The organism is Colwellia piezophila ATCC BAA-637 (assembly GCF_000378625.1).
Lineage (GTDB): Bacteria > Pseudomonadota > Gammaproteobacteria > Enterobacterales > Alteromonadaceae > Colwellia > Colwellia piezophila.
On the sequence record NZ_KB905162.1, the window covers coordinates 57672 to 115342 of the forward strand.

Here is a 57671-nt window from a genome sequence, read left to right on the forward strand (position 1 = left end):
GCCGAAAAAAGGCGGGCAACCAGAATCAATTGTTTATCTACCGCTGATTGTAACAGGTACTGTCATTGGCTGCCTAACGGTGCAAAGCCAGCATTCCAATGCTTATTCATCAAGTCAGATCGAATTTCTTCGAGCATTGGCAAGTTACACAGCTATTGCGCTTGATAATGCTGGTGTTCACCAGCAGTTGAGTCAGGCTCATGAGTCACTTAAAGAAACTCAACGACAGCTAGTGATGACTGAGAAAATGTCGTCATTAGGCAGACTCACCGCAGGTGTAGCGCACGAAATTAACAACCCAACTAATTTTGCTTATGCGGCCGTTTATTTGATGCAAGACGAGATAGATAAAATTAAGGTTTTTCTAAAACAACTAGCAGGCGGTGAAAATGCAGACGTCGAAGTTGTTAACGCTCTCGATGAAAAATTCGAGAAATTGATTAAATTGGCAAAGACGGCTTGTGAAGGTACCAATCGAATAAAAGTTATTGTAGAAGATCTACGCACCTTTGCCCGGTTAGATGATGCTAAGCAAGCAAAAATACAAGTGTCTGAGTTAATTACTTCAACAGTCCATTTAGTTAAAACTCAGTTCGAAGATATAACAATCAATACTGAATTTGAATACGACCCGGTTTTAAAGTGTTTCCCATCTAAGCTAAACCAAGTATTTATGAATATTATAGTGAATGCTTGCCAAAGTATTAAAACTAAAATAAAACAAAATCATCAACTAAACTCTAAGGATAAACTATTAGGCTTGATCACTATTAGTACTTCAAAGCATGATAACTATTTAGTCGTTCATATAAAAGATAATGGCTGTGGTATGGATAAACAAACTCAGCAAAAGGTATGTGAGCCTTTTTTCACCACCAAAGATGTTGGTAGTGGCACAGGACTAGGTATGGCTATTTCATTTGGAATTATAGAAGAGCATGGTGGGTTATTAAAAATTTCATCTAGTTTGGATGAGAGTTCTGAATTCTCAGTGTATCTACCTGTAGATATTAATACAGAAGATAATAAAAATTAAGGAATAACAATTAATGTCAGTCTTTAATATCAAAAACTTACCCAAAAATTCTGATATCGAATCACATAAACCTTTGATCATGTTAGTTGATGACGAGATTGAAAATATAAACGTATTACGACAATTATTAGAAGAAAATTTCCAGATAATCACAGGCCTGAACGGTGCAGAAGCCATAGATTTAATTGATAACATGGTTGATCCCACAAAAATCCAATTAATCATTACTGATCAACGTATGCCTATCGTCACAGGTGTTGAGTTCTTAGAAAAAATTGTTGATCGCATGCCCGATACCATACGAATTATTTTAACTGGGTATTCAGACACTCAAGTGATTATTGATGCTATCAATAAAGCAAAATTATATAAATTCATGACAAAACCGTTTGATCCCGTTGAGCTTTCCATGACAGTTAAAAGAGGGGTAGAAGCTTATCAAATGCGAAAGGCTTTAATTGATTATGCCGCTAACTTAGAACAACTTGTTGAAGAAAGAACAGAAAAGCTCAATGAAAAAAATGAAGCTCTTAATCAAGCTTTGAATTCGTTAGAACAACTTAGCATGAGTGACCAATTAACAGGCGTCCATAACAGACATTTTTTGGACAAGTTTATGCCTCAAGAATTGTCAAAATTAAAGCGATCTCAAGCCGATAATTCTGACGAAAGTATTGGTTTTTTAATGATAGATATTGATTTGTTCAAAAAGGTTAATGATAGTTATGGGCATGATGCAGGGGATAAGGTACTCGTGCAATTCACTAAAATTTTAGGTCGAAGCTGTAGAGAATCAGATTGGCTAATTAGATGGGGAGGGGAAGAGTTTGTGATAGTTGCACGAGGTCAATCAATTGAAGGACTAGAACAATTAGCTGAAAGAATTAGAATCCATGTTGAAATACATTTGTTTGACTTAGGCTGCCAACAAACAATCAACTGTAGTTGTTCTATTGGAATTACCTGTTTTCCATTTCTTAAAAATCATTTTGACTCCTTAACTTGGGAACAAACACTTAACTTTGCGGATCTTGCCTTATATCTGGCAAAGAATAATGGAAGAAACACGTGGGTCAGTTTGATTGAAAATGCAAGCAATATTGATAATCAGCTAACCAGTAACCATGGAAAAATATTTTATGAAAGGGTAATGACAAATTTAGTAGATTTGATTGAACAAAAGCAGGTGCTATACCATACGCCAATTCTAGATAAACAGTTAAAGTTCTAACTTATTAACAAATTAGTTTTATCTAAATCAAGGGGGCAGACCCCTTGATCATTTATAGGAAATCTTTTATATATTTTTGTGTGGCTTTTCTCACCTTTGAGGAGAGTAATAACGTCGATATCATGGTTGGAATTGCCATTAAAGCATACATGAAGGTGATGAAATTAATCACCATAGACAAGGATGCTACAGCGCCTACGATAATAAGCATCAGGTAAAACTGCTTATAAACCCTTTCAAATGTTTGACCAAACAGAAACTCACTACACTTACTACCGTAATACCAAAAAGTTAACACCGTGCTAGTACTGAGAAAAAATACCATTACCATTAACAGGTAACTGCCTATATTTGGAAAGGTTTGTTCAAAGGCATAAACCGTCATGCCAACGCCTTGATGATCTGTTTGCCATGCACCGGTAACTAATACCGCTAAAGCAGTACATGTGCAGACAATTAACGTATCAACAATGGGGCCAAATGATGCAACAAACCCTTCTCGAATGGGTTGATTAGTTTTAACTGCTCCATGCGCTAAAGATTCAGTGCCTATACCGGCTTCGTTAGAAAAAGCACCTCGCTGAACTCCGATAATAATAACAGTACCTATAAGTCCTCCAGCAGCAGAGCCTGGATTAAATGCACCAGAAAAAATAAGCATAAATGTTTCCGGTATTTTATGGTAGTTCATTACCAGTAGTACTAATGTCATTATAAAATAGCCGATGACCATAATCGGAACAACTTTTGTGACTACCGCGGTAATTCGCGTTAATTTCCCCATGACAATCCAAGAAATCATCATAAATAATGCAAGGCCAACTAACAGATCGAAAGTGAAGTGATTGTCTGTCTCCGCGAGTCCATATGGGATGGCAATAACATCTCTTAATATTTGCACTAATTGATTTATTTGAAAAAGAGGCAAGGCACCAAATATGCAACCGATGCAAAATAACCAAGCTAGGGGCAGCCATTTTTTATCTAAACCTTCTCTAATGACATACATTGGCCCGCCCTGTAATTTACCACTGCGGTCTTCACCTCGATACATAACCGCTAAAGATGCGGTATAAAATTTTGTTGCAATACCAACGATTGCTGTCAACCACATCCAAAATATTGCTCCTGGCCCGCCCATGGTAATGGCGACAGCTACCCCGGCAATATTTCCAAGACCTAGCGTTCCTGACAGCGCGACAATTAACGCTTGAAAGTGACTAATATCTCCTTTGGTATTCTTTTCATTGTCATATTTGCCACCAATAATACTAATAGCATGGGCAAGCCTTTTATAGGGAGTAAGTCTAGAGTGAATAACAAAATAAGCGCCGCCACCGACAAGTAACAAAACCATGGGAAGCCCCCAGGCAAAGTTAACCAAAGTAACTAATATATCTTCCATTTGAACCTTTTATTAAATGTGTCAACGTATTGATAAAGAAGCTAATACTATATTCTAGGTTAAAACAGATCTACAGTTATTAACTCAGAAAAATTAGATATATCGGTTTTTTGTCACTCTATTGCTCACGAAGCAGTGGCAGTACATGCACGAGTTGTGTAGTAAGTAAAAGGGGCTAAAACTAGAAACATCAAAGAAGATAAATGGGTCCATAATTGCGGTCAGGTAGACTTTAGATGATTTGTCACAGAGGCGACTACACCCAGAAGAAATAGTGACACTACAGCCATTATTTTCTCCTCCCTTTGGAATTAAAGCTTATCAGGCTAGCCATATAATCTGTGTAATTACTCATTAGCATAGGTGGCATAGTTATTTAATTAACCGAAAGCAAACTACGAAGTCATTAGTACAAAGTGCTTGTCTATTTTATAAACGAATGTTATAAAAATACCATAAATAAAAATATATTAATCAACAATAGGTTTTGATAATGGATTATCGTGAGTCGACAGTGACTTTAGGCATAACGGACAAATTACTTTGCCCTTGTTGCGGTAGCCAACAACATCGTGTCAATTCAGTGATTACTTATAGTTTTTATTTTTTTGAGTACTTGCCTATTTTTCCGGTAAAGCGTGATACACGAGTAGAATGTTTACAGTGTCAAAACCTAGCAGAGGTTACTCATAACACCTCGGTTCGAAAACTTATTTTCTCTGATTTTAGTTTGGCATTTTTCAATAAGCTACGCTTGCTTAGTACGTTTACTGGCAGCATTATTATCATGCTACTGCTGAGTTATTACTTTTCTGAAGAACAAGAAAAACACCGTCAGAGCCAAGCGTATATCGAAGCACCTAAAATTAACGACTTTTATTATTTAGACTATCGAAAAACGTCAGGAGATCGACGTCCACACCACAAATATCGACTTGCTAAAGTTGTAGATATTACCGGTGGCAGAGTATCTCTTACTTATGGTAATTACTTTTATCCATTAAAAAATTCTTTGAATAATGGTGTTCGTTATGGTCACAGTAGAAATTTTGATTATTTCGAACAACAACGACATAATTTTTCTTCTGTAGAGTTAGATAGCTTGTTTGAACAAGGTTTTATCTATCGAGTAGTGCGGCCAGAGTTTATTTCGATCGGTAGAAATAGAGCGGTTTATATGATTGATGGCAACCCTGTGACTAACACTACAGTGGCGAAAGAAGAGTGGTTCTATATCCCAGGCAAGCGCGAAAATACCCAAGGGGTGGCTTTCCTTAAAGCACGATATATTAAAGATGGTATTGAGCAAGCTTTTATATTATTGAAAAAATCGGCAGAATTAGGCTATGCACCAGGACAAACCAACTTGGCTGAACTCTACTTAACTTTCACCGACGTTGAAGGAAGTGGTGATGTAGAAAATGCTGCACGTTGGTTATTTCAGGCTGCTTTGCAAGGTTATCAGCCCGCAATCGAAAAATATCGTGTGATCTGTCAGCTGGAAGAAGCTTGCCATATTGAAGACTTTTATCGAGCGTTAAACGAAGCCGGCACTAGTTATCGGATTAATTAAACGCTGAAATTTATAAGCCCAATAGTAGCAACGAGTGTAACTAACATCATATGCTTACTAGTAAAGCTTCTTTAATTGGGAACTTATCAGGCCTGCCATAATAACTTGTCGCGGTGGCGACGACACCCAAAAGAGATGAGGGGCTAAACCTACTGCACCTAAGTTAAGCCCTTTGAAATCCCCCTGCGCTCTAACAAACGACTTCTTCAATTCGCTCAAGTGTTATTCGAGGCTCTTTCAAGTCAAGGCACTGAAGTCACATCAGGGGCATACTGTCAGGAGAATATGCTCAGAAGAATATGCATCCTGCATTCTATAATAAGTCACATATATGCAGCGTCATGATGAACACACGTGAACACTTTCATTTATTTCAGCGTTTGTTCAAGCAGACTGGGTGTTTGTTTCTTTTATGGTATTTAACTTACACGTTAAAAAATCATTTGTTAGTTGGTTTACAACACCCAAGGGGAGGCGCGGCGGTACGTCGTCCCTTGGGTGTTGTCGCCACCGCGACGCTAAACAGGAAAGCAAACTCCAAGTGTATCTATTAATCACCAGAGTTATGATAACGACTGTCGCTTTCATGGACGACTACACCGCGACGCCAAGCAGCAATTCATACTCAAGCTCACTATGAATACACCAAACAGATTCGAACACTGTGATGTAAAACCGAACATAAACCTCTAGACTATTTCTTCATTAATAATATAGTTCGTTGATATTATTATATAAATAAAAATAATTAACGTTGGCATAAAACTTTCAATATATTGGTAAGCATTGTAATTATGCAGGTATTAAATCGCTTTAACATCGCTTAACATCGCTTAATACCGCTATACATCGACAAGGACACTTATGAAAAACATTTTATTATTGACTCTATTATTAACTGTTTTTACTACTGTAGTAGAGGCGGGCAAACAAAAAAACACCACTAAGGTCGCTTCAGAAAACATACTTTCTTCACTAACACAAAAGCAATGGATTCATGGCTCACAGGACTGTAATACTAATAAAGACCCTGCCATTGAGGTGTTTCAATATAGTGATTCAAGTTATATCCTGCGCCAGAGTAAGTGTCTGAACTATGAGGCCCCTTTTATTTATGTATTGGTTGGGGATGAAAAAATACTGGTTATTGATACCGGAGCAATCGATGATGTTGAAGAGCTTTCTGTGTATAAAACTGTGTTGGCTATACAAAAGCAACATAACGAAAAAGAGCAGGGTGGTGAGCGTGAGATACTGGTAATACACACGCATAGTCATAGTGATCACTATGGCGGTGATGCCCAGTTTATCGATCAAAAAAAGGTAACCCTAGTATCAGCAAATGCTGATGGTATTAACGACTTTTTTGCCTTTGAGGACTGGCCAAATAAGCCGACTACACTCGAGCTTGGTGGTCGTAGCATTACTATCATTCCAACCCCTGGTCATCAAGAAGAAGCTATTTCAATTTACGATTATCAAACCAAGTGGTTACTTACCGGTGATACATTTTACCCAGGTTATGTTTACATTAAAAACTGGCACGATTACAAAGCTAGTATCAGCCGTTTAACAGTATTTACTAATGAAAATCCTGTTAGCGCCATATTAGGCTCACATATTGAAATGAAAAGCAGTGCTGGTGAATATTATGAAATAGGAACGACATACCAACCCCAAGAGGCTTCTTTAGTTTTAACAACATCAGATTTAGTTGCGTTGAATACAGCACTTAGTGAATTAGATGAGCCAGATAAAGTCGCTTTAGAGCGTTTGATTGTAGAGCCACTAGGATTTTTTCCAAAACTTATTGGTAGTATTGTTGGTCTGTTTTTTTGACAAGTAAATGATCACAATTATAGATACATGCAATATATATAAGGGAAATAGAAGGGGTCGGTGACAAATAGTAATTCTAGTGTTTTGTCACCGACCACTTTATTCTGCCACCCATAATAACTGGTGAATATTACTATCAATAAATTAAGCTTAATTTACCTTCGTGAAGTTTGGTCATTGTTATAGCTAAGTCTTCAATTAACGAGGATACCCACTGATAATTGTTATTCTAATATCAGCTTCTCCGACTATGATGACTAACTCTTTATTAACAGAATTATCTGACTTTAGGTGTGTTCATATCAATAATAGTTTGTTACTTTAACGTAGTATGTCATCAGGTTGGCTTACTAAGTTATGGTCGAACAGCCCTATCAGCCACTAAAAAACAGATTAAATTGGGAGAAATGAACAATGGTAAACATGTTAATTGCATATCAACTTAATGACGGTGATGTTATTGAAATTAATCACCCAGAAGAGTTTGAGTTTAGAGATTTAGATGGAAACAGTTTAGGCAATGCTGAGGTTATCAAGCTTCATAATAATGATCTAATATTGGCTGAAGCCGCTTTTGTAATCTCAGCCGAACATGAGAAAGTTGTTATACCAAGCGATGCCGCATTCATGGAATCAAAAGCAGGAGTAAAACAACCATTTGACTTTAATGGCCTGGTAAAACTCTGTGGTTTTTCTTCTGTTAAATATAAGTTTGATAGACAAGGTGATGAGAACTCTGATTGGGTTGTCGCCTATCCTCTGGAGCATTGATTCAAAAATGAGGCCACTTATACTAGTGGCCTTTGCTATATATGAGAATAACTTATCAGGCTAATTAAGCTATACAGTCAGTTTTGCTATTAGTCATAACCGAGTGAAAAATAATTTCACAAAACCCATGATTAATATAAATCATAAATACCCTATTTATTAGTCGAGAGTAAAAGATGTTATTACGCATTTTATTGGTCAGTTTTACTTGTATCTTGATGGTTGGTTGCGCCAGTTCAAACAGCACTGGTAGCTTGTATAGCCCCGCAGAAGCAAATGCAATAAAAGCTAAACATTGGTTAACCTTTAACCTTAAACGTGAAGGGGTGGCATCCACAGCCTCTGGTTTGCAGTACAAAGTTTTAGAGAAAAGTGCCGGCTGTAAACCTGATACTGATTATAAAGTTACAGTGCACTATAAAATGTTGTCAGTTCAATCGAAAAAAATCATCGACAGTAGTTACCAACGAGGTAATCCTGATAAGTTTCAGCTATCTAAAATGGTTAAAGGTTGGCGTGAAGGCGTACCTATGATGAAGGTTGGTGAAACCTGGGAGCTTTATATGCCGTCTCATTTAGCGTATGGCAGCCGAGGTTTACCAGGCTCAGTTGCCCCCAATAGTGTACTTATCTCGCAAATCACACTTGTTGATGCACGTTGTCAGGACTAGTCACTTAATCAAGTAATAAATGGCGGATAGCTCAGGATCAGAGTAACGTTAATGTTTGGTCGCGACCGCGATAGCCAGTAGGTTTAACCGTGCTTTAAGCTATGATTGCTCTAGTATTTCACGTTGTTCAGCTACTTCAATACGGATATCAAAGTCACGAGGCAAGTTCTCATTGCTATAATCAAACGATGTCACTTCAGCTACATTCTCAGCGCTTAAATGTGTTTGTTGAATTTCCATATTTAAATAACCCCTATTATTAATTTACAGTTAAATTGTGGTAATTTTACGTAATAATTAACTTTAATGTAGCACAAAGGCAATTTAATTCAACTAAATGTAGTTTAATTACGGTTTTTAGGGCTGGTGGTGCCTATAATCGGTAAATGATTTGTTGTTCAAATAGACTTGATTTTTGTTGATATTGTGGTTGTTTGTAATGAGCGAATAATTATCATGACTGGCATCATTAAGACGATGACGTTAATTATCTAGCGGATGTTTTAAAAGTAATGGTTTGATGTTATCACCATTAAAATTTAAATGCCCTTAAGTATGGATGTTCTATCATTCTTACTTGAAAAAAAGGCACATATAACTAAGATAAAACTATGTGTTATTAACTTGAAGGCTATTAAAAATGCTTATCAAAGTTGCCCCCTCTCTCTTACTACTGCTATTTTTATCATACAGCTGCCTAGCTGAAAAATTAACAGTCGCCCTTGGTAATAGACTTGCGCCTTGGGTAATGACTGAAAGTAACGACGGTATTTTGATCGAACTTATTAGTGAGGCTATGGAGCCTTTAGGTTATGAGATAGATAAAGTTTACTTCCCCTATGCTCGACGAGTTAAATCATATCAAGCAAAATTAGTAGGGGTAGTTTGTGATATTAATCAAAATCATATCAACAACTCAGCTCTTGAAGGATATTTTTCAGGTATTATTTATGCCTATAAAAATTACGCCTTTAGTCTTAAAAAAAGAAACTATAGCTTTAGTCATATGAGTGAATTAAGCCAGTACAGTCTATTGTCATGGCAAGGAGCAAGAAAACAACTGGGCAGCACTTATGATTTAATGGCTGCTAGCAACCCTTTTTATATAGAAACTTATGATCAAAAAAACCAAGTTAAAATGCTGTTTCTGGAAAGAGTAGATATTATTCAACTAGATGTGCAAATTTTTGAATTTTATCGTGCAAACCTAATTGAAGAAAATGAAATCGATGGCAATATTGAAATTGATCGCTTTGCTTTATTCGGCACAAATCCAAATGGTTGTTTATTTCATTCAAGTAAAGCTAGAGATGACTTTGTCAAACAAATAGCATTAATGAAAAAAGACGGTCGTTATAATCAAGTTTTTAATAAATATAATAAGGAATTTGACCACAATTTTGAAAAAATCACTTGCGAGAATAACCGCTGTAAAAATTAAATGGTGGTTTTTAAGAACGGGTTAATTCGATTGAAAATTAAAGGGATCGCTGACAAGTAGTAAGCATACTTATTTGTCACGATCCCTTTATTTTAGGAGAACAGAGAATCAAAATGCCAAACCTCAAAAGGGATCGTTAATGGCCTCTATTTGAATTTTTTATATTTAGTAGTTTTAAAATAGCGGTAAAAATCATAAAGTAAACTTAGTTATTAACTCATTTTGTTTGATCTATACCCAAGTCACATGAAGATTCAGGATTCAGCTGGAATTAAAAACGTATTTAGGCAAGGCTTTGATTGAAGATAATGGTTGTTCCATTGTCGAAATTAATAACGCGGTATAAATCATTTTTAAAATAGCATCTTTGAAGTGGTTTGGGTATAGACCCAGTCTTGACCCTCAAAAAGGAGGTCCTTTGAAATATTTATTTTTGCTTATTACTCTTTTGACATCGTCTTATTCATGTGCCGAAGAAAAGGAGGAAAACTCGCTAGCCATACTCAGCCCAAATACTGACATTCACTTATTTCAATTAGCATTCAAAAATGATCGTTATCAATTAAGTAATGGCATCAACATTTCAAATAACCCTGGTTATGACAATCAGCCTTATTTCACACCCAGTAGCCAATCGCTCTTATTTGTTTCAGCACGAGACAGCGCTGAGACGGATGTTTATGAGTATGATATAAAAAATACAAAAACTAGCCAATTGACACAGACCCCGCACAGTGAATATTCACCAAAACCGATAGGGAAAACTGGCAATATTAGCTTTGTCAGTGAGGGCTTTAATCCTTACCAATCTGTTTGGCAACTTGATAGGAAAACCGGTAAACAAACTTGGTTATTAAACTCTAAAGAACCCGTAGGATATTATCAATACAATGATACTACTGGCGATGTGCTATTTTGGTCACGATATGGTTGGAGTGTTCAGTATCTTAATACTAAGCGTAATGAAAACCGCTTTGTTAGTGGTGGTGCTATCCCAAGTACGCCACATCAAATTCCAAACAGTAATCGTTTTAGTTTTGTGCACAGGCAAGCCAATGGTGAAATTTGGATAAAGGCGTTCGACCCCAGTACTTTTTCCATTACGCCAATAGCACCAATTTTTGATAGTAATTATGATTATGCTTGGGCTCCTAATGGCGATATCCTTCGATTTAATAATAACCAACTGCAAGTATGGCCAACAGGAAATAAAGAGCTGACTTGGCAACAAGGGCAAGACTTAAGTTTGCTCGTTAAAGGTGAAATTGGTCGATTAATTGTCAGTCCAGATGGCCAGTTTATTGCTCTTGTAGAAAAGCGTTAAGTTGTAAAACCGTAGTAATACCTTAATAATGCTAATAAAGGGCTCGGTGACAATGAGTCCTAATACTAATTTCCCATCGACAGGCTACTTATTAGGCTACTTATTAGGCCACCCATAATAACTTGTATGTATTTTAATCAATAAACTAAGCTTAATATACCTTTTCTAAGTTTGGTGGTTATTATGCCTAAGCCTCGTTCACAACAGATCAGTCTATTAGATACACCGTATTATCACATTTGCAGCCGTACTGTCCGAAAGGCATTTTTGTGTGGGGTAGATAAGGATACTGGTGTCAGTTTTGAGCACAGGCGCACATGGATTGAAAAGCGTATTTTTCAATTGTCGAAAGTATTTTCTATTGATATTTGCGCCCATGCTGTGATGAATAATCACCTACACCTAGTGTTACACGTAGATGTAGAGAAAGTTAAAATGTGGTCAATTGGTGAGGTTTTGGAGCGCTGGCACCAGTTATTCAAAGGAACACTTCTTACTCAAAAATATTCTAATCAGCAAAATAATCAAGTGCTTGATAAATTCCAACTGGCGATGGTTGAAAGTACGGCTGACATTTACAAAAAACGATTAATGGATATTAGCTGGTTTATGCGCTCATTGAACGAGCCGATAGCCCGACAAGCAAATAAAGAAGACAACTGTACAGGACACTTTTGGGAAGGGCGCTTTAAATCACAGGCACTGCTTGATGAAGGTGCTTTACTGTCGTGCATGGCTTATGTTGATTTAAACCCTGTGCGTGCAGGTATTGCCGCAACACCCGAACAGTCAGATTTCACCAGTATTCAATTACGTATCAAGGCCGCTATTAAAGGTGAGCAACCAACTTCATTATTATCTTTTATGGGGAATGACAAAACACAAAAAACAGCGGGTATTTTCTTTAGTTTACAAGACTACTTAACATTGGTTGATGAAACTGGACGTATCCTGCGTGATGACAAAAGTGGTGCTATCAATGGTAAAACAGCAAATATTCTAGCAAGAATTCATATTAGTGATGAAAGTTGGTTTAAACTGAGTACGGATTTTGAATGTATCTTCACTGGCGCAGCAGGTACCGCTGAACACCTATGTGAGTTTAGCGAGCATGTTGGATTGCAGCGCACACATGGATTGGCTAATGCTCAAGCCTGTTTGAATAGCGCATAACGCTCCCCTTAATTAACCCATGAATCGAGGTTGTTTTATAATAACGGCTTTAACTCGCCTAAAATTCAATGGTTTCGCAAATATGAGTGGTAAACGACATGTTAGAGCCCATTTAATTAATCAGCGGCTTTTTGTTAAGTCCCAAGGGGCAATAACTAGGCTGCCACTAAATTGAATAATTATCATGGGTGGCATAGTTAAGAGAATAAAACTCAAGCCAAATTTTAACAGACCAAACAGAATAATCCTCACCATTTCACATTCATTTCACCTACCGTTTCTTAAGCTAGCGTTAACGAAATTAAAAGGATCGATAGCCATGTTTAAAAAAATAGTCATTACCTTAGTGACCCTAGTGACCCTCGTTACTGGTTTAGGATACGGGGCTAAATATTGGGTAAAAAGTTTATTACCTGAAAAAGCCCACTTTGTTGCAATCAAGCAAACACAAGTTAGTGATTTACCCTACGTTACCGAAAATATCCCAGCGTACCGAGGTAAAATATTAGCGGTGGTGACTAGCGTCGATAAAATGGGCGAAGATAAAGATACCGGTTATGAACACACAGAACTCGCCCGTGCTTACTGGGTTTTTACGGCTAATGGCTTTGCTGTTGATATCGCCAGTCCGAAGGGCGGTAAACCGCCAGTGGTCATCGATGGTGATGATATGGGCGCGTATGATTATGCTTTTTTAAATGACGATACCATTCAGCAAAAGCTGGCAAATACTATTGCGTTGGCAGAGGTAAATCCGAATGATTATGAAGCGGTGTATTTTGTTGGTGGCAAAGGCACTATGTTTGATTTTCCCGACAATGCTGATGTGCAAAATATTGCCAAAACATTGTATCAAAATAACAAGGTAGTTAGTGCTGTGTGTCATGGGCCGGCTGCGCTAGTTAACGTTAAATTAGACAATGGTGAAATGCTGTTGGCAAACAAGAAAGTCAGCGGTTTTACCAACGATGAAGAGTTATTTTTAATTCCTGAGGCGAAACAACTTTTCCCTTTTTTACTTGAAGATAAATTGATTGCCCAAGGCGCTCAATTTCAGGCCGGCAGCACCTATTTAGAGAAAGTAACGCAAGATGGAAAGTTAATTACCGGTCAAAATCCTTGGTCTGTATGGACCCTTGCGGAAAAGGTCGTCGCTGAAATAGGCTACCAACCTAAAAGCCGAGAACGTACACCTGAAGAGCATGCTATCGAACTTTTAATGACTTACGATGCTAGCGGTCTTGCTGCGGCGAAAGCCGAATTAAAACAAAAGCGCCACGCTTATCAACGTATTCTCATTGTGATGCACAGTATTTTAGCCTTTATGCAGTTCGACATGAGTAAAGGCATTGATCTGTTAAGTCTGGCAAACGAGCTAAAACAGCTGAACTAATAAATATCAAGTTGGCATAGTTAAGACCATTTCGTCATAAACTAATGCCAACTTTTACAGAAAATATTTTTAGCGCTACTCGTACAGAGTGTCTCAATGGTGGCTGAGCTGGAAATAGCAGTGACATTTTTATAAAGCGCTAATTATTAAGGATGGTAGTGTAACAACTGTTTATAAATCGAAAACTACAAATGGCTAATTGGAATCGAAATATCATAGCGTAAACCTTCGTTGGCCTCACTTTGAACGGTAATTTTTCCATGTAAGGTTGAAGTGACTAAGTTATAAATGACATGAGTGCCTAAGCCACTGCCACCGCTACCCCTTTTGGTTGTGTAAAATGGTTCGAATAACATTTTTATCTGATCTTCACTTAATCCCTTACCATTATCTTGATAACAAAGAACAAAGTTATCAGTCTCTTTGATAACCGTAATTTTTATATAACCTTTCTCCATATGATTCAAACCATGGATAATTGAGTTATTTATCATATTATTGAGTATTTGTGAAATAGCCCCAGGTATTGTTTCAACCATTAAGTTATCAGGGCAATCAATAAGGATTTCATGAGGCGATTTTTTTAGAATTGGACGCATCGAAAGTAGTATCTCTTCAATATACTCTTTCATGTTTATTTCACGTGCTGCTTCTGAAGATTGGTCAACCGCTATTTCTTTAAAGCTATTAATTAATGTCGCAGCTCTTAATGTATTGGATTCTATTATGGTGCAAGCTTCATCAACATCTTCGAAAAAGTAATCTAGGTGTTTATCTGATGCAGTATTATTGGTTATTTTGTTTTTTAAACTTTTATATTGGTAATGTAAATTAGTTATTGCTGTTACGCATATGCCTATGGGCGTGTTTATTTCATGGGCAATTCCCGCAACTAAATTTCCAAGAGAGGCCATTTTTTCTTTTTGTACTAGCTCATCCTGAGTCTCTTTGAGCGTATTCATCATATTTTCTAACGCTAAATTTTGTTCTTTGATGAGGTTTAGGCCACTTTCAAGGGATTCTTTATCTGCAATTTCTTTATTTATAAACTTTCGTTGTTGAAGAACAATCGCTAAGTTAGAAGCGACAAAAGAAAGTAACTGCAGATCATGCTCATCATACATATTATCACTTGAATAACTTTGTATGATGATTATCCCCATGATCTCTTCATTATTAGTAATTGGTACTCCCATCCAACTAGTACTTAAGGAACCGACTAATTTTGATATCTCGCCTTGTTTTTCGAGTGCTTTAATGTCTTCTGCGGTCAAAAGGCAGGGCTTGTTTTTCCTAATGACATAAGAAGAAATTCCTTCGCCAATAGGCATCGTTTTGCCAATACTGTCTTCTGTATCTTTTTCATCAACAAAGTAATCAAAAATAATTAATTCTTCAATGGGGTCATATAAAAAGATGCCAATATTTTTGATATAAATTATTTCAGAAATGATCTCATGAATATTTTTATAAATTTGAATTAGGGTTAATTTAGACAAAACAAGTGAAGAAATCTTTAACAAGGCACTTATAACATTGAGGTTAGTTTTGTTAGAATTTTTATGTAAATTCATATGATTATAAGCCGTCACTTTTTGTCAGTTTATTATTTATTTCAATTATATCGTCAAGTCTATTGATAAGGGCAGAGACAACTTGAGGATCGAAATGTTTATTAGTTTCTTCCTTAAGTAGTTTTAAAATATCTTCTAAGGCCCAAGGCTCTTTATAACAACGTTTGTGAATTAATGCATCAAACACGTCCGCAACGGCCACTATCCTTGCAAAAATATGAATGTCATCGCCTTTGAGTCCTGCGGGGTATCCGGTTCCGTCATATTTTTCATGGTGTTGTTGGGCGATGATTGCCGCAGCATTTAATATAGGCCGTTCAGAGCCAGATAGGATATCAAAACCTATTTGGGCATGCTGTTTCATGATGACCATTTCTTCGTCGGTTAATCTGCCTGGTTTTAATAAAATGCTATCGGGAGTCGATATTTTACCTACATCATGCATTGGTGTAGCTTGCTTTAAAATTTCACAGTCACTGTCAGATAAATTTAATTCTCTCCCTAATATGTAACAAAATTCTGACATGCGTTTAATATGATTGCCTGCTTCTTTTGACCTGGACTCTACTGCATTGCCTAATCGATTAATTAAGTCTTCTTGGGTTTTTATTATTTCTTCATTGAGCAATAAATTATCAAACGCAATACCTATGCTGTTAGAAAATAAATTAAGCAACTGAATGTTAATGTCAGTTAATTGCTTAATCTGACTTCCTTTTAGGTACAGTAAATTTTCTTGATCACTCTTGGAGGGGAAATAGGCAACATAGTGATCATCTTCATAAACACTACCTTTTATTCTTCTGGCCTTATCCAATAATTCAATAGCTTTGGGATCTAAACTATTCTTTGATGAAATATCCCCGCACTCAGCAATTATTTGATAATCGTTTGCATAACAAATTGTTCCAGCCCCTTCTACGGTTTTTATTAAGGCGCCTTCTTGGTCTACATGAATTAAGGATACAACTTGTTGTAATAACCCGTTAAAAAAATGTTTTAAGGTTTTCTTTTCAAGTAAGTCCGTTGTGGATTCAATAACTTGCTGTAACCCTCTTCGATAAGCTCTTTCATAAGTCATAGACTGGTCGATTTTCATTAAATCGCGATAAGCTCTTAATGCAGTGACAACTGAGGTGAACAATTTAGTTCTATCGAGCTCGGTTTTTTGTTTGTAGTCATTAATATCATAATTCATAATAACTTCTTCTTCGGGGGCCTGCCCTGGCTGTCCGGTTCTAAGTATTATCCGGGTAAAAACATTCTTTTTTTCTTCTCGTAGCCATTTAGCAACTTTTAAACCTGCATCGTCAGTCTCCATAACAACATCAAGAAATATTAAGGCTATATCATCATTTTCTTCGAGTATTTTCTTTGCTTCACTTGAATTAAAAGCACTTAAAAACTCGAGTCCTCTTTCTTCTAATTCGAAACGTTTTAGTGCCATTTTAGTGACTGTGTGTATGTCTATTTCATCGTCAACAATGAGTATTCGCCAAGGTTCCAATGATGATTTTTTTTCATCACTTTTAAGTAAAGTGAAAGGCATAGTTATGATACTAATAATTGGAGTGATAGGTTTATTTTAGCTTGAATTATTTAGAAGTAAAAAAACAACAAAAATAAATATCAAAAGTATGAATAAGGTAGGGTAATTCACGGGTTCAGAATTGAGATTAATATAACCCTTATGATTTACTCGTTACTTCTAACGAGCTTACGGTTAAGTTACCTTATTCTATTTTTAGTCTGCTAATTAAAATACTCATTATTGCGGGTTAATAATCAACATAGATGCCGTGATAAATTCATTATAAGATATGGGCGGCCTAGCGTTCTAACCCTCAGTTCGTCAATACCTTTTCAAATACGTTTTCAAATAGAAAATCAAATTCAGCTATATTATTGAATCTTCAAAAGAGGGAAGGTGACAAAGGGTAACTCTACTTATTTGTCATCGTTTCTTTGATTTTTTCACCACTAATACTATGAAATGGTTGCCCTTGTGCACGGGTGAATTGCCTTAGCGGCTAGATTTTATCCGGCAGTTAAGCTAATTAATCATGCAGACTGTTGCTTATTAACGACAGAGCTTTCATTTTTAAATATAAAAACACTGCTTGTTTTATAAGAATTTATCACCTCATTCCTTATGTATTTAGCACTAAATACACTTGTTCTTTTTTAGTCTGTTGTCAGTTGGCGACAGTATAAGCATCGGTTTTTTGCAACGTTTACCGAAAGTACTTTAAAAACAGTTAATTACCACTGTGGTCTGCTTTGTGCTAACTAAAACGACAAACTTAAAAAAAAAATAAGATCTATTTATTACGACGTTGATTGCCTTGCCATCGACATTCACATAATAAAAAGCCTAAACCCAAAAGGTAACTTACATGTCTAAGACTATTGCTCATTCCCCGCAGAAAAAAGCCACTCGCTGCATTAAAATTGATCGTTGGATTTTTGAAATTAAAACGGTTCGAGCTATACGCGTAGATGAATACGGGCAGCCTTATTCAGGTATCGCTAATATAAATATTAATGGCGACAAAGCTTATATTGATGGCTTGATGACAAACTCAGACTGTGATTTTGACCGCGAAGATTTTGCGGCGTTCAAAGCTTACTTACAGCAATTAGATATTACTAAAGCCGAATTTGACCGTTATAAAAACCAAGAGGCCATTTCTAAATCATTGGATGTTCCACCATTAAAGGGCAGAAAAATAGCATTGAAATTAGCGACTGCTTGCTAATTCAGTGAGAAAAATTAACTGAATAAAGGAATCAGTGACCAAGCGTTATAATACTAGTTTGTCACCGAGCCTCTATTCACACTTTTACTCTTTGTTATACCAAGTCCATTAAGTTAGTTCCCACTCAGAGCTTGCCAGCGTTTTGAGAGCAAATAGAATTTTTTTGCATATAGTCATTCTATATGAAAGAAATTCTGTGAGGTTATCGAATCGCTGGAAAGCTCCCGAAGGGCGAGTACCTAATAAAAAGTAAAGGCTTACATCCAACGTTATTGTTTTTGATAAAGACGCTGCATAGATGCAGCTTAATAGAGAGTGCAGACGGTACAGGAACTACCTTATTAGATAATGCAGACGGTACAGGAAGTACCTTATTAGATAATGCAGGAGCATATTATCATGAGCAGATTCTCCTGAATAACCATTATCTGCAATCAATGCCTACCTCTAAGACTTCTAACTCTCGCTGAGTGAGGAGAAGCTTATTGGAATTGGTATTATTAACCCAAGCCTGGTATTAATGCTGGAATACCAGGCAACATACCTACCAATGCCATGACCCCAGTTAATACCACAAACATAATACTCGGAATTATCCAGCGACTCATCTTAGTTAATCCCGAACTACGCTCTTTACAGCCAACCAAGCCAAGGTTGTCGAGCAGCATAGTCAGCGCCCAACCAAAAGCGGGGTTAACCAGTGCCGAATAAAATATATCAATGGCCGCAGATTGGGTTGTTTTACCTTCACGGGTCATTTCCATGCCGGCTTCAAGCAAGGGAATAAATACCCCTACCACTAATGCTACACATAACACGGGTTACCATATGGCCAAACGTTTGTGGGTCACGGTTATTCTTGATGGAACAATCCCAAAAGGTGAAATTGAGAGGATGATAGATAATTCGTTTAGGTTGGTGGTGAGTAAAATGACCAAGAAGGATCAGCAGTCAATTTTGATTCACCTTTAACAAATGTTACACTGGAAAACTAAATTAACTAGGCGATAAGGTATTTCTATTTTGTTAAAAAGATTACTTTATGTTATCGCACCATTAGTCCTTATTTTAACGCTAGGGTTGATGATGTCACCAACTGAATTAAGCACTCCTCTTTTATATGAAAATGGATCGCCTGTTAAAGTGTCAATAGTGGAGGTTAGTAACACTTCTAATAGCGATGGCGTGATAACTAATGTTAACCAAGCCTTTAATTTTAATCATATTAATCAACTATCGGTTAATTATATATTTGTAGCTTTACTCGCTATATTCTTTGTTTTTGTTGTAAGTTTTAGAAACTTCAAATTAGCTATATTGCCTCCGCCTTGGTACGTTATTTTAAAATATAGTTCACGCTTATCTATGTCTGGCTGGAAAGTCAGTAACTTGCTTTATAAATCTAAATTACTTTTTCAGTTTTAAACTTATTTCCTATCTTATTGGAACCTACTGACTTGTGCTCGTAGGTTCGTTTACTGTATTGAAAATAAAGGTAAAAAAATGAAATTAATTAGAATTATATTATGGTCAATTATACTTTGTTTAAATGTAGGTATAACTCAAATATTTGCACTTGAAGCCGTGAATTTTGATGCTCGCTTTACTCAGAAAGATATTACTAAAAGTATCAACGAAGTCATTGAGGTATTAGAGCATGACTACATTTACCCTGAAAAATCCAAACTCATAATTAGCAAGTTAAAGTATAAGCTAGCATCAAATGACTTTAATCAAATAGATAAATTAGGAGCTTTTGTTAATGAATTAGGCGTACTTATTCGTAATGTAAGTGGTGATAGTTATTTAGATATTATGGAAACAAATCCTTTCGTTGTCATTGGTCACACACCCGTTCACGCAAAACAAAAGGATATGGAAAATTTTGGCTTTGAAAAGGTAGAAATACTTGCAGGTAATATAGGGTATTTGAAGTTAAATTTTTTCTCTCAAAGCGTAAATGCTGAATTGAGGGCAGCTCATGCATTCGACTACTTGTCTGGGGCTGATGCTATCATTATTGATTTACGAGATGTAGAAGGTGAGTCAATATCTCTTGCACAATATATGATGGGCTTTTTTGTCGAAACAAATACAACATTGGCTAATGTGGTATACGACAGACAAAAACAGTCTCAAATTTTAAAGTCGCCTAAAAAGTTAGGCTTTGAACATTTTAAGCAAGATTACCCTGTTTATATACTTACATCTGCATTCGTTTCTGGTACCGGCGAATTTTTTAGCTACACACTAAAGAATTTTAAAAAGGCCGTTATTGTAGGTGAAAAAACGATGGGAGTTGCCGTGATATCTAAAAAGCAGAAAGTAAATGAATTCATTAGTATTAATATACCAATTGCTTTTCCTGTACACCCTATAACGAACACTAATTGGGAAGACGAAGGTGTAATTCCTGACGTTAATATTGAGGCTAATCTCAGTTTTGATGTTTCGTATAAATTGGCTAAAGAATATTTAGGCATATTTTAGCTCACGAGTTATTGGGAAATTAAAGTAGCGCTAATGTTTATATGATTAAGATACTCTGGAATACGATCATTCTTGATGGCTCTATTCCTCAAGGTGAAATAGAACGTATGATGGATAATTCGTTTAAGCTAGTAGTAAGTAAAATGGCCAAGAAAGATCAAGCGTCTTTAATTATTCACCTTTAATCATAATCGTTTTTAGAGGATATAGCTTTCGACGTTAATGGCAGCTGATCCGTCAAAGCAATAGTTCATTCCCTTTAACCTAGGTCGTACATAATGAAAATTTCACTGCTCTTTTTACTGTTACTAACTTGTATTAGCTGTAGCGATGAGACTGAATTTTATTCTATCGAAAGTTTCAATGACCAGTTTACCAATGGTTTATTTATTTCAAAATTAATGAATAATAATATTCCATATCAATACGACTACCTGATGGGTGAGCATTATATTTTAGTGCACTTTAGTTTTAAAGAAAGTTTAATTCAACTGCGTAAAGAAAGCTTAAAAGAAGCAAAATCACTTTCGCTAATACACTTGGAAAATGAGTGTAGTCAGCAAAGTTTATCTCAAAAATTCAAAGAGTCTAATGTATTTCATATGACCTTGAATAAACGAGGTATCTCTATGATTAGAATGACGAATAATGATCACGGCAGTAAAAATGTATCCGCTATATTAAGTGCATACGATTGGCGCTGTGATTAATGCCACCCCTATGGCTTAGGCTCTAAGTTGCTATTAAATACTAAGGTGGCTCTTTAGCATTCACAAGCTTTTTCGGTTGAGAATAGATCGCGGTCTTTTAAATGGGTTTATTGTTGCATATGAATAAAAGGTTATAGGACACCGTCATTCTTGATGGCTCGATTCCTAAAGGGGAGGTCGAGCGTATGATGGATGATTCGTATCTGTTGGTGGTGAGTAAAATGACTAAAAAAGATCAGTAATCAAACTTAGTACATTTATAAATAAACTAATCTTTTTAGCTTAGTACATTTATAAATAAACTAATCTTTTTAGCTTAGGATATTTTGAAATTCCCATGGAACCCTAATGGTAAATGGTGTGATAACCAAGCTCTCGCTACAGGGCCATCAGCGATGTTTTCAATGTTAAAAATGTTTACACAAGTACGCTTACTCGGCACATGTAAAGCAGTACCAATTAAATAGCCTGTGCCTTCTTTTTGTTGTGGACAAACCGGAATGTGTTCTTCTACCAAGAAGTCTTTGCCAAAGTCGTAACTTACTAACTTACCTGAATTAGTATTCAATGCGCATACCGTATCGCTCCATAGGCTGTCATGCTTAGAAGATAAGTGATAGAGTCGCTCGTTTTTCAAGCCAACAATATGATTACACACTCTAGGAAACTCACTAGTTGTATCGAGTAATACATGGGATGCAGAGCCATTTGGTTTTAGGATGAAAAAAGCCGTTTGGGCTTTAGTATGTGCGTTATTAGTTTCGCCTTTCATCATATTTGATAAGTTATGAAGTACATCTACATCAGGATAAAGGCTAGCGTCAAATCTAATGGTGCCATCTTTTTCTTCCCAAGCATTGCCATAATGAAAAGCAAAGCCTGCAGGTAATTCATATTCTTTTTTTAATGTTAAGTTAGCTTTATCGATTACTAAAACCCTCATAGGTATATTTTCATCAAAAACAATTTGAGAGAAAAACCCTTGCCGACTTTTATCTGATGAATGCTTCATTTTCAAAGACGGTAAAATAAGTAGTAGATGTTTATCCGTCATTAAAAAATCGTGTAACATTCCACCCTGGTACCGGGTATTTATCAGGGCAACATTGTTAGGTTGGCCGTTAGGTGCTAAATGATATAAAACGATATGGCCTGATGGATTAAGCCCAAAATTCCAGATGTCACCATTAGCTTCTACTTTGGGGTGAGCAGAAAAAGGTAAGCCTTGTAAGGTTTTATTGTATTTACCCGCTTCTCCCAGAATGATTTGCTCGCGATATTCGAGACTTTCAGTATCAATTCTGGTGGGTGAGCCTGCTTCCCATAATGCCCATAAGTCTTCACCCACCGGGATAATATTGGTATTAGCGGTATTGATCATACCCGAGCTCGAAACGGGTAGTGAGTGTTGAATAGGTGTATCTGGTCCCGCATATAAAAATTTTTTCGCCTGCTGTTCTTTTTGATACTTTGGGGTATTAATAAACTTACCCTGATGTACTATTTTCCCATCAGAAAAAGTAAAGCGTTGTAACATGCCATCCCCCTCAAATAAGTGCTGATATCTTTGCTCTTCACGCTCATGCTTTGCCGGACCATTTCGATAAAATGTGCCGTTAATATCTGCTGGGATCTTACCTTCTACTGATAAGACTTGAGGGGGGAAATCATCGACAACATTGGCAAAACCAATCAATTCAGGTGAGTTATTTAGTGCCTGATTAAATAGCTCCTTGTAGTTCACAAACTGCGGACTCTGCTTAGTTGCTGATAACGCTTTAAGAGGCAAGTTGAGAATAAATGCACCAGCACTCAGTGAAGCGATACTTTTTAGTAATTGACGGCGTTGCATGTCGTGACTCCTATTATTTCACTATTAATAAATTGCAGTGGTTTTGTTAATAATCGTATTGCTATTGTCAGGTACAATAAATACCACTTCACTGTAACTAACAGGGCCAAAATTTGGTTTGGCATTATTAGAAAAACCATAACCTTCAACAGGCAGGCCAAATAAATTCGTTTCCAATTCACCATTATTGTTTTCGTCATGGAAAAAGCGTAAAACATATTCTCCTTGGTCAACGTTATTAAATATCACCTTGGTTGAACCTTTTGCAGCGTTCACAACAGAAGCTAATTCGGCATTGCCTTTATGGTAATTTTCCTCACCTTTAAATAACTGAATGTAAAGTTTCCCCTTGTCGCTGTTAATGCCTGATATTTCAAATTCAATATCGCTTGCTTGTACTAAAGATGTCAGTAATATTGAGGTAATGGCGGTGAGTAATAATGACGTTTTTTTCATAATTAATTCCTGTAATAAGTTTATTTTTAGAGTGTGCAATACATAAATAAATAGGTAATTGCGTCTGGCTGGAAATACGATAAAATGTTGTTGTAAAAATAAAAAGCAATATTTCGTGAATGGCAGCAAACTATTCGCAAAAAGCACTATTTAGGATGATTACCCATTGACGAATCGTGAAATAAACCATAAGAATCAACCCGTACCCCCACTTTTCACAAAAAGAAAAATGAAGAGTGCTATAACGGCAATTTTAATTATTGGCGTTTTTATTGGTTTTTTATCGCCCTTTGGTATGGATGAAATACCATTGCAATGGTCGATAAGTTATTGGCTAACAACCTGTACACTTGGTTATATTGTTTATATGCCGCTTACATATTATGGTGATTTACTTTTGATGAAAGTACTGCCAGTGCATTGGTGTCGTATTGCCCTGTCTGCACTCGTTGGCAGTATTTTGATGAGCTTTGTTGTGCCTATTATAAATTGGGTCTTCTTCTCACAACAGGTGGATTACCACGAGCAATTTTGGCAAGTGCTTCCTAAGACTATCGTTATTGGCGGCGCATTAACTTTTGTTAGCTTGATACAAGACTATTTAAGTTGGCAAAAAAATGAATTGTTAGTTCAGAAAAAATTAAATGAAGCGCATCAACAAAGAGCTGAAAAGGAGGGTAATTTACCATTAGAAAAGTTTCTGGCTTTATTGCCGATAGATAAGCGTGGCGAACTGTATTGCTTGGAAATGGCAGATCACTATGTGAAAGTGTATACCAGCCAAGGTCACCATTTACTATTGATGCGTTTTAAAGACGCCCTGAAATTACTCGAAAACTATCCAGGTTTACAAACGCATCGTTCTTGGTGGGTTTCAAAGTCAGCGATAACGGCATTAAAAAAAGACGGTCGAAAAATATCATTATTGCTGGTTAATAAACTTTCAGTACCTGTATCTAGAACCTATGCAGATAATGTCAAATCATCAGATATTCATTAGGGGTTGTTGAACTTTCAAATTACTCTCTGCTATAGGCTAATTTTTAAGGTAACAAGGCGAAAAGAGTGTCATGTAGTTATTCTACTTCAACGATTTTCAACGATGTTAAGTTGAAAATTAGCCATAGCCCTTCGGGTTGCCTTGAAAAAGCGTCACTTTTTGTTGCTTAATAAGCATTTGGAACAACCAAACATTATATTAAGCGCCTCAACTGCCATCTTTTTCAAGTGCAACAGAGTTATAATTTGAAAGGTCAACAGCCCCTAATACTAAGGATAAGCTATGAAGAATGAAGATGGATTTACAGTAATCAACCCTGTACTAGAGCCAACCTCAGATAAGGTTTACAGAGTAGCTAATACAGTTGCATCAATTGTTCCTGCTGGCTCAAATATGTTTCAAGCTGTCTTTACAAGTCCTATACAAAAGAGGACTGATGCTTGGATGAAAGATGTTGAAGTTAGGATTATGGAGCTAGTTAAGCAAGGTAGTACTGACTTTGAAACTTTAGCTAATAGACCTGAGTTCTCTGCAATATTGCTAAGACTGATTCAAGAAGTAGAGGTTAGTAGCCAAGAAGAAAAGTTAGAATTCTTAGGTAACTTTGCAGTTAATTTAGCTTTAGATAATACCTTAGAGGCAGATGAATTATATATGCTAGTTGATATGCTTAAAACTCTTACACCATCACACATTAAGGCTTTGAAGTTATATGACAACCCATCACTCTTTGAAGAAAGACTTATTGAGCTATATGGTTTTGCCAAAAGCTTAATTGATAGTAGAGGTAGTCCACATGTACTTGAATTGAAGCCTTATTCATTTGAAATGAATCCTAGGTAACAAGAAACTCAACCTCATATAGAGCTTTCTAAAATATTTTATAAAGATAGAACTTACAATGTGATGGGTTCTACTAGACACCTAAAGCTTGAGTTAGATTACCCTCACTGGAAATTGGTATACAAACAACTAGATAGCCTTTACCTAGTTGATAAGCTAGATATTGATGATGAAGACAAAGATTATAAAGACAACAGGCTAAGAGTAAGTAGTTTGAAATCTCACGCTAGATTTCATTTTTTCCCATCTAGGCTTTGTACAGCAACAGGAAAGAAACTACTTAAACTACTTACCACTAACAAAACTACTGAGGCTAAATAATATGGCTAACGTAGCTTACCTAAGAGTATCAACAACTGACCAAAACCTAGACAGACAATTAGCTGATATTGGTATTACCTTTGACAAGACTTTTGAAGATAAAGTTAGTGGTAGCTCAATGGATAGACCTGCTTTGATTAACATGCTGGATTATGTGAGAAGTGGAGATACTTTGTATGTTCATAGTATTGACAGGTTAGCTCGTAACTTGGGACACCTTAATGAAATGGTCACTAGCCTGACCTCTAAAGGTATCTCAGTAGTATTTCATAAGGAAAGCCTGACATTTACAGGTAATGACAGCCCAATGAATAGCTTACTACTTAATTTACTTGGTAGCGTTTATCAGTTTGAAAGAGCGATTGCTAAGGAAGGCTGAGCTAGGCTTATGTTTTTGTTGGTAACTTAGATCCTCACCACTTAGTTCTGCCCCCGTTAGCCCATCGACATTTTTTTGAGACTCACCGTTTTTCTCGTTTACGGATTCAGAGGTTTTGACCATTATTTTTCCTTTGCTCACTACTCAAAGCACTATTTCATTTAAGCGGTATAAATTTGATTTAAATGTAGCATGTATAGCTCACCACAATAGCCTCTTTAGACTAGGCAATTAGTCGTAGAATATAGCTGGTTTTGCTCGAAAAATGAGCCATTTAAGGTTTTAGGTAAATTAAAGTAATTAAAAGGAGGGGGATAGCTGAAAATTGTGCTTGTTTGTAATGAATCAAGTTCACATTTTAACTTTATAATCCTAGCTGAGTTTTTATCTCAGACTAGCGGCTTTATACCTTATGGATGTTACTTAGCAGGGGTGATGTATTGTTTTTCAGCGTAATTTTCCGCTAAAAAATGTTGTAAGCCCGTTAATTGTTTAGCGGAGAACCATTTTTTATGTGCTTGGTAATAGTCTTCAGTTTGATAAACTTTAGCGAGTATTTTATTAATATCGTGAATAACACGCTGGCCCAATTCACTTTTTGAACAATTAAAATGTGCAATGAGGTAAGGGGGCGCTCCGGCAATGGTGTATTGCTCTATCAGGGGTTTTTGTGCTTCATTTGGGGTTATATCTACCGGTAAGGCGAGGACAAAATTAACCCGTGATTTGTATAACATTGAACCTAGCGCTCTTACTCGCTGAGTGCCGCCGCGGTAATAGATGTTTGCTGGGTTTATTTGTTTTATTTGTTGGTCAAGGAACTTACCAAAAGATACATCTTGTGCAATCCCCATAATGTGAGTGGGTAAACTTTGAAATACACTAGCAAGATCTTTGATTTCACCCTCAGCATTGAATAGATGTTTAGGTAAGGGAGATTTTGCATTAAAGCGGTAAAGTTTATGTGTTAAGTAAAAGCTTTGCGGATCTGAAAATAGCGAATACTTCCTGCGCTCCGCTGAATCTAATCTATTGGCGAGACAGATATTTTCTTTGCTTTTAAGTGTTCTCATTAACCGAGGCGCTGTCATGCGCACTATTCGAACATCATACTGGTATGATTTTTTTAATTGTTGAATGATTAGATTTTCAATATAGGAAGCGGTTGATGTTTCTGCGGAGTTTTTAGTTAATAGATCGATATTTTCAAGCTTATCTTCGACTAACCAAAGCACTCTTTCCTTAATTATCACCTTTGGTACAGACTTTGTTACGGGATTACTTTGCGCGAGAGCGCTATCAAGTGTGCCGATAAAAATTGCAAAACCACATAGTGTCGCCATCATTGGAGTCAGGGGGAATATATTCAAGGAAGTATCTTCGGTGTATAGAATTAGGGCATATTAGCGGAATTCCGTTTAATAAAATAGCTTTAATAATAAGCTAAAGTTTATTAAAGCGGAGGCAAAAAAATAAGGGGGCAACGCCGCGACACCAAGCAGAGAAATAAACGCCAAGCAGTTCAATTAATTAATGACAAGTGAAGCGGCTGCTGTTGTTGATGAATGACTTATATTACCAGCTTAGGGCAGGATCCTTATGGTGTAACTAAATTGTTACAGGGTGTCGCAACTTTAACTCGCAAAACTAATGAAATACTGCTCAGAGTTACATAAGATACCAGGATAATAATATAGGGGATAATGATGAAAGTTAAGATGGAAAATAAGATGAAAAAGAAATATTTGGCGGCGGTAATAGCGGCAAGTTTAACGTTATCTGCCTGTATGGCAACCACAGCTGACACTAGCAATAACGTGTCGCAGCAATTAGCTGCAAATGAAGCCAATAAAGTCTTTAGCCAAAAATACTTATTTAAAGAATTAGCTAATGGTTTACGGGTGTTAATTGTGAAAACTGACTATCCAGATCTCGTTTCAGTACAAATCCCGGTGTCAGTAGGCTCGCGTGATGAAGACGAAGCGGGTAAAACTGGCTTTGCGCATTTCTTTGAACATATGATGTTTAAGGGCTCAGAAAAATTCCCACAAGATGTTTACTCTGATTTATTTAAAAATGCTGGTGTTGATAACGGTGCTTACACGACCAACGATTACACTAATTATCACTTAGATTTTTCTAAAGCTCATTTAGATAAAGTATTAGAGATTCAAGCGGATCACTTTAAAAATCTTAAATACACCGATGCTCAATTTAAAACTGAAGCGTTAACCGTAAAAGGCGAATACTTAAAAAACAATGCTAGCCCAACTCGCAAGCTATTAGCGGCTGTGCGCAAAGAAGCATTTGAGAGTCATACTTATAAACATACCACCATGGGATTCTTTGAAGATGTAGAAGCCATGCCTAACCAAATTGCTTATGGTGAGAAGTTCTTTAATCAGTTTTATAAGCCAGAATATGTATCTTTAGTGATTGTTGGTGATGTAGAGCCAGAAGCGACCATGGCGATGGTAGAAAAACATTGGGGCAGTTGGAAAAAGGGTGATTTTGTTAACGAAATCGCGCCAGAGCCAAAGCAAGAAGCACCGAAATATGTCCATGAAAAATTTGATGGTTTACCGGGTCATTGGCTATTAGTTTCTTATAAAGGCTCTGATTGGCAACCGAAGAAAAAAGATCGTGCCGCTTTAGATTTAATTTCTGAATTATATTTCTCAAATAACTCAGCCTTATATCAAGAGCTAGTGGTAGATAAGCAGTTGGCGAGCCAAATGTTTAACTATAACCCGGAAACAAAAGATGCCGGTTTACGTCACGTATTCATCAAAGTGAATGAAGAAAAAGATTTAGCGGTTGTCCGTGATGCGATAAATCGTACCTATGTACAAGCACGTACCGAGCTAGTTTCTGCACAAAAGCTTAATGATCTAAAATCTAATTTAAAATACAGTTTTGTTAATAGCTTAGATTCATCAGAGGCTATCGCGGCAACACTTGCTGGGTATATGCATTTTGATCGTGATCCGGAAACGATCAACCACTTATATAATAGCTTTGACAATATTTCTGCAGAAGATATTAAAGACATCGCCAATCAATATTTTGTCGATGAAAATCGCACCACAGTAACGTTATCAGCATTAGATAAAATTGCTGGTTTTGCCCAAGAAGTTGACCTAAACGGCGCGGTGGCAAAAATTGAGATGGAAAAGGCTAATCCTAGCGCACCGCTATTTACGGTATTAGATAAAACCAATGACTCACCGTTGATTGATATTAACTTCCTATTTTATACCGGTGCAGCAGCTGATCCTGTAGGTAAGAAAGGCGTAGCGGCATTGACTGCACGCATGCTAACCCAAGGTGGCTCAGTAACGCGTAGCTATAAAGACATTCAAAAAGGTTTATACCCTTTAGCAGGAAGATTCTCGTCTCAGCTTGATAAAGAAATGATGTCATTTACTGGCCGTGTTCACAAAGACAATGCTGACCAATGGTATCAACTGATTAGTGATCAATTATTAAACCCTGGTTGGCGTGAAGATGACTTTAAGCGTCTGAAGAAAGAGTTAATTGAGGGTATTAAATCAGGTCTTAAATCGTCTAATGATGAAGAGTTAGGTAAAGAGGTGCTTTATAGCGAGCTTTATCAGGGCCATGTTTATGAAAATTTCAATAGTGGTGATTTATCTGACTTAGCAACAATCACCATTGAAGATGTTAAAGCTTTCTACAACAGTCAACTTACCCAAGCTAAATTAAACGTAGGTATTACTGGCGCTATGTCCAATGCGTTAAAAGCACAGTTAATCTCTGACTTAACGGCACTACCTGTTGGTGATGAAAAGCGCTTAACTATTGCTAAAGCGCCGGTTTTAAAAGGTCATCATGCGACTATAATTGAAAAGAATGCGCAATCAACAGCAGTCTCTTTTGGTTTCCCAATTGATACTATTCGCAGTGACAAAGACTGGGCCGCGCTTTGGTTAGTGCGTTCATATTTTGGTGAACATCGTAGTTCTAACAGCTACTTGTATCAACAAATACGTCAAGCGCGTGGTATGAATTACGGTGATTATTCTTATATTGAATATTTCCCACGCGGTATGTACCAAACTAAGCCTGACGCAAACTTAGGTCGTTCAAGCCAAATTTTCCAAGTTTGGTTACGTCCTTTACGTTCAAACAATGATGCGCATTTTGCCACGCGTGCCGCTTTATATGAATTGGACAAGTTGATTGAAAATGGCATGAGCGAAAAAGACTTTCAGGCAACACGTAATTATTTAACTAACTATGCGCCGCAATTAGTGGCTAGCCAAGACCAGCAGTTAGGTTACGCACTTGATAGTGAATTTTATCAAACAGAAGAGTTTGTTAAGTATGTACGTGGCGAGTTTGCCAAACTATCGTTAGCTGATGTCAATCGTGTCATTAAAGAGAACTTACAAACTGATGATATTCATTATGTTTTCATCTCAAGCGATGGTAAAGATATGAAAAAACGTTTGTTGTCTGAGCAAGTATCACCGTTAACCTATAACAGTGAAAAACCAGCAGAGCTTTTAGCTACCGATAAAATTATTGAAAGCTACAAGTTAACGCTGCCGTCTAAAAATGTTGAAGTTATTGAGATAGATAGCGTATTTAAATAGGTTATTTAATTACGCTTTTAGTTAAAGTTTTAAACTAAGGTATTAAACTAAGGTTTTAGTTAAGATTTTAACTCAGCCAAACGATAACTCAGTATTCAACTGATTGGGCTTGCCAGTCTTTACTAAACACCACGCTTGTCGTGGTGTTTTTATTTTTAATGCAGCATAAAGGGCGTCACAGTAAATTTAATTGATTAGTCGTCTCCACAACGACGTGGTTAACAAACATATTCTTAAATTCACTCTGTTCAAGGTTATTCAAGCGGAGAATCAAACTAAAGCTATTAGTTAAGAAAAGTACCAATGGTCAGTCTCTGTATAAGTTCTTATAAGACCGTACTGTTGTCATTTATGAAATAGTGTTGTTCGATTACGTATATATATTGACGTATTTAAAGTTCGTATACTGACTGGTAATTAATCTTCAGTAATTAATATTAGACAGGGGGTATTATGAGCATTGTAACAGTAGCCGAACAGCAGAGGCGAGTAGAGCAACCAATTCAAGTAGAGCAAGCATGGCAAGTAGATTTGCGTAAAGGCTTACCAGCGGCTATTAAAAGTCAGTTATTACCACTAGCAAGAGAACAGTGGTCACAACATGCTCGCTATGGCGGCAAAGCGTCATTTTTTATTCAATACCATGGCGATCTATTGGCGACAGCGGCTTATCTTAAACAGTTGTTGGCAACATTACTTGATGGTTCTCAGACACTATTCACTTGGCAGCAATTAAAAGATCCCTTATCTGCGGCACAGTATTTAGTCGATAGGGCGCATAATCATCACCAGATTGAAGAACAGGTTTATTTTCCTAAATTTAGGGAAATTATGCCGCAGCTAAGTAAGGGCATCGATCTACTGGATAAGGATCATCAATCTTTAGATCTGGCATTAGATGACTTGAGTAATATGGTAATGAGCATAACTATGGGCATGAACACGTCGGATGTTATCAATAAGCAGCAGGTAAAGCTGTTGACTGATAGTATCTTGCACTTACAACGAATATTGCAAAGACATCTGTATGATGAAGAAGAGGTGATTATTCCGATATTTTTATTATCAGCTTAATGGCAGTGAAAGTACCGTACACGATAAGGTTTTATAACATTAATGTGTACGGCATCATTTAAAATTAGCCGCACTACAGCTATAACTCTCTAGTACTGCTACTTCAAACATAACCCTGTGCTCAGCACAGTACGCTCGACCTAATAGCAATGAAATTATGGTTAACTCTAGTCGATGCAGTCACTTATTAAGCAAAGTGGCGCTGCGGTTTTATCATTGCGATAAAGGCTCATGGTCTTAGTTATTTAATACCATCCTTATTAAAAATGAAAAGTTTTCCACCCTGATTATTTCTACTTACACAAGGTAGAAGCCTCGAAAAAGAAAACCCTAAATACATTACATATTACAACGCTTTAGCTGACATGTTTTACATTGCTTTGCTGTTAAGACTGTTAACCTCTATTTATTAGTTAACATCTCCATCTCTTAGCCATTTTTAATTCGCAGCCATTCTTAGCAATTCACTTGTAATCTATTAGAGAAATGAGTGATTGAAATGCTTGGGTTGCAACCTACAAGGGAAAATCATGGAGCCACTGGTAAGCCTATTCAGCACTATTATTTTGAGCCTTTCACTTAATGTCGCAGCCAAAACAGTTGCCGATGTTGAAATTTCACCATCGATCACATTTGGTGATAAAACACTACTAGTCCAAGGGGCGGGTGTGCGTAGCAAGTTTTTTATCGATCTATACGTGGCAAGCTTTTTTAGCGAAGACGATATAAAGAGTAAAGAGGGAATAGACACGGCTAGTCAGGAAATCATTAAGGGTAAAAAAATCAGTGCCATTCGACTGAATATTGTCTCCGGTTTGATCACCTCTGAGAAAATGCTTGCGTCCATTGAGCAGAGCTTTGATGTTGCCACTCATGGTGATACTACAGCGATAGATGTTTATATCGCTGAGTTTACCGCTGTTTTTGAGCAAGCCATAACAAAACAAGATCAATTTACTTTTATCAGTGAGCCCGGTGTAGGTGTTCATGTTTTAAAAAATAACCAACCTTTATCTAGCATCACTAATGACGCCTTTCGCCAAGCATTATTATCTATTTGGTTGGGAACTAACTCGGTTGATGATGACTTAAAAAGTGACATGCTGGCAAGGTAATATAATCGCTCAAAATACCTACAGTTTAACACTTAAGTTATACTTCACGGTGCCGATACTTTTATATATACCCAAAAAACTTCAATATGCAGAATTCAGTCCTCCTGAAACGAGCACCTTGAAGTAGCTTGGGTATAAGGCTTTGATAATTTGAGGGAGATATTATGAGTTCAACAATTAACCCAAACACACCCGTTAACCAAGGTGTACGCCCCGTAGCAAAAGCGTCGGATGAAAAAGACAATAAAGTCATGGGACAGCAAAACTCTGCGCTTGTCCATGAGAATAAAGTAGCACAAACCGCAGAGCCAATTTATGTTAGTCAGAAAAAACAGCTTAATGCGGCCATTATAGAGTCTACTCTGAAATTTAGTAATACTATGGGCGACAGGCCATTATCACTGTTGTTAAAAACGGCTTTACAAGGAATCAACGAAGCGCTTAAGTCGGGAGGAGTTGATAGCAGCGTTGAAGACGCTTATGAGTCGGGCCTTGATGTTAGTCCTGAAGCTACGGCTGAGCGTATTATTAACTTTAGCACGCAGTTTTTAGCCTCTTATCGAGAGCAACACCCTGAAATGGACGAAGAGCAGTCATTAACCGCTTTTATTGATATTATCCGTGGAGGCATCGAACAAGGCTTTGCTGAAGCTAAGGAAATACTTGGCGGTTTAAAAGTACTCAAGGGCGATATTGCCACCAATATTGATAAAACTTATCAGTTAGTGCAAGAGGGGTTGCAATCTTTTATTGACTCTTTTAGTAAGGCAGAAGAAGAGTAACTTAATGGATTTGGTATTAGGTTATTACTTAAATAATAGCAGCAGAGTAAATTAAAAATAATCTTACTCTGCTGCTAAACTATAAGAAGTATTGCTGGAAAACTACTGCGTCAACGTCTCTTTTATATAATTATCAATGAAACGTTCCAGAATATTAAGCGGAACAGCACCATTTTTTAACACTACATCATGAAAATCTCGGAGATCAAATTTATTTCCTAGCGCGAGTTTTGCTTTCTCTCGTAATGCTAAAATTTTCATCATGCCTACTTTATATGACGTAGCTTGGCCGGGCATTACAATGTAACGCTCAATCTCAGAAACAACATCTGATTGTGCCATACCGGTATTCGCTTTCATGTAATCAATAGCTTGCTCTCGGGTCCATTTTTTATAATGAATTCCTGTATCAACCACTAAGCGTACTGCTCTAAATAGTTCAGCTTGCAAACGGCCAATATTATCGAAAGGATCGTCTTGAAAGCCCATTTCCCATGCAAGGTATTCACTATACAGCGCCCAACCTTCTACATAAGCGGTAAAGGGGGAAAACATTCTAAATAGTGGTAAGCCTTCTAATTCCATTGCAACAGCAATTTGAAAATGGTGGCCAGGAATACCTTCATGATAAGCCAATGTTCGCATTGCGTATTTAGGTGTCGCTTTAATATCATATAAGTTAGCAAAAAAACGGCCTGGGCGGCTGCCATCGATGGCTGGCTGCTGATAATAAGCGCCAGGTGCAGTTTTCTCTTTAAATTCAGGAATTCTAACAACTTCCATGCCCGCTTTAGGGCGAATTCTAAATGCAGAGTCTAAACCCATATCTATTTCATCAAGAATTTTTTGATAATCAACCAGTATTTGTGCCCGGCCAGCATCACTGTCCTCGTAATAAAAACTTTCTTGCGCAGCTAAATCTTCTATAGCGGCACTAAAGCCTTGAGCAATGTCATAGTTTTGTTCTTTAAGAATAGTCATAATGTCTGACTGAATACGATTTACTTCTTTTAAGCCAATATCATGAATATATTGAGGCGTGTAATCGGTAGTAGTGAAGAATTTTAACGAGCTTATGTAAGCTTGCTCGCCATTAGGTAAGCGCCAGAAACCATCGTCACTTGTCGCTTTTGGCTTTATCTTAGTAAAATAATCAATTAAGGATTTATAGGCTGGGTGCACATAATCTTTAATATTACTTTTTGCTTTAGCGAGCAATTTAGCTTGTTCATCATCACTAATATTACCGCTTTCAGTCATTTTTTTCGCCAATGAGGTATAAAGAATATTTTCCTCTATTGGTTTACCAACAAAATTGTTCATTTCTTCAAGTACACGTTCAATAACAAACAAGGGTGGAATAATTCCTTTTTCTTCTCTTAACCTTATTCCTTCGAGTTCTTGAGTGAATTTAGTTTTTACTAACACTAAACGCGATAAATAGTTTTCAACATCATCGGTGTTATGAATTTGGTGTTGAGCTTCCATAAAGCTTGGGTAACCATTTTGTATGCCAAACAGCTGGTTTACTGGGTAACTATGATAGCGGAATTGTTCGGCGTTCTTGGCAAAATCCAGTAAATATAGCGCAATCTCTTTAGAAAGAAGGTCAGCCTCAGTTAAACTGTCATTTTCGTATGAATTGAGTGTTTTATGTACTTGCTTTAACTTAACATATAACTCATCGGCTTTAGCAAGGCTTGCGTCATCAAGTTCACCATTATGTCCAGTGATGCCCACTGACTCCAAAAAGCCTAAAGAGGTCAAGGTTTCAGGGCTTTCAAATGCCATTTTTAATACTTCTCGATCGACAAAAGACCGAAACCGCAACGGTTTATCGGCATTCCATTCATAAGCGGCGAAACTGCCAGCAACCACTATTACTGTAAGCAGCATAACCCCAAGCCATTTAAATATTTTTTTAATCATAATTTCCTCTGATGATATTACTTATTAATTATTTTAAATCATAAACTTAATAGTATTTATTTTTTGTTAACCATTTGAAGTTAACAAAATAGTAACATCAAGTAAAAGAAAATGAAGAATGAACAAAAGCAGTCATGTCATTTTAATATATACCCATGTGACAGGTAAAACTCCTCTGAATCACTAACCCCTAGTGATAAAAGTAAACATGGGTAATACCAAGTACATTAATTAATTGACCACTTAGCGAGAATTAAAAGGCTTAGAGGCAAGGCATTGATTGAAGAGAATGGTTATTCCCTTATCGAAATCAATAACGCTGCAGGTAAACCTTTTAAACTCGCCCTTTGGGAGTTTATTAGCGAACCAATAACGGCTCAAAATTAAAGAAATATAGAATAACTATGTTTAAGTAATTTTGCTTGTTCTAAGCTCGCTAATACAACTCTAAGCTGATCAATTTATTAGTGTAATTGGTATCTATATATGGCAACCAAACAATGTGCCTTGTCAAAAAAGGCTCGTAATTGACTCTCTAGTTGAATAAGTAAAATAAATTACACTTTTAATACACTTTTGAAAAAGATACTTACAGTGGAATAACATACGCTTGGACCTTAGCTACTTTGACAATAAGTTGAAAATAAAATGAATGCATTACCTTTAACACGACAACACTTCCTAATGATTGTGCTCGTTTTTCTTAATCTCTTGGTATTATCTGGATGTGGTGAGTCAGAGGGGATAAAAGTATCAGAGCCGCTACCTGATAGGCCTGCGACGGGTCAAGCTGGAGATGGTACTTTGCAAGATGTTGTTAATTATATTCGTATTGAAGCTGGTTTACCTGCTATGGCTGCAGTTTTGGTGCATAACGGACAGATCATTGAAATGGCCGTGTCGGGTTTCCGTTCAATTAGCAGTACTACTGCTGTAAGTGTTGAAGATAAATGGCACCTTGGATCATTAACAAAATCGATGACTTCAACACTGGCGGCTATGTTAGTTAAACAAGGTATCATCAATTGGGATACCACCATTGCTGATGTATATCCTGAGTTATCTGGCATAATGAATAGTCATTATGAAAATGTACGACTTGAGCAATTACTGTCGCACACCTCAGGTATGAGAGCTAATACTCCAACACTTAATAGTTATCATAACAGTTCACTGGATATTGAAGGGCAACGTCAAAAAATGATTGAAGAAGCATTGGTGCTTAGTCCAGAGGTAAATAAAGGAGAATACCTTTATAGTAATTTAGGGTATATGGTTGCAGGGGCAATGATGGAACGTCTTACTGGCACTAGCTGGGAATTATTGTTAGAACAAAATTTGTTTAATACCTTAGCGATGACAAGCAGTGGCTTTGGCGTACCTGATGCTCAAGGTAATTTAACACAACCTGTTGGGCACTTAGCTCAAGGAGTTGGTTGGATAGCTAAAAATGATGATAACCCTGCGGTGCTTGGGCCTGCAGGCACTGTTCATAGTACCCTTGAAGATATGGGTAAATACATTGCGGCACACTTATCCGGTTTGCGCGGGAATGACGTTGTTGGTTTATTAACAGGTGCAGAGTTTACTAAATTACATACGGCCGCTAAAAATCCAGGTTATGCATTAGGCTGGGTAGTTACTGATGGTGCTTTATGGCACAACGGTAGTAATACAATGTGGTTAGCATCAATAAACATAGATCCGGCAAAGAACATAGCGCTATTTATTGTCACCAATGCGGCGGATTTACAAAAAGAGAAAAATAGTATTTCAGTAAAAGCGGTAGATAAATTAACAAGTGAATTGGTAAAACGCGCCGATTTCGCATTTTCCAATTAAGAAAGCTTTGCTGTAACTGAACTTAAAGTGTAATGCCGCAAGTTGCCAGAGCACTCTGGGGGAGGAAAAGGGGAGCAGTTTTGATCCCTTTTCATCTTCTTGTGATTACAATATAAATGTCTTGGGCTGAAACCTATTCTTCTGTAGTCTTTTAGTCGGCAACACCTTCAATATCGCCACGCATTACCGGATAACCTAAATTCATCCAACCAAAAACACCCTCCCATAACACGGCGGTACGGGTATAACCCCGGTCTCTTAATTTTTTAATGGTGTGATCGGCCGCGGCACGGGGACAAGAGCAATAAGCAATGATTTGCACATCTTTTGGAATGCCAGCCACAGTATCATCAAGGTCAGCATAGTAGGGAAAAGGAATAGAGCCTTCTATATGTGCGGTTTGCCAAACTGAAGGTACACGCGTGTCCAGCAGTACCATTTTATTTTTAGCAAGTAAGGCTGCATTTAAATCTTTTGATGAGACGTACATGCCATCTTGCAAGGTAAAGTTGGGATCATCACCTTTTTTGTTGATAACGTATTGTTCTGGTGTGGGCAGCTCCCTCAGTATGGTTTTTTCTTCTTTCCAGCCGAGTGCTTTGCTGCGCAAAAAGGCGGTAATATTGTTGATGTCTTGCGCCGGTAATTTGTTTTTATAGGCTTGCATGGGCGTATCTTGTCGGCCATTTTGTATGGCATGACGAATAAAATCATCGGTGTTGTGAGCAAGTGCCGATTGATTACCCAGCGCAGGAGCGGTAACTCCTTCACCATCAACACCATGACAGCTGGTGCAATTGGCTAAATAAACTTGCTCACCACGTTTAATATCACCGTGCACAGGCTTTGTTGATAGTTTTAATCGCTCAACTCCTGCCTGTTCAAATAACCAATAGGTTAAGTTCCATGTTTCTTTGAGCGTCATCGGTCCGCCGATTTCATCAAGGTAGCCGCCCATAGCGGTGCCTTTTCTGCCATAGGACATCGGTCTTAAAATAGCGTGTGGCACGCCTGATTCAAATAAGCTTTTGCTACGCAGTGATGGCGCATGGTCATTAACATGGCCTTGTCGGTCTTCACCATGGCATAACGAACAGTACTTTTGATAATTTTTCGAAGCAACTTCTGCTTGTATTGTCGTGAGTTTTCTCGGTGGTGGTAACGTGCCCAACTCATCGCCTTGTGCGAATAACTCCATCGGCGAAATAACGGCTAACAAACAGCCAAGCAGTAAAGTTTTTTGCAGAAATATAGACATCATGTTTTATAATGTTAGCTGATAAGGGGTAATTAATAGACTAACTAGCATCAAGATAACAAGCAATAGCTACCTTCACCAGGAAAAGATTAGTAACATCTTTTTAGAGGATTTGTGCTGTGTGGGGTATTATTTCTTAGCTGATAAAAATTAGCCAAGGCCTACTAAAGCTAGCTTATATCACTGCGACGTTAGCTTAAAAGTACTGGCGAAGTAATACACTTAAAACCTAAAAGTAAAAGTAAAAATAAAAGGAATAGCTGAATTCTGCATATTGTCGTCATTTCAGTATATAATGGTGCCCCCTTTTCGATCTGCCTTGTGTTGCAATGCGCATAGGCTTTATTGTAGGGACTTACGTTGTCAGGAAATTTAAACGTAACATTCATCGGTTTAACTTTATAACCGCTAATAATCTCATTACAAGAGAAAATCCCGAGTAGTATGGCATGCAGATTTTAGAAAAAGATTATCAGATAAACAGTGTCAATAAGGCTATTAGCGCAGGAGAAAACTCCATTATCGCATTACCTACGGGTGGCGGTAAGAGTATCTGTATCCTTAAATTGTGCCAAGCAATGTCCGACAGACAAATCGTGGTAAGTCTACGTAATGCTGCATTGGTACCGCAATTATTAAACACCCTGACCTCGAATGGGGTGTCTGTTAGCGTGGTTAAGTCTGGCTATAAGTATGTGGCTGGTGGTGATGTGACCTTGGTTATGGAGCAGTCATATGGTAGAAGAAGACATCTAAATATTAAGTGTGATGTACTGCTACGTGATGAATATCATGTTGGCTGTATGGGCGGCGTTTATATCGCTATGCGTGAAGAGCTATCGCCTGACTTGATCATAGGATTGACTGCGACACCCATTGACAGACTTGGTGTCTATATTGATAAGTCGATGAAATTGATTGAAGAAACCACCACTAGGGAGCTGATTGAATTAGGTGAACTAGCCAAACCGGTTTACAAGGTGCCTAGCCTGTCTCAAGAGATAGATTATAGCGCGGTTAAGATGTACCGAGGTGACTTTAGTGTCTCAGGTTTAGACTGTATATTACTAGAGCATTGCTCCTTGGTTGCACAGCAAACCGTTGACGACGCGTTATCTCATGGCCGTAAGGTTATGCTGTTTGCCAATTCTATCAAACATGTAGAAGCGCTTTCTGAGGCTTTTGGTTTGCTCGGCATTTCACATGAAATGGTGCATTCGCAACGTGCTATTAGTGATAATGATGAAAGTATACGTAGATATAAGTCAAATGAGGTCAAGTTAATCATTAATATGTCGATGCTTACCATTGGCTTTGATGATCCTACCACGGATTGCGTTGTTTTAGCGCGACCCACTAAGATATTAAGATTGTATTTACAGATCATTGGCAGGTGTTTACGCGCATCAAAGGGTAAGAAAAATGCCTTGATATTGGATTTAGCTCAATGTATCTCAACCCATGGTTTTGCTGAAGATTATCGAGACTTTACCCGTAAAACGGCTAAGTCTGCTGCAATAATGTCTGAGCGATTAAGCGTGACCAATATTGGTCAATTTGTCGACGGAGAGTTCAGCTATCGTGAATCCATAGAACGTAAGGTGGTTAAGAAAAAGTCACCTGTTAAACGTATAAAAACTCAACCTAGGATAGTGGCCAGCAAGGATCTTCTTAAAAAGGCAGCGAGCAAGCGGGTTGAATCGTTAATCAGGCTTAACCCTCGAATGGAAAGACTGGTCAGTACTATCGAGTTGGTTAATATCGTCTACGAACAGCAAGACGAAAGCAATAAGATGCTTGATGAGGTCGCTATGGTTAAGATAGTTGCGCTGATAGGATTTGCTTACAGTGATGCATTAGTGGATAGCTGTACCAAGTTAGTTGAGGTAATGCATTCTGAAAATCAGTCGATCAGAGCCTTATTACCTAGGGTGAGTAGTTTGATAACGGCAATAGCGATACAAGAGTTATCAATCACAGAAGTGACTGCTAAGGTATAAACAATAAGTGGGATTAGCGCTTTTCTGGCTTTTCTCACTGCAATTTATCAATACTGTCTGATTATACCTATACCTATACCTAGCCCGCAGTTCTTTTATTAACCTCGCCTCGACTGCTGTTCTTACAGCTGTTCAGTTGACTGTGATGGTTGCCTTATCTCATTGACCTTGCTTAACTTAGGTTAGGTAAAGTTAGCTTAGCTTTAAATATTTTCTAGCTGTAGGCAACTAAATAGAGCGATTGAATAACGCCTTATGATCTTAACGTTAAGGTTACCAAAACAATACCATGGTCGGTACTTTCGCCATCACGGTCGAAAATGGGATTAATTAAATGTCGATCGTAAGTATCATAGCCGCTGACCTGATAAAGACTGTCGTGATAACTGGCATCAAATTCACAAGACAATAAAATGTAATCGAGCACTGAGCCACCACCGCCAAAATAATGCGTGTGTTTACGTGTTGGAGGTAGTTCTGCACTTGGCGCTTGACTCAGTTCTAGCTTCGCTTCACTAACCGTACCGGCTTCGCTCGCTGCATCTATAGCGCTATCATCAATTTCATTAGCACAGGCTACTTCAAATAAATGCCAAGCATCACTTAAACAATACTTAGCCAAGTAAGCATCGCGGTCAATACGCGATACAAAGCGCAAAGTATTGGTTAGTAGGTGACTCAATACACCATCAGTTAGGGTGTTATTAAAGTCACCCATTAATACCATGGGGTTAGCCGTAGTCTCACGGCGCTCAATCATAGCAACCATTAATAACGTCGCTTCACTACCTCGTTGTATGGTTGAGCCCCAACTACCTGCCACTTGTGCTTTTAGGCTTTCAATAATCGTTTGCTCGGGTGAACGACTTTTATCGTGCTCATCGATCTCAATCATTGAGCGTTTAGATTTAAAGTGCACCACATAACAATCACAGTTACCGATATGCGGGATATCAATCGTAGCCCTTAATACCTGACGACTAAAAGTAAAGTCAGCCGCTAAGCCAAGGGATTGAGCAAGCTCAATGTTTGGCTGTACCGCCTGGATATCAACAATGGGGTAACGAGAAGCAATGGCGACCACAGGCCTTTTATAAATAAAATCATCAATAACCTGAGGCTGATCAACCACGCCAAAATAATCATAACCCTGTGCACTCACAAGTTCTTTTAATGAGTCGCTACTAAATACTTCTTGAAAGCCGATGATATCAGGCTGATATTCGGCTAAATATTCGCTAATCCATTTTTGCTTTTTATGCCATTGCTCGGCGCTATAAATACGCTCAAATTCATAATAAGCATTAGGCGGCTCAAGGTAATTAAATAAATTAAAGGTCGCCATGCTAAGCGCTGTATTGGCAACAGATGGTCTAAGCTTACTTGCTTCTTTGGTATTTTTGTTATCACTTGAGTTGATGATACTAGCTCTCTTGATTGGTATGGGGTGTGATCGTTTCGGTTTTACTGAACACGGAATTAACCGTTATCAACACGTCGCTATTTGGATAACCATCGGCAATTAGTTGATGTTTTAGCTGAAACAAACGAATAGCCTGTCGGCTTTTAGGTCCCCAAATACCATCAGGCTCACCTGTTTCAAAGCCTAAAATATTCAGTTGGCTTTGTAGGTTTTTCATGTCAGCGACACTATAAGATTTTACCTTAGTTTGCGCTTGTTGAATAAACTCAAGACCTTTGGCGCCAACTAACTTATTGGCCAATAGGCCGACTGAGAGAGCGTAACTTTTCGACAGGTTCCACGTCATGATGACATTAAAATTTGGGTAAAGTAAAAATGCGGGTCCTTTGTGGCCGGATGGCAGATAAAGCTCAGCCTGAATTTCATAAGTAGGTAATGCTTGCTTGTTTATTTTTTTAACGCCGAGCTCTTTAAAATAATCAAGCGGATAATATTGATCAAAAGTTACTTTATCAAAAGCAAAGTCTACTGGTAATTTAACTTCTCTACCCCAACGCTCTTTGGCTTGCCAACCTATGTTATTTAAGTAATTAGCCGCGGTTGTTAGGGCATCAACTTCACTATTCCAAATATCAACTTTGCCATCATTATCACCATCAACCGCATACTTTAATAATGCCGTTGGCATGAATTGCAGATGTCCCATGGCACCGGCCCATGAGCCTTTTAGTTGTTCAACAGCTACCTGCTTGGTTTCAATCAAGGTGAACAAGTTTAATAACTCTAGGGTGAAAAACTCACTGCGGCGCTCGTCACAGGCTAAGGTTGCTAGGGCATCAAGTACTTCCATTTTACCTTTGTGTTTGCCAAATACGGTTTCTAAGCCCCAAAATGACACTAAATATTGACGAGGGATGCCGTATTTTTTTTCTAATTTATCAAATAGTTCTTTGTTTTGTTGTAACTTTTTCTTGCCCACTCGCACATGATAGTCGGTAACTCTCGCCTGAATATATTGCGCAAAAGTTTGGGTGAACTCTGGCTGTTTTTTGTCTAAAGCGATCACGCGTTCAATAGGGGAAATATTACCAATAACGGTCTGGGTGATAGTAGAGGAAAACCCTGCGGCTTGCGCACGTTGAGCTAAATTGACTTTACACTGGCTAAAATTATCATCGGCAATGGTTGCAGCTGCAGCATTGCCAAACAAAGGCATAAATGCACAGGCAATGATTAATTTTTTGCAATTTAAACGATTTCTTACTTGTTTAACTAAAGGTTTTGAAAAGATCATCGATGAACATTCCTTGGCTAAAGCTGAGATTAAGCATTAAATAAAGCGAGTACCGTGATACTCACTATATTTTACCTTAATTACACTGATGAGATCATCGTTTTCATCATAAAAATAAACGTGTTAACGCTAGTGTTATTAATCTGGGTGATAAATGTGATTATCGCTATTTAAAATGACTGTTATTTTTTGTTGTTTCTGAAAATCATATCAATGGATAGGAGGCTTGGGGTTTGCATTAATCGCTTTTAGGTGACAAGTTTTTATTTTTAACTGAATGCAGTAGCATTGATAATAAAGATGAATTAATATAAATAACAATGAAATAGAGTAAACGTAAGGTAGTCAAATTATGTCATTTAAGCAGTTTATAAAAAGTTACAGAAAACCACTAAAGATCACCTTTATAATGCTCAGTGTTATTGCCACTTATGCTTTGATATTAGGTTTACTTACCCCTTATTTACTCAAAAAAAATCTGCCGGCTATGGTGAGTGACAACTCCTCCTATTCCATGCAAGTCGAAGAGATACGTATTAATCCTTTTTACCTCTCTCTTGAAGTGAAGGAATTAACCATATTCGATAAAAACAGTGAAGATTTCGCCGGTTTTAGTCGCTTGTTTGTTAACTTTCAACTGTCTTCATTATTTCGCTGGATGTGGACTTTTGAAGAGTTCACCCTAGAGGCGCCTCGACTTCACTATCAATTATATCAAGATAGCAGTACTAATTTTGATGAACTCATTGGCGCTAAAATTACTGCACAATCAAGCGACGGCGCGCAAGCGACCATTGCAGGTAACAGCAACAGTGCCGTTAACGCTGAAGGTGATATTGCGGGTAAGTCTGCAGCTAAAAGTGAAAGTAGTGAAGCAGCGAATACCGTTCCAAAGATTTTAGTAACACGTTTGAATATTGACCAATTAGAATTACGTTTTACCGATCATTCGAAAAAAGAGCCATTCTCGGCTCATATTGGCCCGTTAAATATTGAACTTGATAAGTTCACCACACAAAGAGAGTTGAATAGTCCCTATAAGCTAAAAGCAACTTCCGTTAGTGGCATTATCGGCACAAGCCTTGAGTGGCAAGGGCATGTAACTATTTTACCTTTACGCTCTTCAGGTCAATTTAAAATAGACGGCATCAGCCTGCCAACACTGTATCAGTATTTTAAAGACGATTTTCCTCCTGGTGTTCGCTCAGGCACGTTAAATTTAAGTGCCGAATATGCTATTGACCTTTCCCAGGAAAATATGAAACTTAATGTTAGCAAGGCCAATATGTTGTTTACTGATTTATTCATAAAACGCAAAGGTGTCGATGTTAATGATGTGCAATTAAATCACCTAGCGATCAATGGCCTTAATTATTCATTGTCAGAAAATAGTGTGAAAGTCGATGAAATTATACTCAAGGATAGTGTGATAAATGTTATTCGTAGTAAAAGTGGAGCGTTAAATTTACTACAAATGTTACCACCAAGTGCAGAGGAAGAAAGCAGCGAGACTCCACAACCAAAGCTAAAACTAGCTATTGATAAGATCAGCCTAGTGAATAATCAATTAAAACTCACCGATAAGACCACTGAGGTCGCTACACAGGTAAATTTAACTGCTATTAATATGAACTTAGCTAAGTTCAGTTTACAACCCAAGGCCGTGTTCCCATTAAACTTCTCTGCCATCGTTGAACAAAGTGGCAACATTTCGGCAAAAGGTGATTTATCTTTATATCCGATAACCGCTAACCTTAAGGTTAACGCCCAATCAGTGCCGGTCTTGAGTGTTGAACCTTACATGCATCAATGGGTTATTTCTGAAATTATTGCCGGTAATTTCGATGCAAGCATGAATATTGTTTATGCCGCAGCGATTGCCAAGCAAGCATCAACGTCTGCAAGCCCTGAAACAATACATATTACCGGCGATATGGCGCTGAATAACTGGCGTACTCGAGTAACAGACAATGATGAAGATTACGTGCGCATTAATAAAATCTCTGTTACCGGTATTGATGTAAAACAGCCACAAAATACTGTCGACATTGAGCGGGTCACTATTGATAAGTTATGGCTTAATGCCCAACGTAACAAACAAGGTGTGATGAATGTTGCCACCATCCGTAAAGAGCGTATGGAGCAACGTCAAGAAGCGGTAGACGAAGGTAAGCCGGCGGTTGTTAACCTTAAGCATTTTCAAGTAAATTCCTCTTCTGTGCTTTATACCGATTACTCGGTTAGTCCGCGTTATAAAATGCGTATCGACCCTTTGCAGATAACTATTACCGGGCTTTCAAGTGACGTAAACAGCCGAGCTAATATTGATTTACAAGGTAAGATCAATAAATTTGCACCGCTTAAACTAAAGGGCAGTGTCAATTTACTTTCTGAAACCTTATATAGTAATTTCAACTTACTGTTGAATGATGTCCAAATGAGTGATTTTACTCCTTACTCTGGCACTTATGTTGGCCGGGAAATTGACAAGGGTAAGCTCAACCTGAATATAAATTACTTAATTGAAGATCAAGCGCTAAACGCGACAAATACTGTTTTTATCGACCGATTCCATTTAGGTGATGATGTTCAAAGTGATGTAGCAACTAGCCTACCGATTGGCCTTGCGGTAAGTTTATTGAAAGATAGTAAAGGTGAGATCCATATCGATATGCCAATAAGCGGTAATCTTAATGATCCTGACTTTAGTTACGGTAAACTTGTTTGGCAAACCCTTGGCAACTTAATTATCAAAGCGGTTTCTTCTCCCTTTAGTTTGCTAGCCGGTTTAGTTGGTAGTGATGAAGACTTAGGCTCAATTGAATTTATTGCCGGTAACCCGACGCCAGACCAAGCAATGATTACCCGTTTAAATTTATTGAAAAAAGCACTACTACAAAGACCTGAACTGCAATTAGAGGTCAGCGGTTGTTATCATGAGCAAGATAGTGAAGCACTCAGACAAGAAATATTTAAACAACGCATTAATCCAAATGCACAAGCACTAAGCAATGAACAGCGCTTACCTTTATTAGTCAGTGCTTATAGCGAAAGCTTTGGCCATGCCTATGACTTTAGCGAAGCGCCAATTATGGACGCTGATGTCTTGATTAGTTGGAAAGTAGATCAGCTTGAATCGGTTTTGTTAAACAATATAATTATTGATAATAATATGCTGATTAATTTAGCGCAGGAACGTAGCCGCAACATTCAGCAAGTTTTATTAAGCGATAATAAACTTGCGGCGAATCGCCTCATTATTGGCAAAGTACTCGCCCTTGAATCATCAAGTGATATTAGTTGTCCATTAGCACCCGCGGGTTAATTGAGTAGTAGTTACTCTTAAATATTCCAGCAAAGTAACCCTGATTAACGAACTGTTAGTACAATCAGGGTGCGATATTAAAGCCGCTATGCCTGAGTAACGGGGGAACTTTCTATATTAGATATTGTTGAATTTGAACCTTCAGCGATGCGCTTTCGTACCACCACCCTAGTAAATTCGGGTAGATATTTTTCTGTGGCGACTAAGTTAAGAGAAATTATTAAACATGATTTTGACGCTGCTAATGTACGAATGCCGCCTTTACATCAGCATATAACGAAGCCTAACTACCTGACATGAAAACGTAGTGAAGCTTGCTAGTTGATGGATACCGCACTTAGAAAGTAATACCAACTCTTAAGCTTTACGACTATGACTGAAGACACCTTGTTGACTTAAACTTTGACCGTTCATACTCACGCCAAGTTAAACATAATTATGCCGGTTGATGTTTTATAGTGAAATGAAAAATAAATAAGTTATAATCCCACCTCGTTCATTACTCTGCATAGTATATTTTCATGAAGTTTCCAGGCCGTCGCCAACATAAACACTACTTTCCAGTAGATAACAAAAACCCGTTAACAAATAAACTTGATCGTAGCGCGCCGCTATTAAGAAATTATATTGTTGGTATAGATCAGATACTTGTTGATATTGAAGCGAAAATTGACCAAGAATTTCTTGATGATTTTGGTTTAACACGTGGTATGTCACAAATTATTTCTGATGAAGTAACTGAAAAACTCTATCAACGTTTAAAAGACGAATCGTTAATTAATTATGAGTTTGCCGGAGGTACTATCGGTAATACCATGCACAATTATTCTGTATTGGCAGATGATCGCTCGGTATTGCTGGGTGTTATGTCAAAAAATATTCATGTGGGTGACTATGCCTATCGTTTTATTAGTAATACGTCTTCACGAGTAGACTTGAATTATTTGCAGCCGGTTGACGGCCCTATTGGTCGTTGTTTTACCTTAATTGATGATACGGGAGAGCGAACCTTTGGCATTAATGCCGGTTTAATTAATCAACTTCGCCCTGAGTCTATCGACGAATCTTTAATTGCAGGCGCTTCAGCGTTAGTGATCAGCTCTTACTTAATGAGAACAGAGCCCGGTGATACCATGACCGAAGCGGCAATAAAGGCGGTGAAATGTGCCAATGCCGCAGGTGTACCGGTAGTGTTAACCTTAGGCACTAAGTTTGTCATAGAAAAAGATCCGGCGTTTTGGCAAAAATTTGTAAAAGATCACGTTAATATATTGACCATGAATGAAGAAGAAGCCTTAGCCATCACGGGTATTGAAGAGCCATTACTGGCGGCCAATAAATGCTTAGATTGGGTCGATATGGTGATTTGCACTGCTGGCGCTGAAGGTTTATACATGGCAGGTTACGTTAATGATCTCGATAAACGTGAAAGTGAGTACCCGCTATTATCAGGTGCCATTGAAAACTTTAATCAGTATGAGTATTCCCGACCTATGCTTTTAAAAGATTGTGCTAAGCCTATCCGTATTTATAGCCATTCCGCTCCTTATATGGGCGGGCCCGATAATATTAAGAATACTAATGGTGCAGGAGATGCCGCATTAGCAGCGATACTACATGATTTAAGTGCGAATATTTACCATAAGCGTAATGTAGAAAACTCGAGTAAACATCAACAACAGGCACTTACTTATTCCTCACTTTCACAAATGAGTAAGTATGCAAACCGCGCAAGTTATGAAGTATTAGTTCAGCACTCGCCCAGACTATCACGGGGTTTACCTGAACGCGAAGATAGTCTAGAGCAAGTCTATTGGGCTACATAACCCAGCACTAAATAGATTAATTGCTAACTAGATTAATAATCTTTGTTTACCGCACTGATGTGCGGCTTTGTCTTTAGGCTGTACTGAAAACTTAGACCACTTATTATTGATAGGGTAGAGAATTTTCCTGGAGATAAAGTGTTATGTCAGTTTTTAGATGATTAAAAATTGATTGTCACCTCGATAACAAATAAATCGCTATTTCAGCGCAAGTTAAATTACTTTGCTCGCCAAGAAAGTAAGTTTTAATAAATATATCAATAAAGAAAGCGAACGCTCGTTGAGTTATTGGTTTTTATTATTTATATTTAAATAAAGGTTTGATTTTATTCATGTTGAGGGGATATGTTTTCTGTGAAAAATAGAACGAATAAAGAGTTAGCGTTACTTTCCTCTACGGCTGTTACGGCAATAATCTTATTGCCTATTATTTCCTTAAGAATTTTTAACCACGAATATATTATCGCCTTGGCTGATCTGTTTTTAGTCATCATGCTGATTTTAGCTTTTTATTATACTTATAAAACCCGTAAAGTAGAGTTATCAGGTACTGTCATTGCAATATTTTCAACAGTGACTTGGATGTTACTATTATCCTACAAAGGCTTTTATTACGCCTTTTGGGGATTCCCCTTAATTATTGCGGCATTTTATTTACTCCGACCTTTAATTGCTTTACTGCTATTTAGTTGCTCATTTACCATGTTTTTTATCTACACCTATTTAGATGCTAATTGGGTGTTAATGTTGGTTATTTTACCTTCATATACCATCACCAGTGCTTTTGCTTATATATTTTCAATTACCGTAGCAAGAAACGATAGAACAATACAAGCCAATCAACGGTTATCAAAATATAGAAATGAAATCCTAGAGCTGATTGTTAACTCTAGCTCTTTGGATAAAGTACTGCGAGCTATTGTAACCTCGGCCGAATGTGAATTTAACGAAGTAAAATGCAGTATTTTATTACTCAACGAAGAAAGAACTAATTTAACCCTGGGAGCAGGACAGTCTTTACCCGACTTTTATAACCAAGCCATTGAAGGCGTTGCCATAGGTGAGGGTGTTGGCTCTTGTGGTACTGCAGCATTCACCGGCAAGCGGGTTATTGTTGAAGATATCGCCACACATGCCTATTGGGCTGCTTGGGTTGAACTGGCAGCGAAGGCAAAGTTAGGCGCCTGTTGGTCTGAGCCGGTAATATCTTCTACTGGAGAGGTTATCGGGACTTTTGCTATTTATCATGAGCAAAAAGCTCGGCCCACCAGCAATCAATTTAGTTTAATCGAGAATTTTGCTCACCTTGCCAGTATTGCTATTGAGCGAGTACAAGCGAATAAGTCGATTTGGCGCCATGCAAATTTTGATTCCTTAACGGGCTTACCCAATCGAAATATGATGCGCGAGCATCTTGGTTTAGCGCTAAAAAGCTGTCATAGAAATAAGACGAAATTAGCTATTGTTTTCTTAGATCTTGATAACTTTAAAGATGTAAATGATACCTTAGGACACGATGTTGGTGATGCGCTTTTGGTCGAAGTCGCTAAGCGAATAAAGTCGGTTATGCGTGAAAATGATATTGTGGCGCGTTTAGGCGGTGATGAATTTGTCGTTATCATTAATGACTTAAACGATTTAGATGGTATTAATAGAATTTGCCAAGGGATCTTAACAACGTTAAGTGCACCTTATTCACTCGTTGGGGAAACCATTCATACTTCTGCTAGTTTAGGGGTAACAATTTATCCTGATGATGGCACCAATATTGATAGCCTACTCAAAAATGCCGATCAGGCGATGTATAGCGCAAAAAAATTAGGACGAGAAAATTATCAATTCTTCACACCCTCTATGCGTGACGCGATTAACAATCGAGTAGAATTGATTAGTGAATTAAGAAAAGCCATCGATAATAAAGAATTTAGCTTGGTTTACCAGCCAATTATAAATCTATCAAGCCATGAGGTATACAAAGCGGAAGTATTAATTCGCTGGCACCATCCAACAAAAGGTAGTATCAGCCCCGAGTTATTTATTCCACTTGCTGAGGAAACAGGATTAATCATTGAGATCAGTGATTGGGTCTTTAAAACCGCGATTCAACAGATTAATATTCTACGAAGAGACTTTCACCCAGACTTTCAACTAAGTATCAATACTTCACCGGTACAGTATCAAACTGACAAAGGCAATATTGGCCAGTGGCTGGAGCACCTTCAGCAAGAAGGTATTCCTACCGATGCCATTGCTTTAGAAATAACAGAGAACTTATTGATGGAATCAGGCGAAAAGGTTAAGGATATTTTTGAGCTTATTAACGGTGCCGGTATCGCGCTTTCTATTGATGATTTTGGCACCGGTTATTCTTCTCTTTCCTACTTGAAGTTATTTAAAGCCAATTATTTAAAGATAGATAAGTCGTTTGTGCAAAAAATGGTACCCGATAGTGATGACCTAGCACTTTGCGAAGCTATTATTGTCATGGCCAAAAAACTGAAGATGAAAGTTATTGCCGAAGGCATTGAAACCAAGCAACAACAACAACAATTGCAACAAATACACTGTGAATATGGACAAGGATATTTGTTTGCTAAGCCGTTGCCATTTGAGCAGTTTAAACGTTACTTAGCGACCAAGTAGTCACTTATCCTTATAGGAATGCTTAAAAGAGCGCTAAAGAGTAAGTAAGCTTAATCAGATTACGTTATGCCTATAAGCTTACTTACTTTGTGAGTGACGTCGAGCCATTAGACCTCTTCACTAAATATCATGACGACATGTGGTTAGCGCCATGAATAGTACGTAGGTCGATATTGTCGTAGAATCGACTATTCGCTGTTGGCTATACGTATTGTTGCTTTAATAATTTTAACTTCTTCCGTGGTTCTGCCACTTCGACTACCTAACGCGGCTATTTTAGTTAAGCTATCTTCCAAGTCGCTAACGACTTGACCAAATACAGTATGCTTGCCATCTAAGAAAGGTGTCGCGATAAACGTTAAGAAAAATTGGCTGCCGTCAGTGCCAGGACCAGAATTGGCCATGCTTAACATGCCTGGTTCTCCATGACCTATATCACCATCGAACTCGCCATCATACTTATAACCCGGGTTACCAGCACCCGTTCCGGTCGGATCGCCGCCTTGTGCCATAAAGCCAGGAATAACGCGGTGAAAGATTAAATCATCATAAAAACCAAGTTGGGTTAAGTAAATGGTACTTGAAACATGCATAGGTGCTGAGTCGGAAAATAGCTTTATAGTGAGTTTTCCTTGGTTTGTCTCTAGCTCCCAAAAATAATCTTTACCTGGAGTAAAAGTAAGCAACGGTGGCTTAGTTAGCTGAGTTTTCCAAGTCGAATCAGATTGATCTATGGCTTGCTTGGCAATTAAATTATCTACTTTTTTTATTGCCTCATCGCCACCACTACAGGCTGTCAGAGAGAGTACTAGTAAAAGGCTAGCCACTATTTTTTTATTATTATTCATATTTAGGTCTTCTTTTTTAATTGATTGAAAGTACTTTGATTTTATACTTAGTCGCATGTTATCAGGGTTCAAGTGTCAGAGAACAGCATTAATTAGCAAACTGCTCTATGAAAAAATGTTAGCAAGTATGTTTTGATTAGATTAAAATAGTTAAAACGCTTACTCCCTAAGTTCGTGCTATTTTGCCGCTATTATCAAACGACTTAAAAATCATTATTAATGACGGCGACGCTATACTCACAGCGCACATAAGTAAATTTAGTGATGTCATTCAGATAAAACTTCAACAAGAGGTAGTAGTAAAACTATGGATTATTTTGAACAGTTAGGTGTAAGTAGAGATGCTAGCACTGTTGAGATCAAAAAAGCCTACCGAAAACTCGCAAATAAATATCACCCAGATAAAAATAGTGATAGTGACGTTGAAGACAAATTTCAATTAGTTAAAACAGCTTATGATGCTATCGCCGATCCTAAAAAACGTGCCTTGTACTTGAAAAGTAATTATACCATTATCACCGATCCTCGAGAGGTTGCTGACACTTTTTGGAATAATGCCTTAAGCTAATTAACATTTTCACATAGATAGTAAACAATACGCTTAATTTGAAAAGGCGTTATCTTTAACACGTACAACTAGGAAACAAGCTTTGCAAACAGATAAGAACATACCAGACTATTTAGCCGATGATTTTTCTATGTATTTAGAAAACATGAGTTCATTAACTGATCCGGAAAATCCAGAGTTACTGTCCATTTATCTATCAAATTTATTTGAACAGTTAAAAGTGATGCCTTTACTCTTTACCGGTATGGTTGATCAATTAGCGATGGCTATCACCACGAAAATTAGAATTGATAGTAAAAATCTGGCATTAATAGATTTAAGCAATGAGCCTTCGTGGGCCGAGGTAAAGCCATTCATTGGGGTGCATGCTGACGCTAGAGCTTGCATAACGGAGATAATGAGCGATGCTGAGCAAGATTTAAAAACTGCGGTTTTACTTATTCATTTTTATAACCGCTATGATGCAACCCCGTTAAAAGCTGAAAAAGATGATTTTGAGCAAGTTGATGATTATGCCTCGGACGACTTTGATGAGAACTATTAGTGAAAAATAGTTTATCAATAATCAATATAACAAAGTAGTAAAATAGCTTTTAAAAGAACATCCAGCTGTAGCACAGCGACTGAAAAATATAACGACCTCTAAGGAATAACAGTGACAAAAAATGCATTAATTCTGGCAACAGATATTATCGAAATAGCACAACAAAGTGGTAGACGTGCGGGCACATCTTTAGAAATGATCGCGTCTGAATTTGGCGATGAAACCATGTTAGCGGTATTAACCGAGATGGATATTTTAACTGTCGCAAAAATTGTCAGAGAGCACGATGCTACTATTCCTTCGATTGCGACCTGGTTGATGGATGCAGAGTCAATTAAACAGCTATTAAATGTTGAACCGTCTTATTGGCAAAACATGGATGAAGATCATGTGTTTTGTGCGCAGACCGAAGCACACAGTTTATTATCACAAATTTTTCTCTCCACGGATGATGAAGAAAAGCAGTTAGAAGTATTAAAAGCCATTGTTGAAGATGACTTTGGCCTTTTATATTTATCGCTACCGTTTGTTGGCCATGATTTCTCTGAATTAGAAGAAGATGAAGAGCAAACTTCAGGCAGCATTGAAGAGTTGCTAATGAAAATTAAAGACCTCGATGAAGAATCCTATCGGGAAGTGATGATAGTAAGTACTAATGGTACCTTAGAAAACGTTGAAAAAGCGTTGAAAGACAATGCGAATAAACAAAGAGTTACTTCGGTAGAAATAGATACCGATGATATGTTCGCGCCGCTTTAACCTTTAAAAAGTATTTGCAGAGTCATAGTTATACCCAAGCTATTTGAAGCTGCGTGTTTAATTCCAGCTGAAACCTGTAGCTTGATGTAGTTTGGGTATATGTAGCGCTTTATATTATTAGGATTAGTTCATGAGAATAGCAGAGTTAAGAAACCACCCGTTTCTACTTTTGATTTTAAAAGATGGAGAAAATGAAGGCTACTTTTCCCCTGAGTTAGTGCATAAGATTAAACAACAATTAGTGGATATGTCGTTGCGGATCGCCTCTGATAATTTATCGATAATTTATGCGGATCAAATTAATAAAGGCTGTGAAATTGTGCTTGGTATTGCTAACTTAGGTTTGTTAGAGCTCAGTGATAACAACGCAGATAAAGCTAAAGAGATTATAAAAACGCAAGGCATTGTTTATTGTTTTAGAGCCGGTTGGGCTAAATATGCGCAGCTGAAGAAAGTATCAGCTTCCTTTTTTGAGAGTGTTTCAATTAGCTCTTATGCTGTAGGTATTAATGATACGGCTGATATTAGGTCTTGCATAACAAGTTAATGAAAGAAAGCTATCAAAGCGCCAAGCTATTAGATGTTTATAAAAGTGTCGCCGCGAGCTACAGTGCAAACACGTTATTTATTGATGATGATGAAGGTATATTGACCTTTGAGCTGCAAAAGTTTCTAAATAGCGCCATTGCACTCTTATTGATAGATTCTGATAAAAAAATATTCACTAGTTCTTTATATCAAAGCTTTGATACTTACCTAGTGAGCACAGAGAAAAGCGTATTACTTGATAAGTTAGACTCTTGTATCATCAAATTGGTAGAGAGGCTGTCGATTCCTACTAGAAGTTATTTACAAGAAATTGAGTTATTAAATTTTTCAGAGTTTAAAAGTCTTATTAATCAGCAAGCTGATATCTCTATATTTATTCAAGAGATACTAGAGTTACCTATTACCCTAGCCGCTGAATTACATGGCGACTTTGAAGGAGGTTATGATTTTCATGCCGACGATGAAGATGATATCGCTTATTTAATTCCAGGTGAAGAGTAAAACGCTTGGTTGCGGTGTATCGATTGAGCGGACTGAAAAAATAGCGTGAGTTAGCCGCCATTGCATAGGGCTACACGGTAAAATAACAATTTAAAGCGAGCCATTTGGCTCGTTTTTTTTGTGAAAATCGATACATTGAATAGTAATAAACCCGTTATAAACCCCGTTGCCACTCTTGTCTTAAATTAGCATCACTTGGTTGCTGTAATGCTTGTCTTACTTGACTTAGAAGTGCTTGCTTATCATTTCCTAAGACTCCTTTGAGTACTAAGTAGTTTGACGCATGATCAGAGCGGAAAATGGTTTTTTCTAACTCAAGCGCAGATAATAAAACTTCCATTTCACTAAATAACTCTTGCTGTGTTAGTTGACGAAAAGGCTGTAAAGATGATTGGGTGAATTTATCGGCAAAGCGTAAATCCCCCAAAGGGAAAGACACCACTAAAGTTGATAAGTAATTAGGTTGCGCTTCATTCATTAATCTAGCTGAGTTGATGGCATGTTGGCGAGATAGTTCTGGGCCGCCAAGACCGTTTAGAATCATCACCGAACTTTTCATACCTGCTTGTTTGATTTTATTTAAGGCTATTAAGGAGCTTTGGTAGGTCTCACCTTTTTCAATCAACGCAAGCACTTCATCATCACCACTTTCACAGCCGATATACATCAGCTTTAGGCCTAAGGTTTGTAGTTCAGCCAGTTGCTCTACGGTTTTATTACCCAGGTTACGCGGCAAGCAATAACTCGACACTCTGGTTACTTGCGGAAAATGCAGCTTGATCAGTTCAAGGATTTCTTTTAAGCGTTTAAACGGTAACATCATCGCATCACCATCAGCAAGAAACACTCGCCTAACGGCAATACCAGACTTTACCACCTGAATAATTTCTTGTTCAATCAGATCGATTTTCTTCGGTTTGAATTTTTTATTTTCGCTAGTGTACATATCGCAGAAGGTACATTTATTCCAAGAGCAACCATTAGTAACTTGTAATATTAGGCTTTTCCACTCACTTGGTGGACGAAATACTGGTTCGGTATACTTTAGTGGATACATAAGGTTGTCTATTTAGTTTTGATGGCGTTAAATTACACTAAACAGCCGTTTGAAAGTAGTTGATTTATTATTTTTTTAAATAGGAGAGGGGACTGCTAATCTTGCGGTTATAGATCAATATATAAAAATCCGTTACTTATACCAATTTGATTAAATTTCTTCCCAACTCAGAGCTGTACTCAATGTTCAATAACAAGGCAAATTTGTTTAGGTCTAGTCATTCTAAACCACATAAATTTAATGATGTTAGTGGTCATTGAGTAAGCTCCCAAGGGCGAATATCTAATTAAGAAATTTGTGTGTTAGTGGCGAGTTTACGCAGGATCATGTCTTCGTTAATACGCTGACGCAGTGGTGCTGAAAAATATGGGCTGATGTTCATGGGTATTCTCCAAGCTAAGGTGAGGCAACATGCCTCAAGACTTAGTTTAGGAATAAGTGAACGTGTTAAAGGGATGAACGGTGCTTGCCAAACACACCATTACCGCGGAGCGGTTTAGTTCAATGTGCGCTTAGTTGACATGCCGTAGTGGAGGATCTTAACGACAACTGATAGCCAAAAGCGGAAGTTAGCCTTTGAGTTAAAAACGGCAGATCAGGGATCCTAAATTTGTCGTTTTTATATAAAAACCCACATCCATTCACAATTGAGGTTGTGCCGAAAATCTTTGCACGGAATTAGATCTCAAATCCCCAAAGCGGACATTGAATCATGTAAGTTTTAAATAAATTTAGAGTGTTAACCCTAACTCGCTTTCGCCCCCTGAGCGCCATAGAAATATGAAATAAAACTAAAAGGACAAGCCACAGGTTGTATGAAAACTCGTAGCATCGAATTTTTATGCGACGCTACGTAAATTATTACGTATTCTTTTAATCCAGAATTTAATCTACATAGCTTTATTTCGCTGATATTATCTAATCATGTCAGTTCAAAATAGTTTTCACACAGATTATGCAGAGACGTTTGCACTATATTATAGTGCATCAGGTTGTGGCACTTTTACCAATCATAAATACTCCTGATACGAGGACAAATATGTATTTTTCCGTGCTAAAGGATTAAATGTCACTGATTTATTTTATACTTTCATTTTTTGGGTATTGAATCATAGTTTTAATCTATACTTTGAAATATCTTGCATCTTTTAGTTGTTTTATGGGATGTTTGATAGAAGAACCGCTATAGTTTACAGTGATGTTACGGAATAACTCGTCGGGGTTTTCATCCACTACGCGATAAAACAAACACTGTACTAGGATTAATTTGTAAGGGATATATCAGGTTGTATAAATAGGCTGTGTAAACGCTGTAATCAAAGGTTTGTAGTCTTCATGAATTTATCCCAATTTAAGATAAAAGATATACTTTATTCTTACGAAGATACCGTAGTGGCGCGTGTTATCCCAAACAATGCTGAATTTGCTAATACAACCTCTGAAAAGCCAACCGTTATTATTAAATATCAAAATA

Annotated in this window: 47 protein-coding genes and 3 pseudogenes (2 of these 50 cut by a window edge); 36 read left to right on the forward strand and 14 right to left on the reverse strand. The window is 37.5% G+C overall.

The features are described from left to right. Together F580_RS0106125 and F580_RS0106130 are read left to right on the forward strand one after the other, a co-directional pair. A protein-coding gene (locus F580_RS0106125) for a two-component regulator propeller domain-containing protein (RefSeq protein ID WP_083926955.1) crosses the window boundary here: on the forward strand, positions 1-1036 show its end. 2939 nt of this gene lie to the left of the window's left edge; the window shows 1036 of its 3975 coding nt (coding positions 2940-3975); its start codon lies off the left edge, out of view; its stop codon occupies positions 1034-1036. A 13-nt stretch (positions 1037-1049) separates the two neighbouring features. Then, complete coding sequence (locus tag F580_RS0106130; RefSeq protein WP_019026819.1) at positions 1050-2267, forward strand: diguanylate cyclase; 1218 nt, start codon at positions 1050-1052, stop codon at positions 2265-2267. 52 nt (positions 2268-2319) lie between these two features. On the opposite strand, the gene F580_RS0106135 is transcribed toward F580_RS0106130, so the two are convergent. Then, positions 2320-3672: an alanine/glycine:cation symporter family protein gene (locus F580_RS0106135; protein WP_019026820.1), complete on the reverse strand. Its 1353-nt coding sequence runs from the start codon at positions 3670-3672 to the stop codon at positions 2320-2322. Positions 3673-4165: 493 nt separating this feature from the next. Here F580_RS0106135 and F580_RS0106140 point away from each other — a divergent pair, with 493 nt between their 5' ends. The 4 genes from F580_RS0106140 (at position 4166) to F580_RS24055 (ending at position 8526) form a co-directional block, all read left to right on the forward strand. Continuing rightward, positions 4166-5245 (forward strand): tetratricopeptide repeat protein, encoded by a 1080-nt coding sequence (locus F580_RS0106140; RefSeq protein ID WP_019026821.1) that lies wholly within the window; start codon positions 4166-4168, stop codon positions 5243-5245. Positions 5246-6109: 864 nt separating this feature from the next. After that, positions 6110-7084 carry an MBL fold metallo-hydrolase gene (locus F580_RS0106145; RefSeq protein WP_019026822.1) on the forward strand — a complete coding sequence of 325 codons (975 nt, stop codon included), beginning with the start codon at positions 6110-6112 and terminating at the stop codon, positions 7082-7084. Between the two features lie 414 nt (positions 7085-7498). Further along, on the forward strand, positions 7499-7855 hold the full coding sequence (locus F580_RS0106150; RefSeq protein ID WP_026301280.1) for a hypothetical protein: 357 nt from the start codon (positions 7499-7501) through the stop codon (positions 7853-7855). 176 nt (positions 7856-8031) lie between these two features. After that, entirely contained in the window at positions 8032-8526 is a 495-nt protein-coding gene (locus F580_RS24055; protein WP_019026824.1) for an FKBP-type peptidyl-prolyl cis-trans isomerase, read from the forward strand. A gap of 99 nt (positions 8527-8625) precedes the next feature. Here F580_RS24055 and F580_RS26280 read toward each other — a convergent pair whose 3' ends face one another. Continuing rightward, positions 8626-8766 (reverse strand): hypothetical protein, encoded by a 141-nt coding sequence (locus F580_RS26280; protein WP_019026825.1) that lies wholly within the window; start codon positions 8764-8766, stop codon positions 8626-8628. Positions 8767-9166: 400 nt separating this feature from the next. Between F580_RS26280 and F580_RS0106165 the strand changes: the two genes are divergently transcribed. The 4 genes from F580_RS0106165 to F580_RS0106185 all read left to right on the forward strand — a co-directional run bounded on the left by F580_RS0106165 (position 9167) and on the right by F580_RS0106185 (position 13857). Continuing rightward, positions 9167-9967 (forward strand): type 2 periplasmic-binding domain-containing protein, encoded by an 801-nt coding sequence (locus F580_RS0106165; protein WP_019026826.1) that lies wholly within the window; start codon positions 9167-9169, stop codon positions 9965-9967. 418 nt (positions 9968-10385) lie between these two features. After that, positions 10386-11291 carry a TolB family protein gene (locus F580_RS0106170; protein ID WP_019026827.1) on the forward strand — a complete coding sequence of 302 codons (906 nt, stop codon included), beginning with the start codon at positions 10386-10388 and terminating at the stop codon, positions 11289-11291. Between the two features lie 183 nt (positions 11292-11474). Beyond that, a complete protein-coding gene (locus F580_RS0106175; RefSeq protein WP_019026828.1) occupies positions 11475-12464 on the forward strand; it encodes a hypothetical protein in 990 nt (329 codons plus the stop codon). Between the two features lie 319 nt (positions 12465-12783). Further along, on the forward strand, positions 12784-13857 hold the full coding sequence (locus F580_RS0106185) for a type 1 glutamine amidotransferase domain-containing protein (RefSeq protein ID WP_019026830.1): 1074 nt from the start codon (positions 12784-12786) through the stop codon (positions 13855-13857). A gap of 185 nt (positions 13858-14042) precedes the next feature. On the opposite strand, the gene F580_RS0106190 is transcribed toward F580_RS0106185, so the two are convergent. Both F580_RS0106190 and F580_RS0106195 read right to left on the reverse strand, forming a co-directional pair. Continuing rightward, positions 14043-15431 (reverse strand): GAF domain-containing sensor histidine kinase, encoded by a 1389-nt coding sequence (locus tag F580_RS0106190; RefSeq protein ID WP_019026831.1) that lies wholly within the window; start codon positions 15429-15431, stop codon positions 14043-14045. A gap of 4 nt (positions 15432-15435) precedes the next feature. After that, positions 15436-16980, reverse strand: a complete 1545-nt coding sequence (locus tag F580_RS0106195) for an HD domain-containing phosphohydrolase (RefSeq protein ID WP_019026832.1) — start codon at positions 16978-16980, stop codon at positions 15436-15438. Positions 16981-17827: 847 nt separating this feature from the next. Between F580_RS0106195 and F580_RS0106200 the strand changes: the two genes are divergently transcribed. Next, the gene (locus F580_RS0106200; RefSeq protein ID WP_019026833.1) at positions 17828-18190 is read left to right on the forward strand and encodes a hypothetical protein; all 363 of its coding nucleotides are present in this window, start codon (positions 17828-17830) and stop codon (positions 18188-18190) included. A 500-nt stretch (positions 18191-18690) separates the two neighbouring features. Here the strand turns inward: F580_RS0106200 and F580_RS0106205 are convergent. Further along, positions 18691-19011: pseudogene (locus tag F580_RS0106205) on the reverse strand (DUF3360 family protein); the annotation flags it as partial. On the opposite strand from F580_RS0106205, the pseudogene F580_RS26805 reads away from it, so the two are divergent. The 6 genes and pseudogenes from F580_RS26805 to F580_RS26810 form a co-directional block, all read left to right on the forward strand. Further along, positions 19010-19162, forward strand: a pseudogene (locus F580_RS26805) (MmcQ/YjbR family DNA-binding protein); the annotation flags it as partial. The pseudogenes F580_RS0106205 and F580_RS26805 overlap by 2 nt on opposite strands. A gap of 51 nt (positions 19163-19213) precedes the next feature. Next, entirely contained in the window at positions 19214-19615 is a 402-nt protein-coding gene (locus F580_RS0106215) for a hypothetical protein (RefSeq protein WP_157443018.1), read from the forward strand. A gap of 78 nt (positions 19616-19693) precedes the next feature. Then, positions 19694-20680, forward strand: a complete 987-nt coding sequence (locus F580_RS0106220; RefSeq protein ID WP_019026837.1) for a S41 family peptidase — start codon at positions 19694-19696, stop codon at positions 20678-20680. 41 nt (positions 20681-20721) lie between these two features. Beyond that, on the forward strand, positions 20722-20865 hold the full coding sequence (locus F580_RS26575) for an MmcQ/YjbR family DNA-binding protein (protein WP_019026838.1): 144 nt from the start codon (positions 20722-20724) through the stop codon (positions 20863-20865). A 93-nt stretch (positions 20866-20958) separates the two neighbouring features. Then, positions 20959-21390 carry a hypothetical protein gene (locus F580_RS0106230; RefSeq protein WP_019026839.1) on the forward strand — a complete coding sequence of 144 codons (432 nt, stop codon included), beginning with the start codon at positions 20959-20961 and terminating at the stop codon, positions 21388-21390. Positions 21391-21506: 116 nt separating this feature from the next. After that, positions 21507-21632 (forward strand): annotated as a pseudogene (locus F580_RS26810) (MmcQ/YjbR family DNA-binding protein); the annotation flags it as partial. A gap of 74 nt (positions 21633-21706) precedes the next feature. Here the strand turns inward: F580_RS26810 and F580_RS0106235 are convergent. Together F580_RS0106235 and F580_RS0106240 are read right to left on the reverse strand one after the other, a co-directional pair. After that, positions 21707-23242 (reverse strand): carotenoid oxygenase family protein, encoded by a 1536-nt coding sequence (locus F580_RS0106235; RefSeq protein WP_019026840.1) that lies wholly within the window; start codon positions 23240-23242, stop codon positions 21707-21709. Between the two features lie 24 nt (positions 23243-23266). Beyond that, positions 23267-23698 (reverse strand): DUF2141 domain-containing protein, encoded by a 432-nt coding sequence (locus tag F580_RS0106240; protein WP_019026841.1) that lies wholly within the window; start codon positions 23696-23698, stop codon positions 23267-23269. Between the two features lie 229 nt (positions 23699-23927). Here F580_RS0106240 and F580_RS25435 point away from each other — a divergent pair, with 229 nt between their 5' ends. The 4 genes from F580_RS25435 (at position 23928) to F580_RS24070 (ending at position 26241) form a co-directional block, all read left to right on the forward strand. Next, positions 23928-24698 (forward strand): LytTR family DNA-binding domain-containing protein, encoded by a 771-nt coding sequence (locus tag F580_RS25435; RefSeq protein ID WP_019026842.1) that lies wholly within the window; start codon positions 23928-23930, stop codon positions 24696-24698. A 282-nt stretch (positions 24699-24980) separates the two neighbouring features. After that, the gene (locus F580_RS0106250; RefSeq protein WP_019026843.1) at positions 24981-25541 is read left to right on the forward strand and encodes a hypothetical protein; all 561 of its coding nucleotides are present in this window, start codon (positions 24981-24983) and stop codon (positions 25539-25541) included. A gap of 60 nt (positions 25542-25601) precedes the next feature. Further along, entirely contained in the window at positions 25602-25862 is a 261-nt protein-coding gene (locus F580_RS0106255; protein WP_157443019.1) for a hypothetical protein, read from the forward strand. A 1-nt stretch (position 25863) separates the two neighbouring features. After that, entirely contained in the window at positions 25864-26241 is a 378-nt protein-coding gene (locus tag F580_RS24070; protein WP_019026845.1) for a recombinase family protein, read from the forward strand. Between the two features lie 419 nt (positions 26242-26660). On the opposite strand, the gene F580_RS0106265 is transcribed toward F580_RS24070, so the two are convergent. Next, positions 26661-27611 (reverse strand): transporter substrate-binding domain-containing protein, encoded by a 951-nt coding sequence (locus F580_RS0106265; RefSeq protein WP_157443020.1) that lies wholly within the window; start codon positions 27609-27611, stop codon positions 26661-26663. 417 nt (positions 27612-28028) lie between these two features. Here F580_RS0106265 and F580_RS0106270 point away from each other — a divergent pair, with 417 nt between their 5' ends. From F580_RS0106270 to F580_RS0106285, 4 genes are all read left to right on the forward strand, one after another. Continuing rightward, complete coding sequence (locus F580_RS0106270; RefSeq protein WP_425393318.1) at positions 28029-30860, forward strand: M16 family metallopeptidase; 2832 nt, start codon at positions 28029-28031, stop codon at positions 30858-30860. Between the two features lie 453 nt (positions 30861-31313). Continuing rightward, the gene (locus F580_RS0106275; RefSeq protein WP_019026848.1) at positions 31314-31934 is read left to right on the forward strand and encodes a hemerythrin domain-containing protein; all 621 of its coding nucleotides are present in this window, start codon (positions 31314-31316) and stop codon (positions 31932-31934) included. 530 nt (positions 31935-32464) lie between these two features. Then, on the forward strand, positions 32465-33049 hold the full coding sequence (locus tag F580_RS0106280; RefSeq protein ID WP_019026849.1) for a chalcone isomerase family protein: 585 nt from the start codon (positions 32465-32467) through the stop codon (positions 33047-33049). A 164-nt stretch (positions 33050-33213) separates the two neighbouring features. Continuing rightward, positions 33214-33831 (forward strand): DUF5610 domain-containing protein, encoded by a 618-nt coding sequence (locus tag F580_RS0106285; RefSeq protein WP_019026850.1) that lies wholly within the window; start codon positions 33214-33216, stop codon positions 33829-33831. A gap of 102 nt (positions 33832-33933) precedes the next feature. On the opposite strand, the gene F580_RS0106290 is transcribed toward F580_RS0106285, so the two are convergent. Then, entirely contained in the window at positions 33934-35727 is a 1794-nt protein-coding gene (locus F580_RS0106290; protein WP_425393319.1) for a DUF885 domain-containing protein, read from the reverse strand. A gap of 681 nt (positions 35728-36408) precedes the next feature. On the opposite strand from F580_RS0106290, the gene F580_RS24075 reads away from it, so the two are divergent. Further along, positions 36409-37602 (forward strand): serine hydrolase domain-containing protein, encoded by a 1194-nt coding sequence (locus F580_RS24075; protein ID WP_019026853.1) that lies wholly within the window; start codon positions 36409-36411, stop codon positions 37600-37602. A 151-nt stretch (positions 37603-37753) separates the two neighbouring features. Here F580_RS24075 and F580_RS0106305 read toward each other — a convergent pair whose 3' ends face one another. Next, a complete protein-coding gene (locus tag F580_RS0106305; RefSeq protein ID WP_019026854.1) occupies positions 37754-38863 on the reverse strand; it encodes a c-type cytochrome in 1110 nt (369 codons plus the stop codon). A gap of 446 nt (positions 38864-39309) precedes the next feature. Here F580_RS0106305 and F580_RS0106310 point away from each other — a divergent pair, with 446 nt between their 5' ends. After that, on the forward strand, positions 39310-40860 hold the full coding sequence (locus F580_RS0106310; protein ID WP_019026855.1) for a DEAD/DEAH box helicase: 1551 nt from the start codon (positions 39310-39312) through the stop codon (positions 40858-40860). Between the two features lie 253 nt (positions 40861-41113). Here the strand turns inward: F580_RS0106310 and F580_RS0106315 are convergent, their stop codons facing one another. Further along, the gene (locus F580_RS0106315) at positions 41114-42205 is read right to left on the reverse strand and encodes an endonuclease/exonuclease/phosphatase family protein (RefSeq protein WP_019026856.1); all 1092 of its coding nucleotides are present in this window, start codon (positions 42203-42205) and stop codon (positions 41114-41116) included. Positions 42206-42284: 79 nt separating this feature from the next. Then, entirely contained in the window at positions 42285-43577 is a 1293-nt protein-coding gene (locus F580_RS0106320) for a lytic murein transglycosylase (RefSeq protein WP_019026857.1), read from the reverse strand. Between the two features lie 352 nt (positions 43578-43929). Here F580_RS0106320 and F580_RS0106325 point away from each other — a divergent pair, with 352 nt between their 5' ends. The 3 genes from F580_RS0106325 (at position 43930) to F580_RS0106335 (ending at position 51371) form a co-directional block, all read left to right on the forward strand. After that, complete coding sequence (locus tag F580_RS0106325) at positions 43930-46902, forward strand: DUF748 domain-containing protein (RefSeq protein WP_019026858.1); 2973 nt, start codon at positions 43930-43932, stop codon at positions 46900-46902. Positions 46903-47423: 521 nt separating this feature from the next. After that, complete coding sequence (locus F580_RS0106330; RefSeq protein WP_019026859.1) at positions 47424-48728, forward strand: inosine/guanosine kinase; 1305 nt, start codon at positions 47424-47426, stop codon at positions 48726-48728. A 345-nt stretch (positions 48729-49073) separates the two neighbouring features. Further along, positions 49074-51371: a putative bifunctional diguanylate cyclase/phosphodiesterase gene (locus tag F580_RS0106335; protein WP_019026860.1), complete on the forward strand. Its 2298-nt coding sequence runs from the start codon at positions 49074-49076 to the stop codon at positions 51369-51371. Positions 51372-51559: 188 nt separating this feature from the next. Here F580_RS0106335 and F580_RS0106340 read toward each other — a convergent pair whose 3' ends face one another. Beyond that, positions 51560-52219, reverse strand: a complete 660-nt coding sequence (locus F580_RS0106340; protein ID WP_019026861.1) for a peptidylprolyl isomerase — start codon at positions 52217-52219, stop codon at positions 51560-51562. Positions 52220-52526: 307 nt separating this feature from the next. Here F580_RS0106340 and F580_RS0106345 point away from each other — a divergent pair, with 307 nt between their 5' ends. From F580_RS0106345 to F580_RS26820, 5 genes are all read left to right on the forward strand, one after another. Further along, positions 52527-52787, forward strand: a complete 261-nt coding sequence (locus F580_RS0106345) for a DnaJ domain-containing protein (RefSeq protein WP_019026862.1) — start codon at positions 52527-52529, stop codon at positions 52785-52787. Positions 52788-52869: 82 nt separating this feature from the next. Next, positions 52870-53331, forward strand: coding sequence for a hypothetical protein (locus F580_RS0106350; RefSeq protein ID WP_019026863.1), 462 nt, complete (start codon positions 52870-52872; stop codon positions 53329-53331). Between the two features lie 111 nt (positions 53332-53442). Then, positions 53443-54090: a hypothetical protein gene (locus F580_RS0106355; RefSeq protein WP_019026864.1), complete on the forward strand. Its 648-nt coding sequence runs from the start codon at positions 53443-53445 to the stop codon at positions 54088-54090. Positions 54091-54220: 130 nt separating this feature from the next. Continuing rightward, positions 54221-54637 (forward strand): DUF6178 family protein, encoded by a 417-nt coding sequence (locus F580_RS26815; RefSeq protein ID WP_019026865.1) that lies wholly within the window; start codon positions 54221-54223, stop codon positions 54635-54637. After that, positions 54637-55140: a hypothetical protein gene (locus F580_RS26820; RefSeq protein ID WP_019026866.1), complete on the forward strand. Its 504-nt coding sequence runs from the start codon at positions 54637-54639 to the stop codon at positions 55138-55140. The genes F580_RS26815 and F580_RS26820 overlap by 1 nt, the downstream gene beginning before the upstream one ends. 154 nt (positions 55141-55294) lie before the next feature. On the opposite strand, the gene F580_RS0106365 is transcribed toward F580_RS26820, so the two are convergent. Next, entirely contained in the window at positions 55295-56197 is a 903-nt protein-coding gene (locus tag F580_RS0106365; RefSeq protein ID WP_026301284.1) for a radical SAM protein, read from the reverse strand. Positions 56198-57532: 1335 nt separating this feature from the next. Between F580_RS0106365 and F580_RS0106370 the strand changes: the two genes are divergently transcribed. Next, positions 57533-57671, forward strand: partial view of a diguanylate cyclase domain-containing protein gene (locus F580_RS0106370; RefSeq protein WP_019026868.1) — the 5' end (the start) only. It continues 4958 nt past the right edge of the window; the window shows 139 of its 5097 coding nt (coding positions 1-139); the start codon lies at positions 57533-57535; its stop codon lies beyond the right edge, outside the window.

What these genes read in the sequence shown, in the direction of transcription:
- F580_RS0106340 (WP_019026861.1), bottom strand. Translation starts at nt 52,219, where the DNA reads ATGAATAATAATAAAAAAATAGTGGCTAGCCTTTTACTAGTACTCTCT.
- F580_RS0106270 (WP_425393318.1), top strand. Translation starts at nt 28,029, where the DNA reads ATGGCAACCACAGCTGACACTAGCAATAACGTGTCGCAGCAATTAGCT.
- F580_RS0106290 (WP_425393319.1), bottom strand. Translation starts at nt 35,727, where the DNA reads ATGCTGCTTACAGTAATAGTGGTTGCTGGCAGTTTCGCCGCTTATGAA.
- F580_RS26280 (WP_019026825.1), bottom strand. Translation starts at nt 8,766, where the DNA reads ATGGAAATTCAACAAACACATTTAAGCGCTGAGAATGTAGCTGAAGTG.
- F580_RS24075 (WP_019026853.1), top strand. Translation starts at nt 36,409, where the DNA reads ATGAATGCATTACCTTTAACACGACAACACTTCCTAATGATTGTGCTC.
- F580_RS0106185 (WP_019026830.1), top strand. Translation starts at nt 12,784, where the DNA reads ATGTTTAAAAAAATAGTCATTACCTTAGTGACCCTAGTGACCCTCGTT.
- F580_RS0106330 (WP_019026859.1), top strand. Translation starts at nt 47,424, where the DNA reads ATGAAGTTTCCAGGCCGTCGCCAACATAAACACTACTTTCCAGTAGAT.
- F580_RS0106145 (WP_019026822.1), top strand. Translation starts at nt 6,110, where the DNA reads ATGAAAAACATTTTATTATTGACTCTATTATTAACTGTTTTTACTACT.
- F580_RS0106310 (WP_019026855.1), top strand. Translation starts at nt 39,310, where the DNA reads ATGCAGATTTTAGAAAAAGATTATCAGATAAACAGTGTCAATAAGGCT.
- F580_RS0106240 (WP_019026841.1), bottom strand. Translation starts at nt 23,698, where the DNA reads ATGAAAAAAACGTCATTATTACTCACCGCCATTACCTCAATATTACTG.
- F580_RS26575 (WP_019026838.1), top strand. Translation starts at nt 20,722, where the DNA reads ATGATTAAGATACTCTGGAATACGATCATTCTTGATGGCTCTATTCCT.
- F580_RS0106250 (WP_019026843.1), top strand. Translation starts at nt 24,981, where the DNA reads ATGAAGAATGAAGATGGATTTACAGTAATCAACCCTGTACTAGAGCCA.
- F580_RS26815 (WP_019026865.1), top strand. Translation starts at nt 54,221, where the DNA reads ATGAGAATAGCAGAGTTAAGAAACCACCCGTTTCTACTTTTGATTTTA.
- F580_RS0106315 (WP_019026856.1), bottom strand. Translation starts at nt 42,205, where the DNA reads ATGGCGACCTTTAATTTATTTAATTACCTTGAGCCGCCTAATGCTTAT.
- F580_RS0106280 (WP_019026849.1), top strand. Translation starts at nt 32,465, where the DNA reads ATGGAGCCACTGGTAAGCCTATTCAGCACTATTATTTTGAGCCTTTCA.
- F580_RS0106365 (WP_026301284.1), bottom strand. Translation starts at nt 56,197, where the DNA reads ATGTATCCACTAAAGTATACCGAACCAGTATTTCGTCCACCAAGTGAG.
- F580_RS0106165 (WP_019026826.1), top strand. Translation starts at nt 9,167, where the DNA reads ATGCTTATCAAAGTTGCCCCCTCTCTCTTACTACTGCTATTTTTATCA.
- F580_RS0106135 (WP_019026820.1), bottom strand. Translation starts at nt 3,672, where the DNA reads ATGGAAGATATATTAGTTACTTTGGTTAACTTTGCCTGGGGGCTTCCC.
- F580_RS24070 (WP_019026845.1), top strand. Translation starts at nt 25,864, where the DNA reads ATGGCTAACGTAGCTTACCTAAGAGTATCAACAACTGACCAAAACCTA.
- F580_RS0106175 (WP_019026828.1), top strand. Translation starts at nt 11,475, where the DNA reads ATGCCTAAGCCTCGTTCACAACAGATCAGTCTATTAGATACACCGTAT.
- F580_RS0106140 (WP_019026821.1), top strand. Translation starts at nt 4,166, where the DNA reads ATGGATTATCGTGAGTCGACAGTGACTTTAGGCATAACGGACAAATTA.
- F580_RS0106220 (WP_019026837.1), top strand. Translation starts at nt 19,694, where the DNA reads ATGAAATTAATTAGAATTATATTATGGTCAATTATACTTTGTTTAAAT.
- F580_RS0106320 (WP_019026857.1), bottom strand. Translation starts at nt 43,577, where the DNA reads ATGATCTTTTCAAAACCTTTAGTTAAACAAGTAAGAAATCGTTTAAAT.
- F580_RS0106345 (WP_019026862.1), top strand. Translation starts at nt 52,527, where the DNA reads ATGGATTATTTTGAACAGTTAGGTGTAAGTAGAGATGCTAGCACTGTT.
- F580_RS0106230 (WP_019026839.1), top strand. Translation starts at nt 20,959, where the DNA reads ATGAAAATTTCACTGCTCTTTTTACTGTTACTAACTTGTATTAGCTGT.
- F580_RS0106130 (WP_019026819.1), top strand. Translation starts at nt 1,050, where the DNA reads ATGTCAGTCTTTAATATCAAAAACTTACCCAAAAATTCTGATATCGAA.
- F580_RS0106305 (WP_019026854.1), bottom strand. Translation starts at nt 38,863, where the DNA reads ATGATGTCTATATTTCTGCAAAAAACTTTACTGCTTGGCTGTTTGTTA.
- F580_RS0106195 (WP_019026832.1), bottom strand. Translation starts at nt 16,980, where the DNA reads ATGCCTTTCACTTTACTTAAAAGTGATGAAAAAAAATCATCATTGGAA.
- F580_RS24055 (WP_019026824.1), top strand. Translation starts at nt 8,032, where the DNA reads ATGTTATTACGCATTTTATTGGTCAGTTTTACTTGTATCTTGATGGTT.
- F580_RS26820 (WP_019026866.1), top strand. Translation starts at nt 54,637, where the DNA reads ATGAAAGAAAGCTATCAAAGCGCCAAGCTATTAGATGTTTATAAAAGT.
- F580_RS0106335 (WP_019026860.1), top strand. Translation starts at nt 49,074, where the DNA reads ATGTTTTCTGTGAAAAATAGAACGAATAAAGAGTTAGCGTTACTTTCC.
- F580_RS0106150 (WP_026301280.1), top strand. Translation starts at nt 7,499, where the DNA reads ATGGTAAACATGTTAATTGCATATCAACTTAATGACGGTGATGTTATT.
- F580_RS0106285 (WP_019026850.1), top strand. Translation starts at nt 33,214, where the DNA reads ATGAGTTCAACAATTAACCCAAACACACCCGTTAACCAAGGTGTACGC.
- F580_RS0106235 (WP_019026840.1), bottom strand. Translation starts at nt 23,242, where the DNA reads ATGCAACGCCGTCAATTACTAAAAAGTATCGCTTCACTGAGTGCTGGT.
- F580_RS0106325 (WP_019026858.1), top strand. Translation starts at nt 43,930, where the DNA reads ATGTCATTTAAGCAGTTTATAAAAAGTTACAGAAAACCACTAAAGATC.
- F580_RS0106200 (WP_019026833.1), top strand. Translation starts at nt 17,828, where the DNA reads ATGTCTAAGACTATTGCTCATTCCCCGCAGAAAAAAGCCACTCGCTGC.
- F580_RS25435 (WP_019026842.1), top strand. Translation starts at nt 23,928, where the DNA reads ATGAAGAGTGCTATAACGGCAATTTTAATTATTGGCGTTTTTATTGGT.
- F580_RS0106190 (WP_019026831.1), bottom strand. Translation starts at nt 15,431, where the DNA reads ATGAATTTACATAAAAATTCTAACAAAACTAACCTCAATGTTATAAGT.
- F580_RS0106275 (WP_019026848.1), top strand. Translation starts at nt 31,314, where the DNA reads ATGAGCATTGTAACAGTAGCCGAACAGCAGAGGCGAGTAGAGCAACCA.